Source organism: Ruminococcus sp. AF37-20, assembly GCF_003460465.1.
Classification (GTDB): Bacteria; Bacillota; Clostridia; order Oscillospirales; family Ruminococcaceae; genus Hominimerdicola; species Hominimerdicola aceti.
On sequence record NZ_QTVE01000002.1, the window covers coordinates 206,952 to 249,672 of the forward strand.

32 protein-coding genes, 2 tRNA genes and 3 pseudogenes are annotated in these 42,721 nt (G+C 39.7%); 14 read left to right on the top strand and 23 right to left on the bottom strand.

Annotated elements, in window-relative coordinates:
* A partial coding sequence (locus tag DW015_RS13330) for a hypothetical protein (protein WP_347500998.1) occupies positions 1 to 1,325 on the bottom strand: 1,325 nt, incomplete at its 3' end.
* 207 nt (positions 1,326 to 1,532) lie between these two features.
* Positions 1,533 to 3,317, bottom strand: a complete 1,785-nt coding sequence (locus tag DW015_RS02155) for a GLUG motif-containing protein (RefSeq protein ID WP_117903853.1) — start codon at positions 3,315 to 3,317, stop codon at positions 1,533 to 1,535.
* A 225-nt stretch (positions 3,318 to 3,542) separates the two neighbouring features.
* Between DW015_RS02155 and DW015_RS02160 the strand changes: the two genes are divergently transcribed.
* The 3 genes from DW015_RS02160 (at position 3,543) to DW015_RS02170 (ending at position 6,886) form a co-directional block, all read left to right on the top strand.
* Positions 3,543 to 4,256 (top strand): LytTR family DNA-binding domain-containing protein, encoded by a 714-nt coding sequence (locus DW015_RS02160; RefSeq protein ID WP_117903854.1) that lies wholly within the window; start codon positions 3,543 to 3,545, stop codon positions 4,254 to 4,256.
* On the top strand, positions 4,256 to 5,578 hold the full coding sequence (locus DW015_RS02165; RefSeq protein ID WP_117903856.1) for a GHKL domain-containing protein: 1,323 nt from the start codon (positions 4,256 to 4,258) through the stop codon (positions 5,576 to 5,578). The genes DW015_RS02160 and DW015_RS02165 overlap by 1 nt, the downstream gene beginning before the upstream one ends.
* Positions 5,579 to 5,788: 210 nt before the next feature.
* On the top strand, positions 5,789 to 6,886 hold the full coding sequence (locus DW015_RS02170) for a glycerol dehydrogenase (protein ID WP_022286582.1): 1,098 nt from the start codon (positions 5,789 to 5,791) through the stop codon (positions 6,884 to 6,886).
* A 660-nt stretch (positions 6,887 to 7,546) separates the two neighbouring features.
* Here DW015_RS02170 and DW015_RS02175 read toward each other — a convergent pair.
* Complete coding sequence (locus tag DW015_RS02175) at positions 7,547 to 10,570, bottom strand: fibronectin type III domain-containing protein (RefSeq protein WP_117903858.1); 3,024 nt, start codon at positions 10,568 to 10,570, stop codon at positions 7,547 to 7,549.
* 226 nt (positions 10,571 to 10,796) lie between these two features.
* On the opposite strand from DW015_RS02175, the gene DW015_RS02180 reads away from it, so the two are divergent.
* Together DW015_RS02180 and DW015_RS02185 are read left to right on the top strand one after the other, a co-directional pair.
* Positions 10,797 to 10,873: transfer RNA gene (locus DW015_RS02180), tRNA-Pro, on the top strand.
* Between the two features lie 520 nt (positions 10,874 to 11,393).
* The gene (locus tag DW015_RS02185) at positions 11,394 to 11,639 is read left to right on the top strand and encodes a hypothetical protein (protein ID WP_117903861.1); all 246 of its coding nucleotides are present in this window, start codon (positions 11,394 to 11,396) and stop codon (positions 11,637 to 11,639) included.
* Positions 11,640 to 11,861: 222 nt separating this feature from the next.
* Here DW015_RS02185 and cas13d read toward each other — a convergent pair whose 3' ends face one another.
* Positions 11,862 to 14,318, bottom strand: coding sequence for a type VI-D CRISPR-associated RNA-guided ribonuclease Cas13d (gene cas13d, locus DW015_RS02190; RefSeq protein WP_278305886.1), 2,457 nt, complete (start codon positions 14,316 to 14,318; stop codon positions 11,862 to 11,864).
* A 1-nt stretch (position 14,319) separates the two neighbouring features.
* On the opposite strand from cas13d, the pseudogene DW015_RS13690 reads away from it, so the two are divergent.
* A pseudogene (locus DW015_RS13690) lies at positions 14,320 to 14,616 on the top strand (IS3 family transposase); the annotation flags it as partial.
* A 113-nt stretch (positions 14,617 to 14,729) separates the two neighbouring features.
* Here DW015_RS13690 and DW015_RS02205 read toward each other — a convergent pair.
* Positions 14,730 to 15,044, bottom strand: coding sequence for a hypothetical protein (locus DW015_RS02205; RefSeq protein WP_147338127.1), 315 nt, complete (start codon positions 15,042 to 15,044; stop codon positions 14,730 to 14,732).
* Between the two features lie 272 nt (positions 15,045 to 15,316).
* Here DW015_RS02205 and DW015_RS02210 point away from each other — a divergent pair, with 272 nt between their 5' ends.
* Positions 15,317 to 15,538: a hypothetical protein gene (locus tag DW015_RS02210; protein WP_117903869.1), complete on the top strand. Its 222-nt coding sequence runs from the start codon at positions 15,317 to 15,319 to the stop codon at positions 15,536 to 15,538.
* A 224-nt stretch (positions 15,539 to 15,762) separates the two neighbouring features.
* Here DW015_RS02210 and DW015_RS02215 read toward each other — a convergent pair whose 3' ends face one another.
* From DW015_RS02215 to DW015_RS02235, 5 genes are all read right to left on the bottom strand, one after another.
* A complete protein-coding gene (locus DW015_RS02215) occupies positions 15,763 to 16,530 on the bottom strand; it encodes a glycoside hydrolase family 16 protein (protein WP_117903870.1) in 768 nt (255 codons plus the stop codon).
* Positions 16,531 to 16,644: 114 nt separating this feature from the next.
* Positions 16,645 to 17,406: a helix-turn-helix domain-containing protein gene (locus tag DW015_RS02220; protein WP_117903872.1), complete on the bottom strand. Its 762-nt coding sequence runs from the start codon at positions 17,404 to 17,406 to the stop codon at positions 16,645 to 16,647.
* 120 nt (positions 17,407 to 17,526) lie between these two features.
* Positions 17,527 to 18,951, bottom strand: coding sequence for an ABC transporter substrate-binding protein (locus DW015_RS02225; protein WP_242993197.1), 1,425 nt, complete (start codon positions 18,949 to 18,951; stop codon positions 17,527 to 17,529).
* Positions 18,952 to 18,968: 17 nt separating this feature from the next.
* Entirely contained in the window at positions 18,969 to 19,760 is a 792-nt protein-coding gene (locus DW015_RS02230; protein ID WP_117903876.1) for a hypothetical protein, read from the bottom strand.
* 422 nt (positions 19,761 to 20,182) lie between these two features.
* Complete coding sequence (locus DW015_RS02235) at positions 20,183 to 21,205, bottom strand: cellulase family glycosylhydrolase (protein ID WP_117903878.1); 1,023 nt, start codon at positions 21,203 to 21,205, stop codon at positions 20,183 to 20,185.
* A gap of 344 nt (positions 21,206 to 21,549) precedes the next feature.
* Here DW015_RS02235 and DW015_RS02240 point away from each other — a divergent pair.
* The 3 genes and pseudogenes from DW015_RS02240 to DW015_RS02250 form a co-directional block, all read left to right on the top strand.
* Positions 21,550 to 21,678, top strand: a pseudogene (locus DW015_RS02240) (AbrB/MazE/SpoVT family DNA-binding domain-containing protein); the annotation flags it as partial.
* Positions 21,679 to 21,824: 146 nt separating this feature from the next.
* Positions 21,825 to 22,775, top strand: coding sequence for a helix-turn-helix domain-containing protein (locus tag DW015_RS02245; protein ID WP_117903879.1), 951 nt, complete (start codon positions 21,825 to 21,827; stop codon positions 22,773 to 22,775).
* Positions 22,769 to 23,515: a hypothetical protein gene (locus tag DW015_RS02250; protein WP_041337458.1), complete on the top strand. Its 747-nt coding sequence runs from the start codon at positions 22,769 to 22,771 to the stop codon at positions 23,513 to 23,515. Before DW015_RS02245 ends, DW015_RS02250 begins: the two co-directional genes overlap by 7 nt.
* 396 nt (positions 23,516 to 23,911) lie before the next feature.
* Here the strand turns inward: DW015_RS02250 and DW015_RS02255 are convergent.
* The 11 genes and pseudogenes from DW015_RS02255 to DW015_RS13695 all read right to left on the bottom strand — a co-directional run bounded on the left by DW015_RS02255 (position 23,912) and on the right by DW015_RS13695 (position 36,165).
* Positions 23,912 to 24,812 (bottom strand): annotated as a pseudogene (locus DW015_RS02255) (IS256 family transposase).
* Positions 24,813 to 25,135: 323 nt separating this feature from the next.
* Positions 25,136 to 25,597: a CFI-box-CTERM domain-containing protein gene (locus DW015_RS13285; RefSeq protein WP_147337891.1), complete on the bottom strand. Its 462-nt coding sequence runs from the start codon at positions 25,595 to 25,597 to the stop codon at positions 25,136 to 25,138.
* Between the two features lie 13 nt (positions 25,598 to 25,610).
* Positions 25,611 to 26,783 (bottom strand): SEL1-like repeat protein, encoded by a 1,173-nt coding sequence (locus tag DW015_RS02265; protein ID WP_117864413.1) that lies wholly within the window; start codon positions 26,781 to 26,783, stop codon positions 25,611 to 25,613.
* A 39-nt stretch (positions 26,784 to 26,822) separates the two neighbouring features.
* Positions 26,823 to 29,552 (bottom strand): zinc ribbon domain-containing protein, encoded by a 2,730-nt coding sequence (locus DW015_RS02270; protein ID WP_147338128.1) that lies wholly within the window; start codon positions 29,550 to 29,552, stop codon positions 26,823 to 26,825.
* A 6-nt stretch (positions 29,553 to 29,558) separates the two neighbouring features.
* Positions 29,559 to 29,837, bottom strand: coding sequence for a hypothetical protein (locus DW015_RS13565; RefSeq protein WP_041337451.1), 279 nt, complete (start codon positions 29,835 to 29,837; stop codon positions 29,559 to 29,561).
* Between the two features lie 58 nt (positions 29,838 to 29,895).
* The gene (locus DW015_RS02280) at positions 29,896 to 31,956 is read right to left on the bottom strand and encodes a hypothetical protein (protein WP_117897542.1); all 2,061 of its coding nucleotides are present in this window, start codon (positions 31,954 to 31,956) and stop codon (positions 29,896 to 29,898) included.
* Positions 31,946 to 33,343, bottom strand: coding sequence for a protein phosphatase 2C domain-containing protein (locus DW015_RS02285; RefSeq protein ID WP_117858697.1), 1,398 nt, complete (start codon positions 33,341 to 33,343; stop codon positions 31,946 to 31,948). Before DW015_RS02285 ends, DW015_RS02280 begins: the two co-directional genes overlap by 11 nt.
* Positions 33,344 to 33,417: 74 nt before the next feature.
* The gene (locus DW015_RS02290) at positions 33,418 to 34,110 is read right to left on the bottom strand and encodes a VWA domain-containing protein (RefSeq protein WP_041337448.1); all 693 of its coding nucleotides are present in this window, start codon (positions 34,108 to 34,110) and stop codon (positions 33,418 to 33,420) included.
* 39 nt (positions 34,111 to 34,149) lie between these two features.
* Entirely contained in the window at positions 34,150 to 35,115 is a 966-nt protein-coding gene (locus DW015_RS02295; RefSeq protein WP_041337447.1) for a zinc ribbon domain-containing protein, read from the bottom strand.
* Positions 35,116 to 35,117: 2 nt separating this feature from the next.
* Positions 35,118 to 35,759 (bottom strand): zinc-ribbon domain-containing protein, encoded by a 642-nt coding sequence (locus tag DW015_RS02300; protein WP_117903883.1) that lies wholly within the window; start codon positions 35,757 to 35,759, stop codon positions 35,118 to 35,120.
* A 13-nt stretch (positions 35,760 to 35,772) separates the two neighbouring features.
* A complete protein-coding gene (locus DW015_RS13695) occupies positions 35,773 to 36,165 on the bottom strand; it encodes a hypothetical protein (protein ID WP_242993198.1) in 393 nt (130 codons plus the stop codon).
* A gap of 44 nt (positions 36,166 to 36,209) precedes the next feature.
* On the opposite strand from DW015_RS13695, the gene DW015_RS13700 reads away from it, so the two are divergent.
* Positions 36,210 to 36,380 (top strand): hypothetical protein, encoded by a 171-nt coding sequence (locus DW015_RS13700; RefSeq protein ID WP_242993199.1) that lies wholly within the window; start codon positions 36,210 to 36,212, stop codon positions 36,378 to 36,380.
* A gap of 254 nt (positions 36,381 to 36,634) precedes the next feature.
* Here DW015_RS13700 and DW015_RS02310 read toward each other — a convergent pair whose 3' ends face one another.
* The gene (locus tag DW015_RS02310; protein ID WP_117903887.1) at positions 36,635 to 37,744 is read right to left on the bottom strand and encodes a site-specific integrase; all 1,110 of its coding nucleotides are present in this window, start codon (positions 37,742 to 37,744) and stop codon (positions 36,635 to 36,637) included.
* A 912-nt stretch (positions 37,745 to 38,656) separates the two neighbouring features.
* Here DW015_RS02310 and DW015_RS02315 point away from each other — a divergent pair.
* From DW015_RS02315 to DW015_RS02325, 3 genes are all read left to right on the top strand, one after another.
* Entirely contained in the window at positions 38,657 to 39,268 is a 612-nt protein-coding gene (locus DW015_RS02315; protein WP_181985448.1) for a Bro-N domain-containing protein, read from the top strand.
* 479 nt (positions 39,269 to 39,747) lie between these two features.
* Positions 39,748 to 39,954 carry a hypothetical protein gene (locus DW015_RS02320; RefSeq protein WP_041337442.1) on the top strand — a complete coding sequence of 69 codons (207 nt, stop codon included), beginning with the start codon at positions 39,748 to 39,750 and terminating at the stop codon, positions 39,952 to 39,954.
* 230 nt (positions 39,955 to 40,184) lie between these two features.
* Positions 40,185 to 42,380: a stage V sporulation T C-terminal domain-containing protein gene (locus DW015_RS02325; RefSeq protein ID WP_117903889.1), complete on the top strand. Its 2,196-nt coding sequence runs from the start codon at positions 40,185 to 40,187 to the stop codon at positions 42,378 to 42,380.
* Between the two features lie 148 nt (positions 42,381 to 42,528).
* On the opposite strand, the gene DW015_RS02330 is transcribed toward DW015_RS02325, so the two are convergent.
* A tRNA-Thr gene (locus DW015_RS02330) sits at positions 42,529 to 42,604 on the bottom strand.
* Positions 42,605 to 42,721 lie beyond the last annotated feature (117 nt).

A 42,721-nucleotide genomic window follows, 5' to 3' on the forward strand; every position in this document is an offset into this window, starting at 1 on the left:
GCATCAGAACTGCTTACGCTGTCAGGCTGTGAAGAAGCAGGTGTTTTCTTTACAAGGTTTGCCACAGCGTCATTTATAGCCTTTGCCATAGCGTCCACGTCAGCCTGCTCTGTGATGTTCTTTGTTCTGTCGATAGCGGCAAGAGCCTTTTCGACTGCTGAGAAGTCCTCATAATCGTCCTTGTTGAGAGCCTTTGCAGCTTTTTCTGCCTTGTCAAGCTCTGTATAGTCTGCTGACTTGTAAACAAGTGCTGCAACGGCATCGTTTATGTCTTTCGCCATTTTGTCAACATCTGACTGCTGTGTAAGGTTTTTAGTTCTGTCGATAGCTTCAAGTGCCTTTTCTACGGCTGTAAAGTCCACATAGTTGTCCTTATTAAGAGCCTTTGCAGTTTCTTCTGCCTTGTCAAGCTCTGTATAATCTGCCTTTGCATACTCAAATACAGCCGAACTGTCTCTATGAACTGCGAATGGTTTTTCACATTCATCAGTATGGAATGTACCGCCCTTTATCTCGCACTTTTCGCAATCGTTAAGGAAAATTCCTATGTCACCACCGAGTGTGATATCTCCGCCGGAAATTACCGCATTCTTAGTATTGCCTGAACCAACATAGATATCTGCAAGTTTACCATTGATATCTAACTTTCCGTCCTCTATGATCAAGCCTGTCTTAGGCTCAGGAGCGCCTATGCCAACAACAAACAGACCTATTCTTCCGGCCTTAACATTGACCTCTCCGCCGTATATCTCAATAGAACCGTTAGCATACAGACCATCGTTCCAACCATCTTCAGGGTCTGCCATAGTTGTATCAATATTCACAGCCGCTTCCATTACTTTTATGGTATACAAAGTAATGGCTGCACCGCCCTGAATATCAACTGTACCTGACTCAAAGGTAATATTAGGCTGATCCATTACTGGAAGGTTGCCTGTTTCTTCAAGATTAAGCACACTGTCCTTAGTCTTTCCACTTAGTACTACACCGGTATCTTTTGCGCTTCCTTTTCTCGAAATAACTGTAGTGCCTGAGGTCATCTTGTTATCTCCTGAGAAAACTATATTAGTAACTTTTTCTCCGTCAACAATGACACAAGACTTTTTCGCCGTCGAAAAATCAACATTGTCAAGTGTAAGAGTAGAAGTTGCTGCGTCCCAGCTCCAGCCCTCGTCTTCATTTTTCTGATCGTTCTGAAATTCTGACGTTGTAAGGTCAAGAGTTGTAGTTCTCTGCTGATTTGCCGCAAAAGCATTTATTGCAGGCAAAGATGCCATACATATGACCGTTGCGAGCATTGTGCTAAAAATTCTTGTCTTTTTCATATTTTATCCTCCCGAAATATACTATTTCATATCATATTTGCATTGCGTTATAAAACCGCCCTGCTTATAATTATGATAGCAGAACAGTAATAATTTTTCAACTATTTTGACACAAACGGTCAAAAACCTGCACAAGTGGTATTCATTTAGACAAATAATGTATGAAAGTCCCACTTAATTGCTTTATATATCTATTTAATGGATATATTACTTTTTCTTCTTAGCCATGACCACAGCCGCACCGCTCAGAAGTGCAAGAGCAAATGCTCCGCCTGCAACGCCGGTCGATGGGTTTGTGTTTGAAGCGTTTGAAGCTGCCTTTGAGCTGCTGTCTGACTTGCTGTCAGTTGCCTTGCTGTCAGTTGCCTTGTTGTCAGAAGATGAGCTGTCGGAAGCAGAACTGCTCGTATCTGACGAAGCATCAGAACTGCTTACGCTGTCAGGCTGTGAAGAAGCAGGTGTTTTCTTTACAAGGTTTGCCACAGCGTCATTTATAGCCTTTGCCATAGCGTCCACATCAGCCTGCTCTGTGATGTTCTTTGTTCTGTCAATAGCGGCAAGAGCCTTTTCGACTTCTGAGAAGTCCTCATAATCGTCCTTGTTGAGAGCCTTTGCGGCTTTCTCTGCCTTGTCAAGCTCTGTATAGTCTGCTGACTTGTATGCAAGGTCAAAAGCCTGTGTATGTGTTGCGATATCTGCTGAAATAGTTATTTCCTTGCTGAGAAGCTCGCAATCGTCAGCAGTTACCTCTACTGTGTAAGTACCTGCTGTAAGCATTGCAGTGTTGCCTGTTATCTCTTTTCCGTCTACCTTTATTACAACATTTTTCAGGTCAGCAGGTGTTACTTCAAAATCAACTGCATATTCCTTAGTTGGCAGTACAGGCGTTTTTCCCTCAACATACTGATACTTTGCACCGTCGGCTGTCAGCTCGTCATAAAATTCCTTTGTTGTCATATAGTCATATGCTTTAGCCTTGCCTGCTTCTTTATTTGAACCGCAAGCTTCAACATTTTCTGTTTCTGTGAAATAGTTGTTTTTAAAGTCAGTTGTAGACGAGGAATCCTTCCCCACTATTCCGCCGAAACGTGTATATGGCTTTTTGGCTGAGTACTGTGAAAGGTCAATTTCTCCTGCAAAATAGCAATCACTTACAGAACCGCCGGCTACTGAACCAACGATACCGCCTACATCTGTGGTTCCGTTGCCAACCGGCGTGAGTTTTCCTGTAACATAGCTGTTTATAACCTTGGAATCGCCATACAAACGTCCTACGATACCGCCGGCGTTTGGTGCAGCATATACCATATCGCCTGTGCTTGAACAATAGCGGACTTCCGTTCCAATCTGCGCATATCCAACTATACCGCCGACATAAACACTTCCGTTGTCGCCTGAGATAGTTATGTCTGCTGTGTTCTCACAATATTCAAAAGTTGTGCCGTATGCCTGACCTACCATGCCTATGAAGCCATAAACATATTTGCCGTTATTGTTGAACGATACGTTTGACACACAATCAGAAATAGTACAATCACCTGCAAATCCTGCAATAGTGCCATAAACAGTATATTCGTTATCAGTATTTGTCACATCCAGATTTCCCTCTATAGTCAGACCTGATACCTCTGCTTCCTCGATATCGCCAAAGAAACCGACCAACAAATCTTTACCATAAATAGACGTAAAATCAATGTTTGAAATAGTATGACCGTTTCCGTAGAATTTGCCGCTGAAACAATGTTCAATATAGCCGTTTTCATCGAAAACGTTTCCGATAGGCGTCCATACAACACCTGTCAAGTCAAGGTCATTTTCAAGAACAACAACTGCGTCTTTATTCTTGTCATAATCTCCGTTGTTTACCGCTTTTGAAAACGCCAACAGGTCGTCAACAGTTTTTATCACCGTCTTATTGTCGTCTGCAAATGCCGTTGTCGGCACAAACAAAAGACAGCCCGTCACCAAAAGACTTAAAATTTTCTTTTTCATTCTAATTCCTCCATAATATTTTTCGTTGTTGATATTTCTTTTTTACTAAGAACATAACTTTACACGATTATTTTAACACAGGCTACACACTTTGTCAATAAAATTAGCACAAACGGTCAAAAATCTGCACAAGCGGTAACAAAATAAATGAATAATACTTGAATTTTGCTTTGATGTGTGTTATTATATATTAAGAAATCATGTATAAGAAAGGATTTTTACAGTATGAGAGTGGCATTGGTAGACGATAATAAAAACGACCTTGCACTTCTTCATGAATATATTTCCGAACAAACCGCTCACAGCTGTCAGATAGATACGTTTTCAAGCGGAGAAAGCTTTTTGTCATGTTGGCAGATGGGAGCTTATGATCTGGTGGTGCTTGATATATTCATGGGGAAAATGACAGGGATAGAGGTCGCAGAAAAGCTTCGTGAAAAAGACAAAAACGTGCATATCGCATTCGGCACTTCAAGCAACGAGTTTGCAAGCGAAAGCTACGACCTCAACGCTTGCTACTATCTTTGCAAGCCCTTTCAGGCTGACAAAATAAAAGCCATGCTTGACCGGATCGGTTCTGATGAAATTGATCGTATGCGTTCCGTTAAGCTTCCCGACGGTCAGAACGTGATACTCAGAAATGTTATCTACATAGACTGTGCGTCACATATCGTGACAATCCATTGCACAGACGGCGAAAGCATAGTTTCAAGAAATTCTTTTGCTGAGATCGAGAGCATTTTTTGCAGTCATTCATACTTTTACACCTCCACCAAAGGCGTCATCGTGAATTTTTATGAGATAGCCCAGCAAAAAAGTGACCTTTTCATAATGAGCGACGGCACACATATCCCCATAAGTCGCCGAAAATCCAGAGAAACATTAGACGCCTTCGCTCAGTTTCGCTTCAGTGATCTGCGAAAAGGCGGTGAGCAGTAATGCCTCCTTTATACCGCCTTGTGGAAGTGGGCATATATTCCCTTCTGAATTTTCTGCCATTTATGGTGCTTGCCCTTTATCCCTTCCGGCATAGGCTTCGCTTTTCCAAAACAGCTACTGCGGGACTTGTTGTGGCTCTTTCATTGGTGCAGATCTTCTTAGGCTGGCAGGCGGCATTTTTCAGCACAAATGCAGGTCTGTTAAGTGCAGTCAGCACCCTGCTCTATGCGGCTTTTTACTTTTTCGCTGTGAAGGTCAAGGTCGGCAAAACAGGCTTCACACTGCTTCTGCTTTCAAATAACGCAAGCTTTATCGTCATTACCTCAAAATGTCTGGAGGGCATTCTGTTCCCGTCACTTGCCTATGAATCATACCGCTGGTCGTTTTCCCTTTGTATGCTTATGACAGAAGCCGTGGTATGGGGGCCTCTTTTTATCTACATGAAGAAGGTCTACACACCTGCGGTGGAAAGAGAGCCGTCAGGTCTGGAGTGGCGCTATCTTTGGCTTATCCCATTTACGTTCTATATAATATGGTACTATACTCTCTACGGCAACTCTGCGAAAACCAGCCTAGAGCTTGCTCTGGAGCCAAAGAACACCATAGCTCTTTTCTTTATAAACGCAGGGGCGTTTCTGGTGTATTACATCGTGGCACGGCTGGTCATCGAACAGCAGAAAAATCTGCGGCTTCAGGAAAATAACCACCTGCTTGAAATGCAGAACCTGCAATATGACTATTTGCAGGATAAGATAAAAGAAACAAGACGCTATAAGCATGATGTCAGACATCATATCGCTCTTATGCAGGAGCTGCTGAAAAAGGGCGAATGCGATAAGCTTTCGGAATATCTCAACGCTTTCAGGGATTCTATGCCCGATATATCAGAACGCATTTACTGCAAAAACACATCTGTAAGCGCACTTCTTGCATATTTTGCTCAAATAGCGGAAAGCAGCGGCATTGAATACAAGGTGAGCGCTGACATCCCGGAGGATATAAAAATAGACATAACCGACCTCTCTGTGCTTTTCGGAAATCTTATCGAAAACGCCATTCACGGCTGCGTGTCTGACAGTGCAAAGAATAAAAAAATAATAATCAGAGCAAAGGCTGACAGCTATTCCCTTTGCCTTGCGGTGGACAACACCTTCACCGGAACTATCCTCACCGACCCAGAAGGCGGTTTCCTTTCCTCAAAACGCAAAGGCAAAGGGATCGGCACAGAGTCTGTCAAGAACATTGCCGCCAAATACAATGGCGTAGCTAAATTTGAATACGGTGACGGAATGTTTTACGCTTCCGTAATGCTGAACATATGAAAAAGGCGGAAAGCTCCCAAAGAGCCTCCGCTTTTTCTGTTTTATCGTCCTCCAAGCTTTACATTTTCAAATGTTGCCACCACAAATAATTCACATATCATTTATAAAATGTTTCTTGTATCTTTTGTGCAAAGTGCTATAATCTAGTTGAAAATACGGAGAGAATTCCGTATAAAGTTAATAAATCAAACAAATCGGAGGTAATTCATTATGATGGGAAGACTCAGGGCAATGCGTGAGCCGCTCAAATATGTTCAGGGCAGAGATGCTACACTTAAGTTTCATGAAGAAATGGGCTATATGGGCAAAAGGTGGCTGTTTGTATGTTCAAACAGTGGCTACAAAGCCTGTCATGACAAGATAGAAAAAAGCTTTGGCGAGCTTGACGATTACAGACGCTATGAAGTATTTGGCGGTATATCAAGCAAGGGCGAGATAGCCAAAATGGAAGAGATAGTAAAGGCTGACAACATCGACACAGTAGTTGCAGTTGGCGGCGGAAGCGCAGTTGATACTGCAAAAGCTACAGCATACTACACAGGCAAGCACATTGTTATCGTGCCTACAGTTGCGGCAACAGATGCGCCATGTACAGGTCTGTCAGTAATATACAATGATGACCACAGCTTTGACAAATATCTTTTCTACCCTACCAATCCAGACGCAGTAATGGTAGACACAACAGTTATCGCAAACGCACCTGTAAAGTTCCTTATTGCAGGCATGGGCGATGCACTTGGTACATATTTTGAGGGCAGAGCTTCCATAAGAACAGAGTCTGCAAGCCTTGAAGGCACAGGCATCACAAGAGCAGGACAGGCACTTGCAAGACTTTGCTATGACACGCTGAAAACATACGGCAAGCAGGCAGTTGAGGCTTGCAAGGTACACGCAGTTACACCTGCCCTTGAAGCTATCTGCGAGGCTAACGTATATCTTTCAGGTGTTGGAGCAGACAACGTAAACTGTGCGGCTGCACACTCGTTCTACAATGGCGTAACATCATTGGGAATCAAGCACGCAGACCACGGCTGTTGTGTAGCCCTTGGTACACTGGTTCAGCTTGTACTTGAGGGTGCGCCAAAGGAAGAGTTTGAAGAGGTACAGAACTTCTGCCTTGAAGTGGGACTTCCTGTCACACTCGAGGAGATAGGTGTAACTACACCTGAGCAGGTAGAAACTATCGCAAAGAACGCTTGTATCCCGGGCGAAACTATCCACAATCTTGCAGGCGACGTACAGCCTATCGAGCTTTATGACGCTATCATGCAGGCAGACGCAATGGGCAAGATAGCGCTGGGAAAATAAAGAATAGTGTATATTTAAAATAATATTGCCACCCACGGCTGATTTGGCTGTGGGTGGTTTTTTGTGCGAAAAATGTCCCTATGCAGTTTGTTGTTCTGCATAGGAGCAAAATATTAAAAGGAGTCTGAAAGCTAATTTATTGTATCGAAGCTATGTAATAAGCCAAGTCACTCTTAGGGTTGATATCGCTAAACTTTTTTTGTAGGGCTATCGTATGTTATTTTTACTATCGGTGTCATTTTTGCGTCCTCCACATCTAAAGCTATTTTCTTTGTGTGTCATAAAAGTGATTTTCATGAGCTGCATTTTGTGGGTGTCCAAAATTCTCATATCCCATCATTTTACCTTGCTTTCAGTATAGCATAATTGCCAGACAAAGGTATGTCCGTTTAAAATTAGTTTACTTTTACATTATAACCCTTTCTAGCGGTATATGCCAAGAAACAATACCAATATAAGCGTGATGACGACATCAAAAATCCTGCCCTGACGCAGAAAATAGTTGAGAGCGTATCGAAACTTTCAGAAAAAGACCAGCGATTGGTGCTTGAAGTTTCTGAAAGACTAGGAAAAGAATAATTTTTGAGGCCTCGAACTGCAATATCAAAGTAAAAATAAAACAGCGTACCGCAACCCAGCGATACGCTTTTTAAAATCCAATTATTTCTTAGTGGTCACATTTTTCACACTCGACCAAGCGCCGTAATACTTAGTACCCTTTACAGTTGTGTATGAACGAACACGAACGTAATATTTCTTTTTGCCCGAAAGCTTTGAAATAGTGGTCTTGTCGGTCTTGTTGTTTGTTATGGTAACTTTCTTTGCACTTGTGAACTTTGAGTTGGTAGCGTACTGTATCTCGTATCCAGTAGCCGAGCCTTTCTGCGCCCAATCCACAAAGAATGCCTTGCTCTTAGCCGTGAGCTTCTGTATCTGCTGCTTGGCAGGGTTTATCTTGAACGTCTTTGCGATAGTGCCTGTGTAAGAGCCTTTTCCTGTGATTTTTACAGTGGCAGTGCCTATTTTCTTGTTGTTTGAGTACGAAACTGTGTAGTCAGTACCATTTTTTAGCGTTTTGCCATTATATTTAACAGTAATGTTCTGAGTGATGTTCTTGCCAGTGAAAGCCTTTGTGGAAATGCCCGAAATGGTGGCTTTCTTAAAGTTGTTTTTGATACTGTAGGTCTTAGAAACTGAGCCTGTGTAATTGCCCTTGCCTGTGATTTTTACAGTAGCTGTTCCTACCTTGGTGTTGTTTGAATAGGAAACTGTGTAATCTGTACCATTCTTCAAAGTTTTGCCGTTTATCTTGACCGTTACACCAGGCTTCTTTGCCTTGCCGTCATATGCGTAGGTCGAAGTGGAAAGTGTCACGCTTGCCTTTGAGATGCTAATTCTTGAAAGTGCAGGGATTTCAGCCGTTTCAAGAACTTTCTTGCAGACTGTACATTCCTTGTGCTTTGAGCCTTTAACTCCGATAGAAGCCGCCTTGTCAGTTATCCAACCGCTTGACTTGTGACCTGTGGCATTTATCACTGTCTGAGCCTTGATAACAGTATTGCAAACTGAGCAATGTGAGCCGTCTGTTTTGCCTGCGGTGGTGCAGGTAGCAGAGTAGCCCTTGTCGGTAACTGCGGTGTGACCCTTTGCAGGAAGCTTTTCTGTAACTGTCGCATTGCACTTTGTGCAAGTCTTTATAGCAGAACCCTCTGATGTGCAGGTCGGTTGTTTTGTTACAACAGAATTTCCGTAGCTGTGACCTGTTGCCTTAGTTGTGTTGTCCTTGTATGAAGTACCGCAAACAGAACACTTGTGGAGTGTGTAGCCGTCAGCAGTGCAAGTAGGTGCAACAACTGTGGTTGTGTAGCTGTGGGAAAGCTTTGCAATTGTTTCTGTTACTGTTGCTCCGCACTGCGTACAAGTTTTTGTTTTTGTACCCTCTGATGTGCAGGTCGGCTGTTTTGTGATAACAGCACTGCCATATGTGTGGCTCGTGCATCCGCAGGTGAATTTGTATGTCTTTGCTACAGACGGATTGTATGTAGGATAAATTTTTACAGTGAGTGAACCGCCGTTTTTGAATGTGATGCGTCTGATGTCGTTAGAATAGTTTTCAAGCTTATTTACACTTACCATACTGCGATCAGAAAATTCAACTGTGTAATCTGTATCGTCATAAAGCCAGAAATCAATGCTGTCGCCCACGCTGAACTGAGTTTTGCTCAATACGCTTGAAAAGGTCGTATTCGAAAGGTCTGTGCGCCAATAAACAGTGGTAGAGGTCGGAACTGTGAATTTATTCACATAACCGCAAGACTTGCAGGTCTGTGTTACAGTGCCGTCAGTTTTTGATGCGTACTTTGTTTCGTAGTCATGACCTGTCTTGACATCAACCGTCTTTATATCGTCAAGATTTGATAGGTTCAGGGAGTTGAAGGTCACGTTATTTTTATCGTAAACATACCAAACTGCTCTGCCGTTTTTGATAACAGGCTGGCAATCTGAAAGGCTTCCCTCAAAGGTGTGTATACTGCCGTTTACTGTGCCGTCAGCGTTTAGCTTCACACAGCTTACCTTTGTATCTCTGGCCCACAGTAGCAAAAAGCTGTTATTATTTATCTTCACAAGCTGTGGAGCAGAAGCTGAGTCTGTACCCTCTGCATAAGAAGTTATCTTATTGAGCTTGTTTGTGGAAAGGTCCTTTGAAACAGCGGAAACATAGACGTTTCGTGTTTTTGACGTATTGATATAGTCAAGGTCAACTGTACTCTGTGCCACTATATAGCTTGATGATGACACATCAAAGCCGCCTATAGCCGCACCTGTATAGTTATAGTGACCGGAGGTATATTCAGGGTATGTTACAACGTCGATATTGCCGCCCTTTTCATAATAGCTTGGGAAGAATTTGCCTGTGGTAAAATCAGAATTATACTTCACCAGAACAGCAGAACGTGGATGAGCGTCACCATGGTCGAGGGCGACTATATGGTTGCCGTCGGTTTTTATAAACTGATTGAAGGAGTGGCTCACATAGCCATAATCAACGTTCATGATGCCGGTATATGAATCAGTGATAGTCATTGAAGGCATATCCACTTCAATGGTAACATTAGACTGATGATTATTGCCGTCGCTTGATTTATACATTTCGTGGCAGGTTCTCACAAGCAGGTGGTCACCGCTATGGGTCATTCTTGCCGAGCCTGCATCGAATGGAACTGTAGTGTTAGCTCCATACAGACCGCAGGACTTTATTTTGTTCCAATTCTTATCATACTTCGTTATACGGAAAACCTCGAGGGAGTCGTTTTGTTTCGGATTTTCCTGACCGCTAAGGACATAATAATTATTGCCGGAGTCATAGAAAGCACCAAAGATCGGCAGTTCATTGTCTATTAGCTTAGTGCTGAGCGGTTCAAAATCAGAGCTGTAATATTCCACAAGGAGCTTGCCCTCGATAGCGCCTGACTGGACACGCATATAATTGCCGTTGTCGCACACTGTCAGGTAAGATTTCACTGTGTCAGACCATTGCACATAGTCCTGAGCATTCACATTAGAGCCTGAATACGCAACACATTGCGCCACGGCAAAGGCACTGAACGATCCAGCAGACACAGCAGTAGAAACAGCCATTGCGCCAGACAGGACAATGCTCAACATTCTTTTCTTCATATTCATCAATTTCATCACCTCATACAAAAACTTTTAAACGAGAACACCTTTATATATATAATATCACAACGCAAAGCGTATGTCAATGAAAATAAGTTACAATGAGAATGATTTCAATAAATTCGTCATACACCAAAGGTCAACGCAGTAAAAAAGAGCCAAGAGGATACAAAACAGAAAAAAACGCCTTGACAAGGTTTGATGGGTGTGATATAATATTACAGTGGTATTTCGAGGTGTGGCTCAGTTTGGTAGAGCGCTGCGTTCGGGACGCAGAGGCCGTGGGTTCAAGTCCCGTCACCTCGACCAGTCACTCGCCATGACGGGCATTGTCCGTCATGGCTTTTTTATTATCAGAACTCAACGCCACAGGGGGAGTTTTTGTATTACCTAAACAAGTAGGGTTATGCTTTGAGGAACCGAAAAGCGTAACCCTTTTTATTTTGGTCGAAACGCAGACTTGAACCCACTGGTCAACGTTCTGTCGCCTCGACCAGTCACTCGCCGTGACGGGCATCGTCCGTCATGGCTTTTTTATTATCAGAACTTAACGCCGCAGGGGAAGTTTTTGTATGCTCCACATAGCAAACGTGCCTTATGACTAGCATTAAGGCACTTTATCGATTCAATCTTTCCCCAACCTCTCCGAAATCTCCAGCACAAGCTTCTGATCCTTCTCAGAAAGCCTCGATACGCTGTCCACGATCTTCTGCGTTAGTGCTGGATTTTTGCTGCCATCATCGAAAAACTGCTGATGATAAAGATATAGAGCAGATAAAACGAACCATGCTTGAACGTGTCGAAAGTATCGAGCCTAGAATAAGAGATTATGCAGAAGAATGGCATATCAACATATTCAGACAAAAAGATCTCCGTTGGAGATATAAGAAAAGCTCAGCTTATCACTACATATGGTGTTGGCGCTATATTTGACTTTAAGAATGATACTGTTATTATCGCTTCTACAGACGATTGGGACTATTCCCCTAATGGCGCTGATGAGGTAGAAAATCGAAAAATATTCAATTTTTTAAGGAGCTTCATCAGCTTTTTGACTTCTTCTTTTGTGATATGAGTTGTTACATCTTTAGATATCACGCCGTCTTTATCCAACAGCTTTATGCTGCTAAGCGTTTGTAGATATCCGCACCACATTGCATACAGCGCTCTGATTTTCACTTGTTCTACTTCTTCTTTCCAAAAAACAAATCAAACAGAATATCCACCACGTCTTTTACAAGAATGAATATCACCGCCGCCACCTGTCCCCCAAGAGAGCGGCGGTATCTACACTACGCTACTTTTCAGTAAGATATTCATTTCTGTCAAACAACTGCTCAATTGAAAGATTTTTAAACCTCGGAATGTTGTATCCAAACGGCGAGTTGAGAGCCTTTACAAAGTCTTTCGTATAGCCGTGATTTTTTAAAAGATTGTCCTCATACTTTATTTTATCTTCTTGCTTTGTGTCATCTTCCCTTTTCGTGATACAGCGCTGCATAACATAATGATAAATGGAGAAGTAAGAATCCACTGTACGAATATCTCCTATGTATTCTTTCAGTTCACGAACTACAGTAAGATGAGCAATACAGTTGCGGTATTTTCTTGTCATGCTGCTGTCTGCATTATTGATATCAACTTCAACGCACTTGCGCAGCCGCTTGTTCTTTTTCAAGAACAAATTCGGCGACTTATCACGATAATCACAAAGTTCACAAAGCGTCTGTGAAAGTATCCTGTAGTCATTTTTCAAGTTCTTTGAAGCCAACTCAGGAATTATCTCCTTATACAGCCCAAAATCACGTTCAAGGCAGTGTATCGCAATAACATACCTTGCATTGACATTCACAAGATTTTTCACCAGCAGATACATGACCGTAAGATAAAGCCCGATAACAGCCTTTGCCCTCTCCTTAGCCACGTTTTCTCTGCCCTTTGCCTGCTGTTTCACATTTTTGAAATCATCAAATCTGATGTTCTTTATCATTCTCGCAAGCTCACTGCGCTTTGCTTCCAAAGAACTGTTCATATCAGGAAATTCCACACAGCTCTTGTAATAACGCTCTATCTGCGTGTCAGGGATACCCCCAAGAACAAACATGACAACTTTCTCATTCTTAGCCACTTCTCTTATCTTCTGAGCGTTCGCATACTTGATAAGGTATACAAACCGAGAGGACTCGATAACATTGTTTGTTATGAAATTTCTCAGACCATGTATGCCCTTGCCTTTTTCTTTAAGTTTTAAGATCTCGCTTATCCTATCGTCCGTGATATTGTCGTCTATGCCGAGTATAGTCAGTGCGTCACGGAACATCGTAAGCTTCGCTGAAGCCGCAGGCTTTCTCATGGAAGCAATGTTCTTTACGATAAAAAGCTCGTTGGTTATCCTCTGGCTGTCATTAAACAGCTTGTAGCCCGCCGTAAGCTCACACTCAACATCAACAGCAGAGCTTTTCATTATCTTCAAAAACTCCTTGATGTTATCAAACTTGCTGATAAGCGTTGTAAGAAGATCGTTTATCTCCTTGCCGTCAAGAAAATATGTGAGCATATATATCATTTTGGAGAAATACAAAAGGTCAGACGCATTCTTCTTTTCACTGTCAAGAATTTTCTCATCAAAATCCATGTCAGCCTTGCCAAGCTCCTTGATAACGTCACCGTTCATGTGGTCGGCGATATTTTCAAAATCATTCTTGAATTTGCCCCAAAGCTTTGCCGCTTCATCAGCATATATCCCCTCTTTTTCATCATCGGTCATTGAAAAACGCAGTTTGCGCACAAGAGCTTCGCCTGCGATAACGTCATTTCTGTAGTAGTTGCAGAAAAGCAGAAAATCCATAAGCTTGTACATCTTTGAGCGCACAGAGTCATATTGCTTGTCCTTAAATCTGAAGCCGTATTCGTCCAGCATTTTCTCACGAAGCTTTTTGATAGAAAAGCCGAGATTTTTCTGAGATTTAAGCACAATGAAATCATAATAAAGGCGTATGATATCATCAGCCTCATAGCCTTTCATCATATCAATAAGCAGGCTGATATTGACCTTGTTGCCCTGGATAAAGCCCTTATTTATAGAATCAAATCTCTCATCTACAAGATAGTCAAGAGTTTCTCTGCACTCTCTGTACACTTTTTTGCTATTGTCAATAAAGCTGTAAAGGTCATACTCTAAGTGTTCTGACAAGTCATGAAAAACGCACTGCCTTATCTGACCCACAATTGCAAGCATATGATAAACACGCTTTTTGTATGCTTCCGAAACTCTATTATCTTTCGTCTTTGGCTCTTCAAGACCGAAATAGCCAAGGCGCTTAGTTTTCAGCAGGTCATTGAACGTGCTAAAGCTTTTCTTGATATTACCCTTTACCTTATCGGAAAGATTGCTTTTGTCAGGGTGAGTAAAAACTTCATAAGTATTTTTTGCAGAAAGATACCCAATAAAATCGTCATGACTTTCTGAACCCTTTACACCGAGCATATTGTTCAGCGCATAAACGATATTCGTTACATACACCGCAAGTATCTTTTCGATATCCAGAATGTTGTAAATAAGTTGGATATGTATATTATCATCAAAAGTTTTGCCGAAAAAGCGCTTTTCAAGCTCCGATTTAAGCCCCAGCATATCCCATCTTACAGGCGAGCTTTCACCGCTTCTGTGAGTAGGGTTTGAAGTATTTATCTCCACTCCGCTCTCCAAGCCATGCTTGCTTGAGAAAGCATTTACAAAAATACCAGACAACACAAATCTGATTCTTCATTCAGACCAAGGCTGGCAGTATCAACACAAGCACTATCAGAAAATGCTGAAAGAGAAAGGCATCAGTCAGAGTATGTCCCGAAAGGGGAACTGCCTTGACAATGCCTGTGCCGAGAATTTCTTCGGCTTGCTGAAAACAGAGCTTCTCTATTTGCAGGAATTTCATTCTGTCGAGCATTTTATTCAATAGCTTCATGAATACATAGAATGGTACAACAACAAACGCATCAAGCTTAAGCTTAATGATCTATCTCCTATAGATTTCAGACAGGAAGCTGCATAACAAAAGCGACCAAGATTCCTCTTAGTCGCATTGCATAATTTTTCTTTTGAATCTTTGTCTAACTTTTTGGGATCAGTTCAATCACTCCTAATAAATTTTATTGTTGAGTAAGATTATAATTTAGTGAATGTGTTAGTGTTCAAGCTGTCTTTCTTAGCATTTACAGCTATACCTAAGGTAGCCTGATTTTCATATAATTTTACTCCCAAATTTGCTGGTGGGGATTGTATTAAGTCCCTTAGAGCAAATACGTGACCTGATGGCATCTTGCCAATTCTTTTTTTTACCTTCTCCCAAAGATTCGCATAAGTCCTTTCTTCTAAGGAAATATCTTTGCAATAGGTCGGAACATCAGGATAGCCATTCGCAGAGGCTAAGTGCTGAAGTTTTGACAATTCGTTAGAGTCAACCGAAAATTGTACTCTCATAATAAGTACCTCAAATATTATATTCAGGGGTCTGTTCAACCTCCTGAGAATATTATATCACTTTAAGCTATATTTTCAAGTCTTTTTTTAAGAGTTTACACTTTTTTACAATTAGAACTTATCAAAATCCGACTGCGTAGCGACTTTATTATAATTCCAATCATCATTGCTGCTCTCTGCATACATATCATTGACCATACCAATCGTGAGCAAGTCAAGGTCACGAATTGATATGCCAAGCTGTACGCATCTAAGTAGAAAAAGGCGTTGAAATGTTCGGCAAAATACTCTATCAGCGCCCCATACTGAAAGGCAATGAAAAGCCCAAGCCCAACGCTGTCAACGAGTTCATCTCCCCGCCTATCCAAGTCAAATACTATTTCAATAAGTTCGGCAAAGACGGCGTTATCCTATCCCCAAGCGACTCGTTTGAAGAAATGAGAACGCTGTATGTCGAGGGGGCTGAGGCGTATAGCCGAGAAGTTGAGAAGTGAGAATATAAATGAAAATTATAGCAAAAACACCCCTATACAGAAATATACTCATGATATCATAAATAGTCAGGCTCATGAGAAGAGTGAATATATGAGTTTATCTTTGTAAAATAAACCGACCCCATTCGCTAGACTTTTTGACCTAGCAAATGGGGTCGTTCAAATATCAATATCATTAAGCAAAAAAATCAAAACATAAAAGCAAGCGTAATATGCGGATCACTTTACTTTTCTGCCGTAAACCTTGCCCACTCATATTCCGCTGTCAGCGGAACTGTGCCGTCAAAGGCTTTCAGCCAGCTGTCAACGCCAATGCCGTTCCACGCATTCATCATTATTTTACCAGGCGTAACAGGCAGATTTTCCGTTGCCTTGTATGCCTCTTTTCCGTCAACATACCAAGTTATGCCGTCCTCTTTCCACTCAAATGCGTAAGTGTGAAAATTCTCAGAAGCGTCAAAACCAAGATCATACATGTATTCGTGATTGCCAACGCCATTGGTGTAGTAATTGAACTGCACCTTTGTTGTGTCCTTGCCAAGGACTTCAACATCTATTTCGTCCCAAGGATTATCCTCCGACGGACCTGTGTATGTAAAGAACGATGATACAACGCCGTCATTCTTTATGGCTTTCATTGAAACCTCATAAAGTCCATAGCCATAGTTTTCCTTTGAACGATACTCGCCGCCTCTGTACGCTTCGGAATCGCCCATACTGTCAATGGTAAGCTGCATTTTTCCGTCATTGAAAGTTACGTTATCTTCGCTCCACGAACAGTTGAACGGATCGCCATTTGACCAGCCTGCTGAAATGGAAAAATCATTTGACGCACCCTTGCTGAAATCCGCCTCGACCGTGTATGGAGAATTGCTTTCTGTTTCCGCCTTGCTGCTGACATCTTGCGAAGAACTGCTGTCAGATGAAGAACCGCAGCCACCCATAGACATAACTATCATTGTGAGAATCGACATAGCCAAAACTTTTTTCATTTTTCATTACCTCCGAATAAATATCAGAATTTTATCCTCTATAAGTATTATAAATCAACAAATGTGATATTTATATCAGAAAAGTAATGCAAATATCAGATTATTAACATCAACTTATATTTTCGATCTGCTTGTGCTATGCTTGTTCCAGTTTGCACGGAAAAACTGATCTCTATACTGTTTCGGCGTAAGTCCTGTCTGTTTCTTAAAGCAGGCAATAAAATGGCTGTGAGAACTGAAAGAAAGATAATTGGCTATATCAAGCGGACTATATTCAGAATATCTCAGCATATTTTCAGCCGCCTGTATCCTTTTAGACATAATAAAATCAGAGATCTTCACGCCAACTTCCTCTCTGAAAAGCTTTGAAAGATACTGAGGCGTTATTTTCAGTTCATCAGCTATCTGGTTGACGGTCACACCCTTGTAAATATTATCGAAAATGCAGTCAAAACACATAAGGATATGCTTTGAATAAACGTTCTGTGACGCAGCCTTTTTCATTTGCTTTGTATAATAAACGATGACTTCTTTGTGTACAGCCATAACGCTTTCTTCATTGCGACACCCATCACATTTATTAATGTATATATCGCTTATGGTATATGCAGTTTCCGGGTCAAGTCCACCCTCGATGCAAAACCTGCACAGCATAGCTATGGTTATGACAAGATGATACTTGACGTTTCTAAGGTCGTCCTTGCTGAGCCTGCCCTTTCCGTTTGTATCCAGCGGCGTATACAAACGTTTGACCGTTTCAAGATCGCCCGCCCGCACCGCAGAGTAAAATTCCAGTTCCGTTTCATATGGTGAATGATGATAGTCATTTTCCTTTTGCATAAACTGCCGCTTAGACAATTCTCTGTTTATTTCCATAGCTTTCACCCCCTGCTTTTTAGATTATTATATCATATTTACAGACACAAGTAAAGCTTCATATTTATAGAAAAAAGGACGGCAAATCACCCTGCCGCCCTTTTTTCTGATAATTCGATATTATTTAGCCTCTTTCATTGAAGTCATAGCCTCGTCGATAAGATAATCTATAGCCTTTTCATTTTCCTGAACGACCTGTGACCAGCTCTTTGACTCCTGCGGATTCATTGTTCCTCTTATTGCAGTATCGCAAATAGAGTTAAGGTCGGCAGATACGCCCTGTTCAAAGTCAAATACAGGGTTCTGTGCGGAAAGATCATATATAGTATCTCTCATTTCAAGCATTTCATCAGACCAGCCGTAATCGTCCTTATACTGGTCGAGGGTTATCTGATGTGCAGCCTCGTCAAGCTCTGCATAACGGCAGCATTCAAGGAAAGCTGCCACGCCCTCAGGATTTTGAGCGTTTTTTACAATGCTAAAGCCGTGTACTCTTGAAGGGATATACTGTTTATCACTATCAGCCGAGCAAGGAACAGGAACGAACATTACCTCTCCCTTTGATACATCGCCATAGTTTACAGTTGTTGACGGAGCATTCTCAAGTGCCCAAAGTCCGATAGGATAGAAAAGCGTCAGACCTGTTGCCATTCCGCTTCCCTCTGCGTCGCCTCTGAGTTTCCAGTTATTCTCGTGTTTTGGATAAACAACATTGTTCTTCTGCAGCTCATACATCATATTCTGAGCCTTTGCTATCATAGGGTCAGAAATATTGTTTACAAGCTTGCCGTCTGTGATACCGATGAGCGGCACACCAGAAGACTGCTGCAAAGCCTTTTCATAATACCAGCCGTCAAGTGCGTATTTATCGCTTTCAGCGTCAGTAAAATCAAGACACATTTCTGTGAATGTATCCCAGTTCCACTTGCCTTCTTTGAAAAGCTCAGCAGGATCGTCATATCCGTTATCTTCCATTGTCTGCTTGTTGTATACAAAAACATACGCAGGGTCTGTTCTGATAACGCTCACATAATGCTTGTCGCCAAGCATAAACTGATCTGTCGCACCCTTTATGTCTGTCCAAAGAGGCTTTGAAAGATCGATATAATCGTCGATAGGCTCTATCATAGACTTTATAGCGCCCTTAGGGAAAACGTCCATATCATCAGCACCGATGAAATCAGGTGAATCATTTGACATTACAAGTGCCGCAAGATCGTCAAACTTAGTTTCCCAAGTGGTCTGCACCCAGTTTATCTTACCATTATACTTTGTCTTGAACAAAGCAAGATCAGCACCTATCTCCTTGTCCTCTGCCTCAGTAGGGTTGATATCCCAATGTGAAAACCACTTTATTTCGTTGCTCTTGAGATCTCTCACATCTTTCATATCATCAGCAAGTCTTTGAACTATCTGCTGCTGATCTTCCTTAAGCTTTTTGTCAACGACCTTGCTTGATGAATCACTTGAACTTCCGCAAGATGCAAATGCTGAAAGCGAGCAAACCGCAAGGGCAAACGTCAAAACTCTTTTTGCATTATTCATAGCCATACCTCCGAATATTACTTTCTTCTCTTTGCAACGATCACTGCTGTGCCTGCAAGAGCGATAACTGCAAGTGCTCCGCCAACAACAACACCTGTTTCTGCTGCCTTAGATGAAGAAACGTCTTTCTTTGATGTATCAGACTTTGAGCTTGAAGTATCAGACTTTGAATCTGCCTTTGAAGTATCTGTTTTTGACTCTCCGCCCTCGGCAGCTGCAACACCGAAATCAAGCGTCATTGAAAGTGTGCCGCCGTTGAAAGCGCCTTCCTTCTCCCAGCCTGCGACCTCAGGGCAAGCTTTCTTTGTTACCTCGCCTGTTTCCTCATTGACCTCGTCAGTTGGTCTGATATGTATTCTTATTCCACCCTCTGCGTCCTCGTCCATTGAAGTGATAGAATTAAGCGAATCAAAAACTGTTGTTGTGCCGTCCTCGGCAACGAACTTTGCGTCAGAGATCTTAACGTCCACAGGATAAATACCATCAGGCAGATTTGCCACCATAACGCCCATATCTCCAAGAGTTCCCTTTCCTGACATTGTCTTATCAGCGATAACTTTGCTTATCTTATATTCAACAGTTATCTTGCCGGCATCATCAATGCCTACCCAGTCGCCCTGATTCCAGGTCCAGTCCTGACCCATATAAAAACCCATTGCTCCGATAGAGTAATATGAGTCATTCATTTTTGAGTCCTCCTCTGACGGGTGAACAACATCGCCAAGCTTTGCTGCCGAAACAGAAACTGACATCATTGTTGCTGCGAGAACCGCTGCTGAAAGACCTGCTACAAATTTTTTGATCTTCATAACCTTTCCCTCCTATTTTTCAATAAAATTTTTCGCCAAAAGCAATTTATTTTGTTGTTTCTGTATATATTATAACTATGTAAACGTTTTGTTTATATCAAAAACGTAACATAAATATCATAAAAGTGTTTAATATCAAATTTATGAAAGATTATAAATATATGAAAACAGACCCACTTGATATTCAAGCAGGTCTGTTTATTCGGAAGTTATTATAAGAAAGTGACTATGAATTATTATGTTTATATTATATACGCTACTGTAAAATAGTTATATCAATATTCAATTATTTATATCAAATAATTATCGCAAATAGGATTTTATGAGCAAACATCAATTTATGAAACTAAGCATAAAAAAAACAAGCTCGGCAAACGTGACCGAGCTTGTCCAAAAATGGAGTTATATGAAGAAATTATCTATCAAAGATACTTTACCAGTTCATCAAGAACGCTGTCAAGATGTCCGTCAATAAAGCCATAGTCAACACCCTTGTATGACCAAGCCGCTCTTCCGATAGAACATTTCTCAAAGGCACTGCTTATATCCTTGTACCAGTTAAGAGTATTTTCAGCAGATGCAAGATTTATAACACCGTATTCGCCGCAATACATAGGAACATTTCTTTCCTCTGCGACCCTTACAGCCTCAGCAAATCTTCCCATAAAATAATCAGGCGTAAATTTCTCTGTCTTGACCTCCTCGTATGTCTGCATATATTCAAGACCAAGACGCTTTATCTCAGTTCTGTATTTTGGGACGCTGCCAGGATAATCGATCCTGAAATCTCTCGGCATCTCATCTACCCAATAGGCAGCCTGATGAGTAAAAAGAAATGGGTCATAGCAATGGAAAGTATAAACAATATGCTCGTCATAAGGCTTATCAAGGTCTTTCATTGAATCAATAGAGTTGTTCCAGTAGCTGCCCACAATAATATTTATATCAGAGCTGTATTTTCTAATAAGCTTTATGGCATTTTCAACGATAGCATTCCACTTTTTGCTGAACTTAGGATCAGTTACCTCATTGAGAAGTTCAAAAGAGACCCTGTCAGAATATTTGCTGAAACGCTTTGCAAACTCTTCCCAAAGGTCATAGAATTCCTGCTGAAGCTCAGCGTTATCAAAGAATCCGCTTTCAGCCTGAGCCTTGTCAAAGAAAAAGCCCATTGTCTTATGGAGGTCAAGAATCATATTGATACCGTTATTTCCGCACCAATCGATACACTTCTGAACATAGTCAAAGCCGCTCTCTATAAAGCCGTTTTCGTCCTGAAAGATATTATAATCCACAGGCACTCTAACGTGGTCGCAGCCCCAGCCCTTTATACGCTTGATGTCCTCCTCTGTAATAAAATTATCAAGATGCTCCTTGCTGTAATCGCATTGTGACAGCCAGCCTCCGATATCGATGCCGTGCATATAGCCATTAAATCTTCTCATATTTTTAATCGTCCTTTCTGATTCTAGTTTTATTTACAGCTATATTGTAGCACTATATGGCCGGAAATAATATCATAATTTTAATATTCGTGTAAAAATCGTAATGTTATTATGACATTTTAAATGTATTTTGATATCTATATGTCTTCTCTCCAATAGTTATATGTCCCGAGCTTCAAGTTTCGGGTCTTTTCGTGCGATCTACTACATGGTGTAGGCTATATCTCCGCACAAAAAAAACTTGTCAACGACTTCAAAACACGTTATTTGCTTTTCCTGCATAAATTCCCCACCTCTGCAAATAATATTACTGCAATTTTGAAAAAACAACGGAGGTCATAAATATGAAAGCAACAGGAATTGTCCGCAGGATCGACGATCTCGGCAGAGTTGTCATACCTAAAGAAATAAGGCGCACCATGCGTATCCGTGAGGGCGACCCATTACAGACAACGTTGAACTACGAACTGGAATGCTGTATGTGTCTGCTGAGAATTGCGGACAGGCTGTACATAAAATAAATTAAAAGCAAAAACTATAAACAGCTTGACATTTTGATAAGAATGTGTTATTTTAAATCTGTAACTTAAATTACGTTATAGATTTAAAAGGTGAGCATATGAGAGAATACCTAAAAAAAACGTTAAGACAAAACGTTAAAATAAAAGAGAATAATGACCTATACGACCGATTGCCGCTTGCTTTCAAAGGGAGATACGATCTATTTGATGTTGAAATCAACGGAATAGACTGGCTTGCAATTCAACCAAAAGGCGATGTTGGTCTTATTGCGCTCCGAAAGGACAGAGCTAAAGTTCAGAATATTTCAGGACTTAACTGTGCAATATTTCTTAAATCGACCACCCCTTATATCAAGGAAAAACTTGTCGAGGACGGCATCCCATTTGTACTGAAAGGCAAGCAGGTTTATTTGCCGTTTATAGGCTGCCTGCTGTCTAATTCAGGTGAACGTGATATTGCACCTGTTGATATTATTTCGTACTTGACGCAAAAGCTAATACTTATGGCAATCTATGAAAGGTGGAACAAGGTAACAGTATCAGAAGCTGCCACAAAGCTGGGCGTATCCAAAACGTCTGCGAGCAGGTGCTTTGATGAAATAGAATATCTGAATGTCAATATCCTTGATACAAAGGGCAAAGCAAGAGCTGTTACCGTTCCGTCTGATATAAAGCAGCTGTGGGAACAGCTTCAGCACATTCTTAGAAACCCTGTTATTAGAAGATACGAGTTTCCGAATGATATATATTTAGACAAAAAGGCAGGAATCACTGCTCTGTGCGAGTATTCATTGCTCTCTGATAATGCTTACACTACCTATGCGGTGACAAAAAAAGAGTTATCTGACACAGGGGTAAAAAAGCTGAAGCAAGTTCGAAAAGGGGAAGCTATTGGCTGTGCAGTTCTTGAAGTGGGCTATTTCATTGACTATAACCATAAGCCGATACAAGACCCACTAAGCGCATCCCTGTCATTGACCGATGAAGAATTGCAGGACGAAAGAGTAATGAAATCTATAAACGAGATGTTGGAGGAATATGTGTGGTAAAAGGATTAGATACTTTCAGAAACTATTTTGCCGACTACGAAGAACAATATGTGCTTATAGGCGGTGCAGCCTGTGATATTATATTTGAAAGCAATGACGCAACTTTCAGAGCAACAAGGGATCTGGATATGGTTTTGATAGTCGAGGCTCTTACGCCTGAGTTTGGAGAAAGATTCTGGAAATTTATTCAGAACGGGAGATACCGAAATAAGACAACAAGTGTACAAAAGCCGCAGTTTTACAGATTTGATAAACCTGAAGATGATACCTATCCTAAAATGATAGAACTGTTTTGTAGGAATAATTTTGAACTTCGTAAAATGACAGGGATCACACCAATACACATAGATGATTCTGTTTCAAGTCTGTCAGCAATTCTGCTTGATGATGAGTATTATAAAGCTTTGCTGGAAGGAAAAGTTGTAAGAAACGGCCTGTCTGTTCTTCGCCCTGAATATCTTATTCTGTTCAAGGCAAAGGCATATCTTGACTTGAAACAAATGAAAGAGAAAGGCGAAGCTGTTGATTCGAGCGATATAAAGAAGCACAAAAAGGACATTTTACGAATAACAGCTGAGCTAATGCTTGAAAGCGTATCTGAATTACCCGCAAAAGTTAAATTAGATATTGATACTTTTATTGACTTGTTGGGGCAAGACCCATTTGACAGCAATTCCTTGAAAAGCTATGGACTTAAAAATGATGATGTAGTAGAGGTATTACATAGGATCTTTGGATGATAAGCAGTGTTCTTAATTATTATGAAGTACAGCGGTTGTGTTTTTATGCTACAGCAAAAAAATTCAACTCCGTTTTGAAATTGGTGCGTTTTTATTATATTTTCTGCTTGCGTTTTTGAGATTGACGGATAGGTTGTGCATAAAGTAAAACGGAAACCGGACGGATAGTGCAGACACGCATTTTTTACCGTTTGTGAGCGAAGCTGGCTCTGCGAAAAAATCTCTGTAAATTAATCAACTGTGATAAAAACATTAGTTGGGAGTGGCATAAAATTTGCCACTCTAATTTTTTACAGTATACAATGGGTACTGTAATTTGTCAAGGTTCTTTTTGAAAATCAGCCTGATGGAGTGGAGCACAGCGCAATGGAATCAGGCTGATTTTCAGCGGCTCGCTCAGCCAAGCCTGTCGGGATACATGATTTCAAGCTCACCAAGAACTCTGCACCAGTTTCTCAGTGGCATAGTCCATTTTTTCGCTATTTTATGAGTTGCAAGATACAGAGCCTTCAACAGCGCCGTATCGCTCGGAAATACGCTTCTCTGTTTGTTCAGACGGCGGTATCCACTGTTACGGCTCCTTTCATACCCGAAAGACCATCGGCACATATCACGAGGACGTCCTTTACGCCACGATTTTTTAGCTCGTTCAGAACGCCAAGCCAGTACTTTGCACTCTCGTTTTCACCGATATGTATGGACAATACCTGCTTATGTCCTGTAAGACTGACAGCAAGAACAACATACGCTGCAAGCTTTTTATCTGTCCGTTTTCTCGTACAGAAAGATGTACAGCATCAATAAATACAATGGGATAAACCTCATCAAGCGGACGTTTCTGCCAGTCCTCTATCTGCGGAAGGAGACGGTCTGTGATATCGGATACCATACCATCGCTGACCTCAAATCCGTAAATATCTTCGATGGTATCGCTTATCTGGCGTGTTGTCATGCCCTTTGCGTACAGCGATATTATCTTCTGTTCGATACCTGAAATATCCTTTTGACGCTTTTTTACGACCTTAGGCTCGAATGTTCCGTCTCGATCCTGTGGTACTTCGATCTCGGTTTCGCCTAAATTTCCACGTATCTTCTTTGTTTTCTTTCCATTACGGTAATTGGAGTTGTCCGAGCGTTCATATGAACTGTACCCTAAGTGTTCATCCAGCTCTGCCTCAAGCATTTCCTGTATAGTGCCGCCAAGAAGATCCTTCAGAGCATCTTCTATATCCCTTGCTGACCGGATATCATACTCCTTGAGCAGCATTCCGATGATGTTCTTTTTTCCTTCACTCATTGGTTCTCTTTTTCTTCTTCCCATAAAAAATCAGCCTCCTGTGTTATTTCTATTTTACCACAGTTGACTGACTTTTTACAGACTTTTTTTTCAGAGGGTCGAAAAGCAGCGACATTGCTGCCGCTGCTTTCCACCGTTTTATCTCGCAGCTTGCATAGGGTCGCTCCTCAGCGTTGCCCTATTTGGCTGCAAATATAGTATTGATTTTATTTTGGGTGTTATACGCATTTACACAGTTGTTTTTTCAGAACCGAAATAGGACCTAATGGATACGTCACTATATTGAAAATGTCTTTTAGTATACTATTTATTAATTTTACGAGTCATAATTTTTCTGCCCAAAACATCATACGTACATACTCACATACAGCATCGTCGTATTTTTTAGTTTCAATAAGATCTACGATATAAACGATTTTACTATAGATTTCATTGTAAATCTCATCTTTTCTATCTAATTTGTTGATCTTTTCTATAATTGCAGGTGCTGTTTCATAGTAAATTTTTATTAACCCATTTCCGAAAACAGACTGTTTCATATAATGATCTCTTAAAGATCTTAATGTTGTTAGCTCGTAGCAATCATCAGGTAAGCCTTTATGTTCGCAGCAAGCTGTTGTTAAAAAACATCCTCCGGTGCTTGATATGTTTCCCTCTTCCCAATGGCTACACGAGTCATCTGCATAGTAATAAGATTTATACCAACTGCAATAGCCTTTCTTATATTCCCCCTCATAAGTATAATACTTACAGGAACCGCATTTATTCATTTCTACATAATCCATAATTATCATTTCCCTATCTGAATTTTAATTTTCCGAAAATATCCCTTTTGAATCTGATCAAAAATTTTTTTGCATCTTCAAACCCAAGTTTATATGCTGAATCAAAAGAATCATAAGCCATTGAAATCTCATTTATATTTAAACAAAAGATACCGTGTTTATAACATAATAAGCCTTCTAAATAAAATGTGATTTCAGCAATCTGAGGATAAGCGTCAGTCATTTTAGAAAGCTTTGATAAAAGACCATCTAATTTATCCGTATGGTTTTCATTTATATATAGATCACTTAATGAATCAATAATTGAATAATATAATTGATTTTTATCTTCAGAATCACTATTACATTCACCAATAATATATAAATAATCAGTACACAATTCAAGACCTTCAATATTTTTCGCTTTATCAAAAAAAAGAAACATTGCTTTTAAAATAAAAAATGAACTTTCATAATTATTATTGGTTTTTAAATATTTTTTTGCTACTGATATACCTTTTGGGACATTTGTCCACGATTCATTTATAGAACCATAATATAAATTTAAAAATGCATATTTTGCACAACAATCCATATTATCCGACATTCCGAGCTCATAATAATAGCTTGCTAATTTATAATTTGGCTCAATATTTTTTTCATCTGAAAATAAATCACCAAGTATTTTATAATTTTTTGAACGTTCAAGATAAAATACAGCTTTATTAATATCCTTCGGAAAGTCTGGTGTACCTGCAATATATAACTGACCAATAAGCGTATCTGATAATGGACATCCGCCTAATGCCTCACTTTTCTTTAGATACTCCGGAATTTTTTCATCTCTATTCGGCAAGTTTTCATTTTTCAGATATAAAAAAGCTGCGGCTGAGTATCCGGTTGGATCATGCGTTTCTTCAGAAAATGCACAATAATAATCTTCTGCTTTTTTTAGATCAACAGTTGTTCCAAGTCCTTCTTCATATATATTCCCCAAAATAAATCCCGATCCTGCACCTTCATATTCGTAAGCTATTTCAAGGAGCTGTCTTGCTTTCTCATAGTTTTGAGGTGCACCATTTTTTCCGTGACGAAAAAATACTCCTAATATCCATACAGCGTTCGGGTTGTGCTGATAATATGCTTCACGAACATATTCATAAGGCATTTGAGACAATTCTTGTTTTGTGCAATTCCTTAAGTCCATATATTACCGACCTCCTTTATATTTTTCAACCCGTATCAATCAAAATTTATTTCTTTCGGCATTTGATTTTAAATCATCAATAGTACAGCCATTACATTGCTCAATAGTTATTTCGTAAAAATTGTAATATGAATATTCATTCTCAGAAAATTCAAGTGCATCTCCTTTATAAATTTCCTCTGACGTTAATTTACCATTAGACAAGGAATACTTTGTAAGAAAGGTTATTATTCCACTGGGTGTATTTGCATTAACATCACAACCATGAGAATAATAATTTACAAGGCAATTGAGCGTTTTTGAATAATACAGATCATCCCAGCCAGTATCACTATCACCTGTAGATACTACCGATCCATCATCAGGGTCATATTCATATACATGAAACCTTGAGGCTGCTGCTATATCATATATGTAAATCAATTCATCTGTACCATCTCTATTTATGTCAAATAAAGCGTAAGCGGGTTCTACGGAAGATTGTTGATTTAATTCCGATAATTTGTCAAGATATGCACTGTATATATCTTTAACATCAGTGTTCTTACCATCGTCGGGATTTTTATTTTTTTCTATGTTATCGGTGTCCTTTTTATCAGAACTGTCTTTAGGAATACTATCGATCATATCTTTAAGCGGAGGCCTAATGCTTTTATCTTCGGTATATTTAAAAGCATAATAAGATTCAGTCAATGCCTTTTTACGTTCTTCCTGAGTCATTTTTAGATAATCCAGCTTTTTTATAGTTTTAACTGACGCTTTTAAAGGAGTTTTATCTGCAAAATAATTGTTATATGCATTAATGACTTCACTTGATGTAGTTTCATCATTTCCTACTTTAAATGAAGAATACTTTTTATTTTCACCGTCATAATTAAAGTATATCTTCTCGGTACACCTTACTTTTTTATCGTTCTCTCCTAAAACAACTTCATTTAAGGTATATGCGCCTGCATCTTCAGGAAGATCTGTACCTGTGTATGCATAAAATTGTCCGTCTGCCAATATTATTTTTCCGTTTGAATCTTTATATGGAGTAAAGGTAAACGCATCATGTCCATAATCACTTCTGTTACTACTCCATACGGTATAGAGATCTTCTCCCGTTGCAATAATTCCATTATCTTTTTCATAAACAGTGAAGCATTTTTGCTCCTCCTGTCCGATCATAAGTCCATATCCGCCAATAATAAGTTCAGGTTCCCCATCTCCGGTTAGATCCTGGAACCACATTTCATCCTTTTCAGCATAATTATGACCAATATAACCTTTATACATTTCATATGAATCAAGCCAACCGGTACCGCTGTCCATAGGTTCATGTTCTTCCGACCAGCTTAATATTTCTTCAACGAATTCCGGCGTTTGTTGAGATGTGTTTTCATTTACTTCAACAAGCTTATTTTGACCTCCTATTGCAATTTTGGGAGTAGCAACTTCTGGCTTGATCTCATTATCGGTTAGATACATATCAGCCCATTCTATATCACTTTCACCCCAGATATCTGTTGCAAAATCAAGGGCTTCGTCTATGCTGTCTCCGCACATTAAGCTATAAACAAATGCGTCCTGAATATAGTAATTGTAATATGTATATACTGTTTCTGTATTTGCAATTACACTTAATGCTCCTGCGTCTTTGAATGCATTCACAAGCTTATCGTTTATGTATGCTTTACAGGAACCTAAAAATACTATTGATCCTTCAAGCTCGTTATTTTTATAGTGAGATGTAAAATAGGACGGCATAATACAGTAATAAGTATTTCCGGAGCTATCGTCATCATATGTCACTTGAATAATATTACCGTTAATTATATCATCAAAATATTCTCCGATATTTTGTTCAGTCACAACTTCCTTTGTACATATAATAGGAGTATCATTATAAAGTGTACCATGCTCTTCAATATCAATAAAATCATATCCAGCCAATTCCTCTGCAAAATCTGCAACAGTACAATCTGTGTCGATATCTGTTAAAAGCTTTTCGCTTGTCCACACATCTGAACGCTGATTTAACAATTCAAGCATATCATCGTATCCAAGACCATACATTACTTTTGCTTTCATATCAGTTTTGCTGTATGAATATTTTTCCGAATCAAAGGCTACTTTATTATCGATTGCTTTGATTTGACCGTTTTGATCTATATCGGCATAGTTTTTTGCTATTCCATTAACACTCTCGTCAAAAGGTTCCAGCATTACTCCGCCCAAAGAGCCATCGTTATAGACATATTCATAAATCATAGTATCTTCACTGTAGTCAATGTCGCTGATCATTGATTCCTCGACCATACAGTTTAATGCATTTTCGATTTTTTCTTTTTTGTCGTTCTCTGATCCATTCTTATAATCAGGATCGGATATTATATCTCTCAAAGTAGAGTTTACCTTTTCATAGCTTTCATAAGCGGTTTGGACTTGTTGAACAGTAGGTTTATTTGAGGATAGATATTTATATGCAAAAAAAGCTCCTATTCCCAGAACTGCAACAGAAAAAACACAAGCAGCTATTTTCCCAACACGATTTTTCTTCCGGGAAGAATTTATTTTAGACCTATTTTCCATGCAATTGGGGCATAATTTTCCTGGGTTAGAGCTGTGAATGGTAAATCCGGTGCCGCATTTGCTGCATTTCCTCATAACAATGGGATCGTAGTTGGGATCGTAGGGTATATTAATTTTAAATTTATATCCGCATATATTACAGCTTCTCGCATCTTCATTTAGCAGCTTCCCACATTTAGGGCATCTTTTATTCATTGTATGTCACTTCCTATGAATTACTTTGAAATTGTGGCTTTGTTGAGTATTTTTCCTTTTTTCCGTATATACTTCTATCGTTTTTGTCTTATAATCAATTTTTATAATATATTGCTCATCATTTTTTAATGTCAGAAGCGATCTCGTTCCGTCTTCGGGTTTGTCAAATGCCGTATAAACGAATTTTGCGCTTCCTTTCGGAATTTGACATGATAAAAAGGAATCTTCCGGCGGATAACAGTATGCTATAAAGGTACCATTTTTATTAAAAAAATAACCATTCATAATACATAAACTATCTCACTCCTGTATTAATCATCTATAATCAACGCCTTAATATGTATTAAATTACTTCAACTTCCTTTTCTGCTACAACATCATCACCATAAATATAAGAAATCGTTAACTTGCCTGTAGACTTTATTTCAAACTGTTCATCACCAAATGTTATAATATCTTCGTTACTTGAAACAAATTCACAGTCTTTCCACGCTATATCTATCGGGATTTTTTTTAAAACTTCACCATTTGATTTTTTTATAAATAGATTTCCTGAACATGGAGCTGCATAGAAAAGGCTTACGGTCGCATGACCGTTTTCTTTATCATAAAAGTCAATACCATTTTTAGAAAATGGATCTACATAAGCTTTATCGCAATCCGTTTCTGCGATAAGGTCATAAACCGTTGCGTCCGAATCAAAAGATATATCGATATCATAAATATTAACACTAAAACTGAGGGTAGGTGCAGGTATTGTAGACGACTCATACGAAGAGATAGTTTCGGGAACATCCCAAATTACCTCCTCGTCAAAGTCTATCTCAGCGTAAGCCGATATTTCATCAACATTAGTTTCTATATTTTCAATTGATATTTCTTGTTTATTTTCTGACAATTCATTTTTATCTATAGTTGACATCGGAGTAAAAATCGAATTTGTTTTATACAAACTGCTGTCGATAGTATCATCGTAATAATTATATGTATCAGTAACATTTTCAGCATAATTTGGGGAGGATTCATCTGAATAAATACCAATCAAAGCAAGTATTAAAAAAAATGATATTATGAGAATCGTAGCTATCAATGCTCTTGTCGCTTCCTTGTCTTCGTTGTGAGTTTTTGGTTGAGGGTTTGTTTTAGGTGTGGAGTGAGGTTTTGATTGAGGGTTTGTTTTAGGTGTGGAGTTGCAAGATAAACATTTTCCATTAACCAATAATGCTCCGCATATTGGACAGGTAGGAGGGAAAATAAAAGTATAATCGTTTTTCCTATTTATTTCATCTTTTGATGCTTTTTCTTTATTTTGCTTCCTGCGAAATTCCTCCCATCCGTCGTCAATTTTCAAATCTCCCGGATTTGGCTTTGATTTATTTCTTATTTCCATGTCAAGCTTACACCAAGGACAACTGCTTAGTCCTATAAAGTATTCATGCTTTGGATTGTCGGTACATTTGCACAATCTCTGACTTAAAGAATCAAGTGCGTAAAACCATTCGTCTGCTCTCGGTCTGGCGCTCTTGCTTTGTTGACCTTCAATAAATGCTCTTTCAAATAGCTTTTGAATATCTCTCGGAAGAATACCTATATTAGGTGAATAGCGCGTTTTTGCTATTTTCCCATTAATATTACTTTTTGTAAAATAAGGACAATATCCATTTTGTATGTTCTTTACAGGTTGGAAATTACTCATAGATTCTTTGGTGGTAACAACGCATGAAAAAGGATGAACGCCGTTCATTAAAAGCCTGAAAATAATAACTGCAAGAGCAAAATTGTCTGTGCTTTCGTTAAACATATTCCGTGCATTATTTTCATCAAAAGTTTTACCCTGAAGCTCAGGAGGAATAAACTCCGGAGTAACTACAGTACATGGAAAAATTTCTCCTGATTTACTTTTGATATGATATGAATCCGTATCTACAAGCATAACTCGACCAGTGTTCACATCTAACATGAAATTATTTGGGTTCAGATCTCCGATTATATGTCCGCTGTCGTGAACATTATTCACGGCGGCAGCAATATTTTCTGCCACTTTTACATATTGTGACCACAAATATTTTTTTCTGTTATCATAAACGTAAAAATCTATCAAGCTGCTTAACCCTGACACTTTTTGCATTACATATCCGCAAAAATTGTTATCCTGATACAGAATGGCGTGAGGCCATGCACATTCAGACAAGTCATTTGAATCTGTTTCAAGCATAGCCAGAAGTTTATTTTTCCTGTTTTCGGTACGATTCTTTTCATGATAGATCTTTGCAACCAAATCGGGCATACCTTCTATATTATAAATGCTGCCCTCGCCGCCGGAAGTAATGCTTTCTTCAAATAATACATATTTTTGTCCGCTATTCAAATCGTAATAAATTCTTCTATCATTATTAGAAGCCACTGCTGGAACCCCCCGTTATATTACTATAGTGCTCATCAACAGCTTCTGAATTAATATAAGTAAAATGAGTCGATGTTCCCACCTCTTGGAGAGCTTGTTTCATTCTTGGTAAAGCATCTTTTATAGCTTTATCTTTAGCTTTATCATTTTCAGAATTTGACGCCATACTATCGCTTTGTGTAGAATCATCTGCATGATCAGAAGTATCATCATCCGCAATAGCGCTTCCCTGCGTATGTTTGCCGTTGTAAGCGCTATCCTTACTTATACTGGAAGATTCCATACTCTTTTTCGATGTATCCTGAACGTTACCTTTGTTTAAAAAAACAATACAGATAGAACAAATAATAATAAGCACTAATATCACTATCAGCTGTATCAAAACGATTTTCCTTAGTTGGCGGTTGATTCTATACGAATTTTGTAATCTTTTCTTTAACTTTCTGGATTCATCATTAATTACTATGCTTTCACCAGTAGGAGTTACTTTGATTATATTTGTAGGCTTTTTTATATCAATAGGAGTAGGTCTGCGGCCTTCACGGAGTTTGCGTTTCATGTTTTCGTTTAACTTATCCCAATCAGGTTCCTTGTAATATTCCTCGTCTTTTAAATCTGCTAAAATATCAGTGTTTATCAATCCTACGATAGTTTTATCATCTGTTACATTAGGCAAGCCGTTTCCCGAAACAAATTTAGATATGCTTTTTTGCAGATTTTCAAAATCAGTTTTGTTATTTGCCCTAAGAATATTTCTGTCCATAAATCGGCGGATAAATGGAATATTTATTTTTTGAGCTTCATTTGCAAGCAGAGGATGACACACAATATCAAATATGCCGTCTGTCATAAGCGTTAATGCACAGACCTCGTCGGGATATTTTCCAAAGGACCAATTGTCGGGACCGCCCAAGAGCGGATATGTTTCATTGAATGCTTCTCCCTTTTTTACTTCTGTTGCACAATCATAATTACCGCTCGGCGTTAAAACGATAATACCGCCGTCACCGCATTGACCGTAATATAAGTTTTTACCATTATAAATCGCAGCAGTGAGGGTTGTATTATATTCCGAAAAATCTATTTTCATGTCTTCGGCAGTATTCATTACGTTGTTATATGCTTCTTGATATGCCTGTGATATAAGATCAATGTAAAACTTATCGCTTTTTTTGGTTTTAATATGCAAATTTATGTAAGCCAAGAATGAATTCACAGCCACTTTTGCACCTATATCCGATTTACTTGCACTGCCTAAACCGTCGGCAATTACAGCTATTGTATATCCGTTGTCAAGCTTTAGCACATCAGAATAATCCTGACATACACCGTCAGGATTTTCTAAATGTGCTGTTCCTATTGCCGAAATTTTAAAATATCCAATCATTCTTACAAACTTACTCCTTTATCAGCAGAGTGTATCTTCCGATCTATTTCATATCTTTAAAAATTTCCGCAGGCTCAATCAAGCGGAACCTTAAACATTGTATCAGGTGCAGGAATATTTAACGAACCGGATTCCTCAGTACTGTTTCTCAAAGCATCCAGACTGGATGAAACAAATTTAAACAGCCCAGTGAAATCACAATTTTTTAATCCGTATATATTATTTGGATCAAATATTTGTTTCATAATATCGGCTCTAAAACCGTCCACGCCAACACAGTATGCAATCGCCTTTCCGTTATTCTCCATCCACTTTAATCTCTCAGCTGACTCACGGTAATCATCATTTGGACCACCATCAGTTACGCAAAAGATCCAAGGTCTGAAATAAGGTGTTCCTGCGTAGTTGTATTTATTTTTTTGCATCGTGACCATATCCATTGCAGTTTCCAGGGCTTTGCCCATAGCAGTATTTCCATATGCTTTTAGTTCAGGTAATTCCATTTCTTCTACCGGAGCAAAATCCTGAATTACCTTGACATCACTGTCGAACGTAACAACAGCCACATCAATACAAGCCTTTGCATGGGTATCAAGACTTGATAGGGTCTGCTGCTTGAATACTCTGAGTCCCTCGTTAAGCTGTTTTATTGCTTCATTGCTGTTCATTGAACTTGACGTATCCAATAGAAAAACACAGGCAACGTGTTTTTCCGTAACGTATTTTACCGGTTCGTCATTGAAATCTCTTTGGTTTAATTTTGGCATAATAAGTCCTCCTAAATTTGTTATATATAATTAGAATATTTACTGGTTTGATTTTATAATCATACCTACATCATTAACTGAGAGAGGCACATCAATTACCAAATCAGTAATAATACATCCGTACATTTGAAATACTATCCCACCATATTCTGTATTGTCATCGTTTATAGTAGCGTTGTTTTTTAGATAAGATATGGCTTTTGCAGAAAGATTGAAAGAAACTGTCTCAGGCTTAAAGTCAAATAAACAGAAAAAACCGTCTGATTGTATAAATGTTCTTGTATTTTCAATAATGTCATTACTGATCTCATTTGGAAAAGTATATGATTCATTATTAATGCTGACTGCATCTGCTGCCGTAGGTACACCGGTTATGTAATTCCCGTCAAGCTTATAAAGAGCATTCCAATCTACAGCATCTTTGGGTGCAAATACATAATAATCAGTATTAAGATATTTTAAAGTAACAGTTATTGAACAACCTGTTTCTTCGAAATCAGAAAAGTATTTGTTATCGATATACTCTACTTCGTTTCCGTCAGTATCATAAAAATTTGCAGCTGACCAGTCGTCATAATTATCGATTCCAATGAATTCAATCGATTCATAGGTTTTATTATTTGAGTCTGTTTTTTCAGACTCTATTTCAACGTTTGTATTAGAATCTGTTATTGATTTGGCTGATTTGCTTTTAATAGCATTATCAGTAACACCAGATCCAATCTCTGTTTTTGATAAATCGTCATCCGTGACAATATTTTCTTGTTTATTATGTATTTTAATAATAACTGTTATCAAAACTATAGCAGTTAATACAGTTATAATAGAGGATAGTGATATTATAATATTTTTTTTCACTTGTTTAGACTTTATTGCAGAACTGTTTTCGGTTGGGGTATTTAAATACGCTTTCTGGCAAGATGATTCCGCAGATACTTTGTATCCGCAAAATTTGCAAAAAGTTGAGTTATCATCTATTTTATTGCCGCATTCTTTACAAATCATAGTTATAACCTCTTAAAAACATACGTTCTATCTGTATTTATTTTCCTCAAAATCAATTTGTTGGAGGAAAGTTTTTCAATTACATACCTTTTAGAATGTCCAAGTAACTTACTTACTCTATAATCATCATCATATATTTCAAGAGTATCACCATCGATTGAGTAGTAGCCTTCCTCGGAATAAGCACCGGAAATGAGTAACCTTCCATTGGTAAATTCCCAAGTCACTTGATCTTCTTTATCTACCAATTCGGTACCATCAGAATAAAGCAACCATTTTCCTTGAATCTTACTCTCGTTGCTCTCAAATATCCTGAATAAAATAAAAGCAATTATAACAATAAACAACATTAATATAATAGCAATAAGTATATTACGTTTTCTATTAGTTTTCATTATTGCTGCAAATCCTCCATCTTGAGGGTTGAAGTTATTTAAAACACATCCGCAATGTAGACAGAATTCCGCATTAGGTGCAACGGCATTACCGCATTTAGGACAATAACTCACCTGAGGGGCAGGAGCAGGCTGCGGCTGAGGGCGTGGCTGTGGTTGAGGGCGTGGCTGCTTTCCCGTAGGTTCTCCGCAAACGGGACAAATAACTGTGTTGTCTGATAATTTCTTTCCGCATTTTTTGCAAAACATAGCTGGTCACTTCCTAAAAATTATTTTGCATGGTTGAATACATTCTTTGAGAAATAATCTGATTTATCATCTCTTCAATGTTTTCACATTTTGTTTTTTCCATAATGTAAAATGGAATTTCTTCTACGTTTCCCGATGTCTTTTCTATGACAAGCATTGTTGTAAAAGAATCTATAATAAACAATGCTGCCAGTAATAACAATATAATTCCCCATGCAGGAGATCCACCTAAGCATATAATGGCAGCAATTAAAGCAACAAGTCCGTAAATAAAGGATTTTGGATTCAATGAGAAATTTGAATTGACTGATGAAATTTGATTAATAGGAATACTTTTTCGTTTAGTGCCAAATGGTATGAATAAAATCGCATTCGGAAGTTTGGTTTTAATAAAATTCTGTTCCATTCTAATCTCACCTTTCATATAGAATAATAAGAGTGAGATCATAAATGTTATTACTTTCGGGTTTTGCCCGGTTAGTTGACCTGCTTGGCAATTGCTGCATAGAGTCTGCCCATAAGGCAAAGCAGCACCGCATTTACGGCAATAACTCACCTGAGTGGCAGGATCCGGATGAATGGGTGGCTGTGGTGGAGTGTAAGGCGGCATCATTCCCGTAGGTTTTGGTTGAGGGAAAGGCGTCGGCTGCATTCCCGTAGGTTCTCCGCAAACGGGACAAATAACTGTGTTGTCTGATAATTTCTTTCCGCATTTTTTGCAAAACATAATAAAGCTCCTTCACTTGAATAAATCTAAGTGTCTATACCTATCTTATAATATACCACTATAAGAAAAAGAGCCCCGCAATCCCCGATAAATCAAGGCTTTGCGGAGCTTTCCGACCACAATTCTGACCAGAAATAAAAAAGAAAAGCTAAACATAAGCATACAGTTTTTCAAGCTGTTTACGCTTCATATCCATGTTGGAATGCACATATCTTTCAAGAGTAATTTTCACGCTTGCATGACCCAGCAGCTCACTGACCGTCTTTACATCAATCCCATGCCGAATGCACTCCGTAGCAAAGGTATGCCGCAGAACATGAAAATTCTTATACGTTACACCAATGTGTTTCAGAAAAGTTTTGTACCTGTACTGATAAGTCCTCGGTTCGGTATAATTCAAAGAGCAAGTCAGGAAGTAGCAGTCAGGATTGACATTTCGTTTGATTTTAGCAATCTGCGACAGCATAAAAGTCGGAATAGGAATATCACGGATAGACTTTGCACTCTTAGGCTCATCGATTATTACAATAGTTTTAGGACTAATTCCGTTCGGATTTTTAATCCGCTGGAGCGTTTTCCATACATGAATTACCTGATTTACAAGGTCAATATCCTGCCATTTCAAAGCGCATATCTCGCCTATTCTCAGACCCGTATAAAGACACAGCAGAACGCCAAGTATTTGACAGTCATCACACAAAGCATTTTGACGGATTTTTGCCATTTCAACGCTTGTAAAAACCTCAATTTCCTTATGTTCCGATTTTGGCAGCGATACATTTTTAGCAGGGTCATCTAGCTTGTATTCAGTTTCTCCGTATGCGAATACAGATTTCATCATGATCAGAATTGCCTGCACGCTCCTTGATGAAAGCCCTTTTCCGTCATCTCCGCCGCATTCCAACAGTTCGGACACATAGCGATTGATTATAAATGAAGTCACTCTGCCAACACGCATATCTCCGAACGGCGCAGCGATGTAATTCTGATACATAGTGCGATAACTGACATAGGTTGATGATTTAATGCTATTTTTGCGACTTGCAAGCCATACCGAGAACAGTTCTGATACCGTTATCGGATCGTTTTTCGGCAACAAATCAACTTTAGCAAGCTGTAGTTTCTGCGAACATTCCACATAGCTGTAAGCGTAAACAGACGAATACTTTGCTCTACCGTTTTCCATGTAACTTGAAATATACCTGCCCTCCCAGCGACCGTCCTTGCGTTTGAATATGTTTTTTCCTCGTCTTGACATGGCGAAACCTCCTTAAAATATGTACTTTAAGTATACACCCGTTTTGACGAGATTTTTGACCAGAAATAGAAGAAAAAAGAGTTAAAAACAGCCTAAAATCCTTGATATTTTGCAATTAAATATACAGATTGTGAGATTTCGTTCGTTGAATTTGTACAAAACATACAGTAAATTTTGTCAGTTTTAGTCAATCCGTGGATTGATTTTTTTTTCTTATAGTGGTATATTATAAGATAATTTCGGCGTATACTGCACATTTTGTCGTATGTTAACTCTGTTTTAGGGAGAAGTCAAGTCCATTTTAAAGGTTTATTGCTTATGCTTTAAGTTGGTTACTGAATTTTGTAGCATTGTGTGATATACTTGTAGTTCAAAACAAAGCGCTCTCCGAGAATAAAAATATTGGAGTGCCAAAAAGTTTTTTATCAGCCCTTGACAAACGAGTGTTCTAATGCTATAATATCAAATAGAAACAACAGCATTTAACATAAAATTACAATTTAATAAATAAGTGCCTTTTACTTACATAAACATATCGGCAAATACTTTTAGAGCTTAATGCTCGTACATATTTAAGGCACGATTTTGATAGCAACGGGATAATTATATCCTTTTGCACTAATCGTGAACTTGAAATATGTGCGAGCTTTTTTGTTGTCTAAATAAATTCAATGTGGTATGTAACGAATTGGCAACGCGGTCAGAATTACATAAATTGCGATACCCTCCGTGTCACATAGACATACCTTTAATATAACATACTAATAATATTAATATAGCAGAAGAAAGAATGTATAGTAGAGATAAGTATTGGTAGGTGCGTAACGAAATGGAGGCGGAATATCAAATTGCGCATCTGCGATTTTCATTTTTCTGCTATGGAAAGGAATTTTTATGAAGTTGAAAAAATTAATGATAATTGATGGTAATCCTTTTGCGGACACAGAGTTCGGTCAGCTTGAGTGTGTTGAAGTTAACGGAAAGCTGTACTTCCCCGCATCGGAGTGTGCAAAGGTTCTCGGATATCACAATCCGAGAAAAGCTATCATAGACCATTGCGACGAGCCAATAAAGCTTACTGTTCCGCATCCGCAAAGTCCGTTAAAAACTATCGTGAAGAATTATATCAGCGAGGGAGATCTGTATTCGCTGATTTTCAATTCAAGGTTACCGATCGGCAGACAGTTTCGTGCTTGGATATGCGACGAGGTGCTCCCGACGATAAGGAAGTACGGATTTTATGTTACGCCGAAGGTTCTTGCGGAGTGCGACGGCAATCCCGAAAAGCTTAAGCGTAAGCTAATGGAAATACAATGTTATCAGTTCTGGAACTACTGTCTGGACCATCCTGATAAGGCGGCAGATTTGATATCGAAATTTTATGAAAAGGCTATGAAAGAAGATGATATTATAGACGCTGAATTCTGTGATGAGGTAAGTAACGAAACCAGTCGCTTGATTGAATGCTCTGCGGTGAGTAACGAACTGCGCACGGCAAGAAACGCCGAAATCTCGCCCGTGTGAGCCTGCCGATTCTCGGCGGTATCCTTGCCCCACCTATGTTGGTTAAAGCCCATACACGCCGAATGTGTGCGACGTCCGAGGCGGTTAACGGTGATTTCTGATGAGAGAATGAAAGTCCGGTAAAAATTGCTCCTGTCAGTATTGCACGATCACCGATATGCAGAGGTTAAAGCAAATCGAAATATTGTAAAGCAAGTTAAAGCATCGGGGTCGTAAGCCCCCGATGCAGTCACAGCGGACAGCAAAGCTGACCGCAAAAGTGCCGAAAATACGCAGTTTCAGCAAAATTGTTGTGCATAATTTTTATGGGGTCATAAATTCGAGGTTTGAAGAATTCAGGGGTCGTAAGTACTGAAAATCACGTAAAATCGGTGTGATTTCAGGAGTCGTAACAGAAAATCAAAGGACATTGCCGCATTTTTCAAAATTGAATAACTTAAATCCCAAAGTCAAAAATGAATCAAAAGGAGTGTTGCCTATTGGAAATTAACGTCAGTGAAAATAAGCGGATCGTAGAGATCTGGCTGACAAATCAGGAGCAGGAGGACGATAGTATCAGCGAATTCGTGCAGAATACTGCAGACAAGTACAGCGATAAAAAATACAAGGTTGCCGTATTTATGTCGGGGGACAACGACTTGTTTGACTGCACGGAGGGATTGATAGAGCACAACCTCTGCCTATGATTTGTGGTGCGCAATCAGGCGCACCGTACATAACTGACGTAAAAAAACATAAATTGCGGCAAAGTCATAAAATCTTCACTCGGATATTTATTGCCTTTGCCTATTGCAATTCTGAAAGATATATGATACAATATTGATATAAATTAAAACGAATATTTCTGACAACATTGTAAGTATTCGCAAAGGTAAAACCGAACCGAAAAAATAATCAACATTGAAAGGGTGAAACAATGAGCATAAAGTACAGCATAGCAGGCTATTGCCGAATTTCTGTCGACGAGGAAATGGACAGAGACAACACCTCGATAGAAAACCAAAAAGCTATCATAGCCGACTTTGTGAAACGCAAGTTTCCAGACAGCACGCTTGATTTCTATGAGGACCGTGACCGATCGGGATATACGTTTGAACAGCGTGAGGGCTATCAGGAGCTGCGAAAGAAAATGCTTCGATTAGAGTACGATATTCTGATCATCAAGGACTTCTCCAGATTTTCCCGACGAAACAGCAAGGGACTGGTGGAATTGGAAGATCTGCGTGACGCAGGAATGAGGATTATCTCGATTGGCGATAACATTGATTATCCTACCTATGACGACTGGACGGCAATTCAGTTCCGCTTTCTTATCAATGAAATGCCTGTTACCGATACGTCCAAAAAGGTCAAATCGGTCATCAAACGCCGTCAGGAGGAGGGCAAGTGGATATGCGCTGTGCCCTACGGCTACGTTATGATAAACAACAAGACCATGCAGTTCGAGGTTGACGAACCTGCGGCGGAGGTTGTCCGAGATATTTTTGACAGGTACAACAGCGGCTGGGGATACAAAAAAATTGCCAACTATCTTACGGACAAGCATATTCCCACGCCTAGAATGTGCGAAAAAATGCGCAGGGAGGCTAAAGGCGAGGAGTGCAAGCGTGAGGTAAAGCAGACGTGGAGTATCATCACCGTCAGCGAGATATTGCAGAACGATTTTTATATCGGCACGCTCCGTCAGGGCAAGTACAGGCGTAAGAAGATAAACGGCGGGGAGGTCAAGCAGGACGAAACAGACCACATAGTATTTGAAAATAATCACACTCCTATCGTCGATTACAAGGTGTTCGCTCTGGCTCAGGAGCAGCTGAAGAAGCGTACGACCTCTCACTATCGGGGAGTGAAAAAGTACGACAATGTGTACTCGGGCTATCTTTTCTGCGGAGACTGCGGCTCACCCATGTTCGCAATGAGCCGTAACGATCTTGCTCCTGCCTACACCTGCGGAACCTACCACAAGCGAGGAACAAAAGGCTGTACCTCGCACCATACCAGAGTTGATATGCTGGACGGTCTGCTGAAAAGCTATATCAAAAAGGTGCGTGACAACTCCGCAGAGATGATTGACCGTTTGCAGGAGTCCATTGCTAAAGAACAGCTTGAAACGAAAAGCAGTCAGTCCACCGTTGACGTGATAAAGGGGCAGATAGAGGACGCAAAGGCGGAAATGAAAATGCTCACCCGACAGCAGGCGAGGGATGTTATGAAACACCCCGACCGTGCGGAGATAATCGAGGAGACCTACACCGAGATGATAGACGAGCTTACTCTGCGTATCGAGGGACTGAAAAATCAGATGCAGCTTGCAGTCGACAAGCACAACACCGTTGTCAGAGTGAACCGCACCGCCAGAACCGTGCTGGAGATTTTCGATGACATCATTAACAAGCCCGCTCTTGACAAGAACGACCTGAATTTTATAATTGACAAGATAGTGGTCTTTGAAAACAGAATTGAAATTCATCTCAAAGCGGATATCGACTGTTTGCTGAAATACGGCACGCTTACAGAGCAGCAGCTTGTGACAGTCGGAGCAGATGGATCAGCCGAAAATTTTAATCAAGGCACTAAGATCGGAAAGTCAGCTGGACAGCTTGCAGCTGCTGTAACGGACAGCAGAGGCAGGAATCTTAGTGTCAACGTTATCAGTAACGGCGACCCCCTCGAGATCTACACCAACCCCGACGGCGAGGTGATATTCAAAAAATATTCTGCCATAAACGAAATGTCCGAGGGCGCAGCTCAGGCAGCGGAAGTCATCTCAAAACTTGGGGGAGCGCCTGCCGTGGTATTCGATAAGGACCACGTCGTGGCAGTGTCAGGCGTGCCGAAAAAAGAGTATTCCCAGCGCCGCCTCTCCCCTGCCCTGGAGGAGCTTTTGGAAAACCGCAAAACCTTTGACTATACCGATACCACAGCCGAGCCGCTTAGAGCCGTCGAGGGTATCACCACCCACGCCCTCACGATCGCCCCTATCCTCACAAACGGCGATATAACAGGTGCAGTGGCATTCATGGCTACCGATGATACCGAGCTTTGTACAGATAAACAGTCCATGCTCGCCAAAGCCGCCGCCATGTTCTTGGGGAAACAAATCGAAGAATAACACCAAAAAGGACCGCCGCCTGACCGCAGCAGTCCTTTTTTTGTACTATTATATCAGCCATTGCCCCATGTCCTACGCTGCCAACATAATAATAAACCCTCCGACCCATACAAATGGATCGGAGGGCAAACTGCAGACCACGCTGCGGTGGAGCTGATAGTCGGACTCGAACCGACGACCTGCTCATTACGAATGAGCTGCTCTACCAACTGAGCCATATCAGCATATAAGACTTAAATATTATACACCAAAACCACACATTTGTCAACATCAAATCAAGATTTTTTCTCAAAGCTTTTGTAGTGCTACAATAGATATTGGACAAAATTAAGAAAAAAGAA

Excerpts from the sequence above, each read along its gene's own strand:
- DW015_RS02295 (WP_041337447.1), bottom strand. The coding sequence starts at position 35,115 with ATGATTTGTAAAGAATGCGGCAATAAAATAGATGATAACTCAACTTTT.
- DW015_RS02315 (WP_181985448.1), top strand. The coding sequence starts at position 38,657 with ATGATAATTGATGGTAATCCTTTTGCGGACACAGAGTTCGGTCAGCTT.
- DW015_RS13285 (WP_147337891.1), bottom strand. The coding sequence starts at position 25,597 with ATGGATTATGTAGAAATGAATAAATGCGGTTCCTGTAAGTATTATACT.
- DW015_RS02270 (WP_147338128.1), bottom strand. The coding sequence starts at position 29,552 with ATGAATAAAAGATGCCCTAAATGTGGGAAGCTGCTAAATGAAGATGCG.
- DW015_RS02310 (WP_117903887.1), bottom strand. The coding sequence starts at position 37,744 with ATGTCAAGACGAGGAAAAAACATATTCAAACGCAAGGACGGTCGCTGG.
- DW015_RS02265 (WP_117864413.1), bottom strand. The coding sequence starts at position 26,783 with ATGGACTTAAGGAATTGCACAAAACAAGAATTGTCTCAAATGCCTTAT.
- DW015_RS02205 (WP_147338127.1), bottom strand. The coding sequence starts at position 15,044 with ATGAGAGTACAATTTTCGGTTGACTCTAACGAATTGTCAAAACTTCAG.
- DW015_RS02210 (WP_117903869.1), top strand. The coding sequence starts at position 15,317 with ATGTTCGGCAAAATACTCTATCAGCGCCCCATACTGAAAGGCAATGAA.
- DW015_RS02245 (WP_117903879.1), top strand. The coding sequence starts at position 21,825 with ATGAGAGAATACCTAAAAAAAACGTTAAGACAAAACGTTAAAATAAAA.
- DW015_RS02160 (WP_117903854.1), top strand. The coding sequence starts at position 3,543 with ATGAGAGTGGCATTGGTAGACGATAATAAAAACGACCTTGCACTTCTT.
- DW015_RS13700 (WP_242993199.1), top strand. The coding sequence starts at position 36,210 with ATGTTATTACTTTCGGGTTTTGCCCGGTTAGTTGACCTGCTTGGCAAT.
- DW015_RS02170 (WP_022286582.1), top strand. The coding sequence starts at position 5,789 with ATGATGGGAAGACTCAGGGCAATGCGTGAGCCGCTCAAATATGTTCAG.
- DW015_RS02290 (WP_041337448.1), bottom strand. The coding sequence starts at position 34,110 with ATGCCAAAATTAAACCAAAGAGATTTCAATGACGAACCGGTAAAATAC.
- DW015_RS13695 (WP_242993198.1), bottom strand. The coding sequence starts at position 36,165 with ATGGAACAGAATTTTATTAAAACCAAACTTCCGAATGCGATTTTATTC.
- DW015_RS02235 (WP_117903878.1), bottom strand. The coding sequence starts at position 21,205 with ATGAGAAGATTTAATGGCTATATGCACGGCATCGATATCGGAGGCTGG.
- DW015_RS02220 (WP_117903872.1), bottom strand. The coding sequence starts at position 17,406 with ATGGAAATAAACAGAGAATTGTCTAAGCGGCAGTTTATGCAAAAGGAA.
- DW015_RS02285 (WP_117858697.1), bottom strand. The coding sequence starts at position 33,343 with ATGATTGGATATTTTAAAATTTCGGCAATAGGAACAGCACATTTAGAA.
- DW015_RS02185 (WP_117903861.1), top strand. The coding sequence starts at position 11,394 with ATGCAGAAGAATGGCATATCAACATATTCAGACAAAAAGATCTCCGTT.
- DW015_RS02175 (WP_117903858.1), bottom strand. The coding sequence starts at position 10,570 with ATGAATATGAAGAAAAGAATGTTGAGCATTGTCCTGTCTGGCGCAATG.
- DW015_RS02230 (WP_117903876.1), bottom strand. The coding sequence starts at position 19,760 with ATGAAGATCAAAAAATTTGTAGCAGGTCTTTCAGCAGCGGTTCTCGCA.
- DW015_RS02325 (WP_117903889.1), top strand. The coding sequence starts at position 40,185 with ATGAGCATAAAGTACAGCATAGCAGGCTATTGCCGAATTTCTGTCGAC.
- DW015_RS02300 (WP_117903883.1), bottom strand. The coding sequence starts at position 35,759 with ATGTTTTGCAAAAAATGCGGAAAGAAATTATCAGACAACACAGTTATT.
- DW015_RS02215 (WP_117903870.1), bottom strand. The coding sequence starts at position 16,530 with ATGAAAAAAGTTTTGGCTATGTCGATTCTCACAATGATAGTTATGTCT.
- DW015_RS13565 (WP_041337451.1), bottom strand. The coding sequence starts at position 29,837 with ATGAATGGTTATTTTTTTAATAAAAATGGTACCTTTATAGCATACTGT.
- DW015_RS02165 (WP_117903856.1), top strand. The coding sequence starts at position 4,256 with ATGCCTCCTTTATACCGCCTTGTGGAAGTGGGCATATATTCCCTTCTG.
- DW015_RS02225 (WP_242993197.1), bottom strand. The coding sequence starts at position 18,951 with ATGAATAATGCAAAAAGAGTTTTGACGTTTGCCCTTGCGGTTTGCTCG.
- DW015_RS02155 (WP_117903853.1), bottom strand. The coding sequence starts at position 3,317 with ATGAAAAAGAAAATTTTAAGTCTTTTGGTGACGGGCTGTCTTTTGTTT.